Annotated in this window: 44 protein-coding genes, 1 tRNA gene and 2 pseudogenes; 24 read left to right on the forward strand and 23 right to left on the reverse strand. The window is 50.0% G+C overall.

The features are described from left to right. Nucleotides 1-188: 188 nt before the first annotated feature. A pseudogene (locus AC1S52_RS23610) lies at nt 189-314 on the reverse strand (IS1/IS1595 family N-terminal zinc-binding domain-containing protein); the annotation flags it as partial. A 77-nt stretch (nt 315-391) separates the two neighbouring features. On the opposite strand from AC1S52_RS23610, the pseudogene AC1S52_RS23615 reads away from it, so the two are divergent. Further along, nucleotides 392-1,095 (forward strand): annotated as a pseudogene (locus AC1S52_RS23615) (transposase); the annotation flags it as partial. A 131-nt stretch (nt 1,096-1,226) separates the two neighbouring features. On the opposite strand, the gene AC1S52_RS23620 reads toward AC1S52_RS23615, so the two are convergent. From AC1S52_RS23620 to AC1S52_RS23630, 3 genes are all read right to left on the reverse strand, one after another. Further along, complete coding sequence (locus AC1S52_RS23620; protein WP_482031490.1) at nt 1,227-1,439, reverse strand: hypothetical protein; 213 nt, start codon at nt 1,437-1,439, stop codon at nt 1,227-1,229. Between the two features lie 204 nt (nt 1,440-1,643). Next, the gene (locus tag AC1S52_RS23625; protein WP_482031491.1) at nt 1,644-1,796 is read right to left on the reverse strand and encodes a hypothetical protein; all 153 of its coding nucleotides are present in this window, start codon (nt 1,794-1,796) and stop codon (nt 1,644-1,646) included. 44 nt (nt 1,797-1,840) lie between these two features. Then, nucleotides 1,841-2,368 carry a universal stress protein gene (locus tag AC1S52_RS23630; RefSeq protein ID WP_482031492.1) on the reverse strand — a complete coding sequence of 176 codons (528 nt, stop codon included), beginning with the start codon at nt 2,366-2,368 and terminating at the stop codon, nt 1,841-1,843. A gap of 469 nt (nt 2,369-2,837) precedes the next feature. Here AC1S52_RS23630 and AC1S52_RS23635 point away from each other — a divergent pair, with 469 nt between their 5' ends. The 5 genes from AC1S52_RS23635 to AC1S52_RS23655 all read left to right on the forward strand — a co-directional run bounded on the left by AC1S52_RS23635 (nt 2,838) and on the right by AC1S52_RS23655 (nt 5,897). Further along, nucleotides 2,838-3,059 carry a DUF4327 family protein gene (locus AC1S52_RS23635; RefSeq protein WP_482031493.1) on the forward strand — a complete coding sequence of 74 codons (222 nt, stop codon included), beginning with the start codon at nt 2,838-2,840 and terminating at the stop codon, nt 3,057-3,059. A gap of 18 nt (nt 3,060-3,077) precedes the next feature. Then, the gene (locus AC1S52_RS23640) at nt 3,078-3,833 is read left to right on the forward strand and encodes an ABC transporter ATP-binding protein (protein WP_482031494.1); all 756 of its coding nucleotides are present in this window, start codon (nt 3,078-3,080) and stop codon (nt 3,831-3,833) included. A gap of 72 nt (nt 3,834-3,905) precedes the next feature. After that, nucleotides 3,906-4,313 (forward strand): hypothetical protein, encoded by a 408-nt coding sequence (locus AC1S52_RS23645; protein ID WP_482031495.1) that lies wholly within the window; start codon nt 3,906-3,908, stop codon nt 4,311-4,313. A gap of 154 nt (nt 4,314-4,467) precedes the next feature. Further along, nucleotides 4,468-5,097 carry an efflux RND transporter periplasmic adaptor subunit gene (locus tag AC1S52_RS23650; protein WP_482031496.1) on the forward strand — a complete coding sequence of 210 codons (630 nt, stop codon included), beginning with the start codon at nt 4,468-4,470 and terminating at the stop codon, nt 5,095-5,097. Next, a complete protein-coding gene (locus tag AC1S52_RS23655) occupies nt 5,085-5,897 on the forward strand; it encodes an efflux RND transporter periplasmic adaptor subunit (protein ID WP_482031497.1) in 813 nt (270 codons plus the stop codon). The genes AC1S52_RS23650 and AC1S52_RS23655 overlap by 13 nt, the downstream gene beginning before the upstream one ends. A 392-nt stretch (nt 5,898-6,289) precedes the next feature. Here AC1S52_RS23655 and dprA read toward each other — a convergent pair whose 3' ends face one another. Beyond that, entirely contained in the window at nt 6,290-7,417 is a 1,128-nt protein-coding gene (gene dprA, locus AC1S52_RS23660; protein WP_482031498.1) for a DNA-processing protein DprA, read from the reverse strand. A 2,106-nt stretch (nt 7,418-9,523) separates the two neighbouring features. On the opposite strand from dprA, the gene AC1S52_RS23665 reads away from it, so the two are divergent. Both AC1S52_RS23665 and AC1S52_RS23670 read left to right on the forward strand, forming a co-directional pair. Next, nucleotides 9,524-9,597 (forward strand) — tRNA-Asp (locus AC1S52_RS23665). 701 nt (nt 9,598-10,298) lie between these two features. Continuing rightward, entirely contained in the window at nt 10,299-11,894 is a 1,596-nt protein-coding gene (locus AC1S52_RS23670; protein ID WP_482031499.1) for a HAMP domain-containing sensor histidine kinase, read from the forward strand. 121 nt (nt 11,895-12,015) lie between these two features. Here the strand turns inward: AC1S52_RS23670 and AC1S52_RS23675 are convergent, their stop codons facing one another. Continuing rightward, a complete protein-coding gene (locus AC1S52_RS23675; RefSeq protein ID WP_482031500.1) occupies nt 12,016-12,489 on the reverse strand; it encodes a TspO/MBR family protein in 474 nt (157 codons plus the stop codon). Between the two features lie 113 nt (nt 12,490-12,602). Next, entirely contained in the window at nt 12,603-13,034 is a 432-nt protein-coding gene (locus tag AC1S52_RS23680; RefSeq protein ID WP_482031501.1) for a hypothetical protein, read from the reverse strand. Between the two features lie 367 nt (nt 13,035-13,401). On the opposite strand from AC1S52_RS23680, the gene AC1S52_RS23685 reads away from it, so the two are divergent. Together AC1S52_RS23685 and AC1S52_RS23690 are read left to right on the forward strand one after the other, a co-directional pair. Next, nucleotides 13,402-14,070, forward strand: a complete 669-nt coding sequence (locus tag AC1S52_RS23685) for an HAD family hydrolase (protein ID WP_482031502.1) — start codon at nt 13,402-13,404, stop codon at nt 14,068-14,070. A 23-nt stretch (nt 14,071-14,093) separates the two neighbouring features. Next, nucleotides 14,094-14,327 carry a hypothetical protein gene (locus AC1S52_RS23690; protein WP_482031503.1) on the forward strand — a complete coding sequence of 78 codons (234 nt, stop codon included), beginning with the start codon at nt 14,094-14,096 and terminating at the stop codon, nt 14,325-14,327. Between the two features lie 50 nt (nt 14,328-14,377). Here AC1S52_RS23690 and AC1S52_RS23695 read toward each other — a convergent pair whose 3' ends face one another. Continuing rightward, complete coding sequence (locus AC1S52_RS23695; RefSeq protein WP_482031504.1) at nt 14,378-18,511, reverse strand: sensor histidine kinase; 4,134 nt, start codon at nt 18,509-18,511, stop codon at nt 14,378-14,380. Nucleotides 18,512-18,748: 237 nt separating this feature from the next. Here AC1S52_RS23695 and AC1S52_RS23700 point away from each other — a divergent pair, with 237 nt between their 5' ends. From AC1S52_RS23700 to AC1S52_RS23715, 4 genes are all read left to right on the forward strand, one after another. Then, on the forward strand, nt 18,749-19,222 hold the full coding sequence (locus AC1S52_RS23700; RefSeq protein WP_482031505.1) for a hypothetical protein: 474 nt from the start codon (nt 18,749-18,751) through the stop codon (nt 19,220-19,222). Between the two features lie 180 nt (nt 19,223-19,402). Then, nucleotides 19,403-21,883, forward strand: a complete 2,481-nt coding sequence (locus AC1S52_RS23705; RefSeq protein WP_482031506.1) for an HAD-IC family P-type ATPase — start codon at nt 19,403-19,405, stop codon at nt 21,881-21,883. Between the two features lie 73 nt (nt 21,884-21,956). Further along, a complete protein-coding gene (locus AC1S52_RS23710) occupies nt 21,957-22,577 on the forward strand; it encodes a hypothetical protein (RefSeq protein WP_482031507.1) in 621 nt (206 codons plus the stop codon). Nucleotides 22,578-22,762: 185 nt separating this feature from the next. Beyond that, nucleotides 22,763-23,401 (forward strand): DUF1361 domain-containing protein, encoded by a 639-nt coding sequence (locus AC1S52_RS23715; RefSeq protein ID WP_482031508.1) that lies wholly within the window; start codon nt 22,763-22,765, stop codon nt 23,399-23,401. A gap of 71 nt (nt 23,402-23,472) precedes the next feature. Here AC1S52_RS23715 and AC1S52_RS23720 read toward each other — a convergent pair whose 3' ends face one another. Further along, nucleotides 23,473-25,554: an FAD-dependent oxidoreductase gene (locus AC1S52_RS23720; RefSeq protein WP_482031509.1), complete on the reverse strand. Its 2,082-nt coding sequence runs from the start codon at nt 25,552-25,554 to the stop codon at nt 23,473-23,475. A 265-nt stretch (nt 25,555-25,819) separates the two neighbouring features. Here AC1S52_RS23720 and AC1S52_RS23725 point away from each other — a divergent pair, with 265 nt between their 5' ends. Continuing rightward, nucleotides 25,820-26,464 carry an SH3 domain-containing protein gene (locus AC1S52_RS23725; RefSeq protein ID WP_482031510.1) on the forward strand — a complete coding sequence of 215 codons (645 nt, stop codon included), beginning with the start codon at nt 25,820-25,822 and terminating at the stop codon, nt 26,462-26,464. A 348-nt stretch (nt 26,465-26,812) separates the two neighbouring features. Here the strand turns inward: AC1S52_RS23725 and AC1S52_RS23730 are convergent, their stop codons facing one another. The 3 genes from AC1S52_RS23730 to AC1S52_RS23740 form a co-directional block, all read right to left on the reverse strand. Continuing rightward, nucleotides 26,813-27,223, reverse strand: coding sequence for an ExbD/TolR family protein (locus AC1S52_RS23730; protein ID WP_482031511.1), 411 nt, complete (start codon nt 27,221-27,223; stop codon nt 26,813-26,815). Nucleotides 27,224-27,236: 13 nt separating this feature from the next. Next, nucleotides 27,237-27,857, reverse strand: coding sequence for a MotA/TolQ/ExbB proton channel family protein (locus AC1S52_RS23735; RefSeq protein WP_482031512.1), 621 nt, complete (start codon nt 27,855-27,857; stop codon nt 27,237-27,239). A gap of 77 nt (nt 27,858-27,934) precedes the next feature. Beyond that, nucleotides 27,935-28,234 (reverse strand): hypothetical protein, encoded by a 300-nt coding sequence (locus AC1S52_RS23740; protein ID WP_482031513.1) that lies wholly within the window; start codon nt 28,232-28,234, stop codon nt 27,935-27,937. A gap of 123 nt (nt 28,235-28,357) precedes the next feature. Here AC1S52_RS23740 and trpS point away from each other — a divergent pair, with 123 nt between their 5' ends. After that, a complete protein-coding gene (trpS, locus tag AC1S52_RS23745; protein ID WP_482031514.1) occupies nt 28,358-29,371 on the forward strand; it encodes a tryptophan--tRNA ligase in 1,014 nt (337 codons plus the stop codon). A 51-nt stretch (nt 29,372-29,422) separates the two neighbouring features. On the opposite strand, the gene AC1S52_RS23750 is transcribed toward trpS, so the two are convergent. Both AC1S52_RS23750 and AC1S52_RS23755 read right to left on the reverse strand, forming a co-directional pair. Further along, nucleotides 29,423-30,439 carry a M23 family metallopeptidase gene (locus tag AC1S52_RS23750; RefSeq protein ID WP_482031515.1) on the reverse strand — a complete coding sequence of 339 codons (1,017 nt, stop codon included), beginning with the start codon at nt 30,437-30,439 and terminating at the stop codon, nt 29,423-29,425. Between the two features lie 65 nt (nt 30,440-30,504). Beyond that, nucleotides 30,505-32,631 (reverse strand): TolC family protein, encoded by a 2,127-nt coding sequence (locus AC1S52_RS23755; RefSeq protein WP_482031516.1) that lies wholly within the window; start codon nt 32,629-32,631, stop codon nt 30,505-30,507. 1,097 nt (nt 32,632-33,728) lie between these two features. Here AC1S52_RS23755 and AC1S52_RS23760 point away from each other — a divergent pair. Beyond that, nucleotides 33,729-34,526 (forward strand): peptidoglycan-binding protein, encoded by a 798-nt coding sequence (locus AC1S52_RS23760; protein ID WP_482031517.1) that lies wholly within the window; start codon nt 33,729-33,731, stop codon nt 34,524-34,526. A gap of 302 nt (nt 34,527-34,828) precedes the next feature. On the opposite strand, the gene AC1S52_RS23765 is transcribed toward AC1S52_RS23760, so the two are convergent. Beyond that, nucleotides 34,829-36,184, reverse strand: coding sequence for an amidohydrolase family protein (locus AC1S52_RS23765; protein WP_482031518.1), 1,356 nt, complete (start codon nt 36,182-36,184; stop codon nt 34,829-34,831). 470 nt (nt 36,185-36,654) lie between these two features. On the opposite strand from AC1S52_RS23765, the gene AC1S52_RS23770 reads away from it, so the two are divergent. The 3 genes from AC1S52_RS23770 (at nt 36,655) to AC1S52_RS23780 (ending at nt 39,294) form a co-directional block, all read left to right on the forward strand. Next, a complete protein-coding gene (locus tag AC1S52_RS23770) occupies nt 36,655-36,831 on the forward strand; it encodes a hypothetical protein (protein ID WP_482031519.1) in 177 nt (58 codons plus the stop codon). Between the two features lie 348 nt (nt 36,832-37,179). Beyond that, nucleotides 37,180-38,538, forward strand: coding sequence for an APC family permease (locus AC1S52_RS23775; RefSeq protein ID WP_482031520.1), 1,359 nt, complete (start codon nt 37,180-37,182; stop codon nt 38,536-38,538). Between the two features lie 72 nt (nt 38,539-38,610). Continuing rightward, on the forward strand, nt 38,611-39,294 hold the full coding sequence (locus AC1S52_RS23780) for an SAM-dependent methyltransferase (RefSeq protein ID WP_482031521.1): 684 nt from the start codon (nt 38,611-38,613) through the stop codon (nt 39,292-39,294). On the opposite strand, the gene AC1S52_RS23785 is transcribed toward AC1S52_RS23780, so the two are convergent. The 3 genes from AC1S52_RS23785 to AC1S52_RS23795 form a co-directional block, all read right to left on the reverse strand. Beyond that, nucleotides 39,277-41,274, reverse strand: coding sequence for an NAD-binding protein (locus AC1S52_RS23785; RefSeq protein ID WP_482031522.1), 1,998 nt, complete (start codon nt 41,272-41,274; stop codon nt 39,277-39,279). The two genes, AC1S52_RS23780 and AC1S52_RS23785, sit on opposite strands and share 18 nt — an antisense overlap. A 312-nt stretch (nt 41,275-41,586) precedes the next feature. Next, on the reverse strand, nt 41,587-42,465 hold the full coding sequence (locus AC1S52_RS23790) for a peptidoglycan-binding protein (RefSeq protein ID WP_482031523.1): 879 nt from the start codon (nt 42,463-42,465) through the stop codon (nt 41,587-41,589). Nucleotides 42,466-42,598: 133 nt separating this feature from the next. Then, entirely contained in the window at nt 42,599-43,486 is an 888-nt protein-coding gene (locus AC1S52_RS23795) for a peptidoglycan-binding protein (RefSeq protein WP_482031524.1), read from the reverse strand. 1,150 nt (nt 43,487-44,636) lie between these two features. Here AC1S52_RS23795 and AC1S52_RS23800 point away from each other — a divergent pair. Both AC1S52_RS23800 and AC1S52_RS23805 read left to right on the forward strand, forming a co-directional pair. Then, nucleotides 44,637-44,759: a hypothetical protein gene (locus AC1S52_RS23800; RefSeq protein WP_482031525.1), complete on the forward strand. Its 123-nt coding sequence runs from the start codon at nt 44,637-44,639 to the stop codon at nt 44,757-44,759. Nucleotides 44,760-44,840: 81 nt separating this feature from the next. Then, nucleotides 44,841-45,038 (forward strand): hypothetical protein, encoded by a 198-nt coding sequence (locus AC1S52_RS23805; RefSeq protein WP_482031526.1) that lies wholly within the window; start codon nt 44,841-44,843, stop codon nt 45,036-45,038. Between the two features lie 151 nt (nt 45,039-45,189). On the opposite strand, the gene AC1S52_RS23810 is transcribed toward AC1S52_RS23805, so the two are convergent. Beyond that, nucleotides 45,190-45,534 (reverse strand): BON domain-containing protein, encoded by a 345-nt coding sequence (locus tag AC1S52_RS23810; RefSeq protein WP_482031527.1) that lies wholly within the window; start codon nt 45,532-45,534, stop codon nt 45,190-45,192. Nucleotides 45,535-45,793: 259 nt separating this feature from the next. Further along, nucleotides 45,794-45,919 (reverse strand): hypothetical protein, encoded by a 126-nt coding sequence (locus AC1S52_RS23815; protein WP_482031528.1) that lies wholly within the window; start codon nt 45,917-45,919, stop codon nt 45,794-45,796. 216 nt (nt 45,920-46,135) lie between these two features. Here AC1S52_RS23815 and AC1S52_RS23820 point away from each other — a divergent pair, with 216 nt between their 5' ends. After that, a complete protein-coding gene (locus AC1S52_RS23820) occupies nt 46,136-47,344 on the forward strand; it encodes a hypothetical protein (protein ID WP_482031529.1) in 1,209 nt (402 codons plus the stop codon). A gap of 72 nt (nt 47,345-47,416) precedes the next feature. Here the strand turns inward: AC1S52_RS23820 and AC1S52_RS23825 are convergent, their stop codons facing one another. The 3 genes from AC1S52_RS23825 to AC1S52_RS23835 form a co-directional block, all read right to left on the reverse strand. Then, a complete protein-coding gene (locus AC1S52_RS23825; protein WP_482031530.1) occupies nt 47,417-48,088 on the reverse strand; it encodes a YqiA/YcfP family alpha/beta fold hydrolase in 672 nt (223 codons plus the stop codon). Between the two features lies 1 nt (nt 48,089). Beyond that, nucleotides 48,090-53,345 carry a WD40 domain-containing protein gene (locus AC1S52_RS23830; protein WP_482031531.1) on the reverse strand — a complete coding sequence of 1,752 codons (5,256 nt, stop codon included), beginning with the start codon at nt 53,343-53,345 and terminating at the stop codon, nt 48,090-48,092. Nucleotides 53,346-53,479: 134 nt separating this feature from the next. Then, nucleotides 53,480-54,853 carry an ATP-binding protein gene (locus AC1S52_RS23835; protein WP_482031532.1) on the reverse strand — a complete coding sequence of 458 codons (1,374 nt, stop codon included), beginning with the start codon at nt 54,851-54,853 and terminating at the stop codon, nt 53,480-53,482. 468 nt (nt 54,854-55,321) lie between these two features. On the opposite strand from AC1S52_RS23835, the gene acs reads away from it, so the two are divergent. Then, nucleotides 55,322-57,295 (forward strand): acetate--CoA ligase, encoded by a 1,974-nt coding sequence (gene acs, locus AC1S52_RS23840; RefSeq protein ID WP_482031533.1) that lies wholly within the window; start codon nt 55,322-55,324, stop codon nt 57,293-57,295. Nucleotides 57,296-57,571 lie beyond the last annotated feature (276 nt).

Here is a 57,571-nt window from a genome sequence, read left to right on the forward strand (position 1 = left end):
TAGCGATACTTCGTTACCCAGACGATATGGACTGTTAACCGTGTAACCGTGTGACTTCCCCGTCGTTGTTCTGCCATGATGGTTTCTGTCAAAGCTACCATCTTTGCAAATCTGCCTGAAGCCCTGGGAAATGTGTAGCAGCTAAAGCCTCCCACTAAAGTGGGTAGTTTTGACTAGCGTGCTGGGACAATAAAGGTGCGTCGATGGCATGCTGAGTTTTGACAAAAGTAACGCTGTTTGCCGTCTGGGGTTGTGCCGTGTTTGATCACCTCAATCCCATCACAGCTGGGACAGCGGACTGGTTCTAAAACCATGCTAACGTTTCCATAATTGCCGACTCCTCCATCAAAGCAGTTTCTTTGATGGAAAACAACAAATTTGAAACATTACCTTCTGGCGCTTAAAGCGGGCGTTTCCGGGTGTCCTCATCATCCTGAGAGCCGATGCGGGCTTTGCTTTGCCCGAAATCTTGCGAGTGTGTCAACGTTCAAAGGTCGGCTATGCGATTGGCTTTGCTGGCAATGCTGTCCGCGAGCGCAAAATCGCTGACCGGTTGGAACGGGCACGGTTGCAATGCCTCAAGACTGGAGAGAAAGCCCGGTTGTTTGATGATGTCTACTATGCGGCTGCCAGTTGGGATGAGCCTCGTCGGTTGGTGATGAAGTCCGAATGGTTGCCCAAAGGTGCCAACCCTCGCTTTGTCCTGACCAATCTGGACTTGGAGGCGCAAAGGCTGTATGACGACTGCTATGTCCACCGAGGAGCCGATAGTGAACATCGCATGAAGGAATTGAAGTTAGGTATTCAAGCCGACCGCCTCAGTTGCCATCACTTCATCGCCAACCAGTTTCGCCTCCTACTCTCGCAAGCGGCTTACATCCTGCTGCTGGCAATTCGGCAAGCGGCAGCCGGCACTCAGTTTGCCACCGCCCACAAGCCATGCTCATCAAAGGTGCTGCCAGAGTCAGAGTTTCAGCCCGACGGGTGTTAGTGGAGTTAGCCGCTTATTGTCCGTTTGCTACAGAACTGCGTCAAATTGCTCGCCGTTTGCTGACCGCACGAGTCTTGGCTTTGGGCAAGCGAGGCACTCCTTAGGAGTAGTGTCTCGCTTGCCCCTGGTTGAGCGCGATTTTTGCCATTTGCGATCGCTTTTTCAGCACTTTGCTGGAGCCTGATGGGGCAATATCAAAAAATTCTTGAGTGCTGGACCCATTTGTCCTCCTTTCTCACCTCTCATGAATAATGCAGGCTAATGCGCCGACTAAAGGCAAGAGCGCGATCGCGCTGACTGTCCCAAGATTGCCAGCGATCGCACTGGCAATTCCAGCAATACCAACTCCCACCAATCCACCAACAACGGTTGCCAGTACCCACCACTCCCATAGGGTCCAACTGTCTTTTCCGAACAACGGATGGGTCAGTCGAGTTCGTTTGTGCATGGCATTCTCTCTACAACAGCCAGTGTTCAGATGAGTTTGGGAAAGGAAAGGGGTTATTATTTTGGTCTTTTCCAACCCACAAAATAATTCTTGATATAGCGGTTTTGAATCCAGTGAGGTACATGGATAGCCGCAGAACCCTTGAGTCAAACAGATGAGATGTACCTCACCCAGAAAGGAACCGCTATAGACCACTACTCCCTCTTACCAAACTGCGGCAACTAAAATTGGTTGAGGTAACAGAATGGCTTCTGCCATCAAGAGCAGCAAAACTAAAATAAGCCACAAAATGATCCACAGGTACGGTTGGGAAATAGGGGGTCTTAACATATCAGGCACCTCCTTTGGAACTGCCATTGTTGTTTCGTAGGAACCGTTGCCATGAACTCAATTCAGGACTGCTAGGGTGCCGTTGCCACTTGCTTAACCTGGGAATGCTCTAAGTTCGCCTGGGGTTGACCCTGTACGGTAAAAACTGAGCAATGGGCATGATGCAGGACATAGTTGCTGACGCTACCAAGAATTAGCTCCTTCACACCAGAATGCCCCCGACGCCCCACAAGAATCAAGTCAGCCCCCCAACTCTGTGCCATTTCACAAATGGTTCGACCAGGGGTGCCAGAATTTTGGGTGAATTCAGTGCTCACTCCCGCAGCTACTGCCTTATCTGTATACGATCGCAACAGCTCCAGACCTTCTTTTTCATAGGTTTGCCAGAGCTTCTGATAGCTTTCAAACAGGGTGGCGTTCACTGGATAATACTCCAGAGTCGTCAATGTAGACATTGGAGGAGATCCCTCTTCCTCGCTCGACAAAACATGCAACAGCATGAGGCTAGATCCCATTGCTTTGGCTAAAGCGATCGCTGCATCAAGGGCTTTCTTACCGTTCTCCGAGCGGTCTACGGCAACTAGAATTTTGTCAAACATATGACTCCCTCTTCACGATGGCTGCGGATAGTTAATTTCCAGGATTTAATTTCCAGGATTTAATTTCTAGAACAAGCCAGGAAATCAACCATCTCTACTTTGAAAGTAGAAGGGAAAAGTGAGGAACTTGTGAGGGAAAAATCACAGCTCATGAAGGAAATTAAAGGTCTGATACCAGTTCAATAGGAGTTTGCACTTAACAAGGGACTTAAGCCCCTTGTTTACCAGGCGTTCTTCTGTGCAGCTTCAAAGAGAACTGGATATAAGAACAAACACGAGGAAATGGCTGTAAATCGAAAACGTTCTTTACAGAAAAACAAAGAAAATTAATCATGACAATCACTATTGTTGCAATTTGTTGATACAGCAACATCTTCATAACTTTCACAATATCTGCCTTTATTTTGAAAATGGGAGACAGTGCGATCGCTGATCTGTTCATTTTGTGTTTACAAGCGAGGAAAGGATGATGTTGAAACATGTCCAATATTCTTTAGATGTCATTCGAGAAGAGGCACGCCAGCTCGTTTGCAAAGGTGTCCTGGATCGGTGTCAGCCGATTTATGTGCTTTGCCAGCATTTTCCGGCGCGGGAGTGGGGCTATGTGGAACGTGAATTAGAGAGAAATGATTTTTTATTGAGAGATTCAATTCTGGATTTGCTCGGTCGTGAAGACTGGTGTGAGGATTGACGGACGTGGGGCTATGTAATGTGGAATCGATCCAAAGCGATAAAACCCTATCCAGATTTTGTGGCTCCACCCGGTGTCAGCTTCCATGTGCAGGCACTGACCAAAACCTATCAGATGGGGGATGTGGAAGTGCGTGCCCTCCAATCGGTTAATCTTGACCTGTACGATGGTGAATTTGTTGTGATCCTGGGTCCCTCTGGCAGCGGCAAATCAACCCTGCTAAATATCCTGGGCGGGTTGGATACGGCGACCAGCGGGCATGTCTTCTTTCGCGATCGCGACCTGACCTATGCCAACGATACTGAACTGACCCGGTTCCGGCGGGAGTGTGTGGGCTTCATTTTTCAGTTTTACAATTTAATTCCCAGCCTCACCGCCCGCGAAAATGTGGCACTGGTGACAGAGATTACCCGCCACCCCATGCAGCCAGAGGAGGCACTGGAACGAGTCGGACTGGGCGATCGCCTGGATCACTTTCCGGCACAACTCTCTGGTGGAGAACAACAGCGGGTAGCGATCGCCCGTGCCATTGCCAAACGCCCTGAAGTGCTGCTGTGCGATGAACCCACAGGAGCGCTGGATTATAAAACCGGCAAAGTGGTGCTGGAAACTTTAGCCCAGGTGAATTGCGAACTGGGTACTACCACCATTGTCATTACCCACAATGCCGGAATTGCCGCAATGGCAGACCGGGTGGTAACCATGCGAAGTGGGGAAATTACTCGGATTCAAGCCAATCAGGCTAAGGTATCCCCAGCAGAGTTGGAATGGTAGGACATTGACTTACGCCTTACCCGGTCAAGACAGACGGCACCAGATCGTGAAACAAGCACCGCAACTGACATTATGCCCATCAACCTGAACCGGCTGAACCACCACTTTTCAGCCATTATTCTTTCCACCTTACTATGGGTGCCGTTTGGATTTCATAGTTCCGTCTTGGCTCAATCCGTATCTACGAAGATTACGTTTGATATTTCCAAAATATCGCCCGATGGTCTAATAGGAAAGCCTGATGCATTGCGATCGCTCAGCTATGAGTTTTGCATTCCGTCCAGTCAGCCATATCTGGCAGAAGTGGAGGCGATTGATCCGACAGTTCAGTTTTACCCAAACTCCAGAGGGCGGATTGGCTGCAAGCGGGAGCAAACTCTCTGCATTGGCAATACCCACAATCCCCAATGGCAAAAGATCTTGTTCGCGATCGCTGATCTTCAATACGTTGATCGAATTGATGAATTTTTCGGAGAGTAACCAGCTTTTTCCAAGGGATGGCTGAGAACTTCTCTTATCCGATGAGCGATGACAACCGCAAAGACAAGACAGCCCTCACCAGTCTCTCAACTTTTCCTACGATAGTTTAAAGGGAGAACACCAACACTCCAGTCGTTGCTGCGTGAGTGGGTTCATGAAACAATCACCTCAACCTTCGTCCGGCTACTTAGAAAAGCCTCACCAACTGGCTGGGAAGCGTAAACAAGTATTACCACCGCTGCCCAGGCTACCGCTGACAAAAATTGCTTATATTTTGACGGGTGTTGCCACCGCTCTTCTGCTGATTTGGGCGTTTCGCCCTGCGCCTGTTTTGGTCGATGTTGGACAGGCGCAACGCGGAGAATTGCAGGTCACTGTGAATGCAGAAGGAAAAACCCGTGTCCGCGATCGCTTTGTGATTGCCGCCGATACCAATGGTCATTTGGCGCGGATTAACTTGCATGAAGGCGATAGGATAACGCCCGGTATGGTCGTGGCGCGGATTGATCCGTTACCGGCGGATGCGGCGGTAGAGGAAGCCCTCGGACGGTTGGCAGAGTGGAGGGCACAACAGGCAGGAGTAGAAACCCAGCGTCCAAAAGCAGAAACGGTAGAGCAAGCCCACACTCGTATTCGTGCAGCAGAAGCCAGACAACAGCAGGCAGAAGCCAGAGCGGTGCAGGCACGGGCAGCCCTGGAACGACACGGCGAGCGCGAGATCGGGCACGGCAACTGGAAGCAACGGGAGCCATTTCCCGACAGAATCGAGAAGTGGCTGAACTGAATCAAACCACCCGGTCAAAGGAGTTGGAAACCGCAATCCTGGCAGCTAAAGCCGAGGCATCTGAAGTTGAGGTTGCCAGAGCCGCCCTGGCGGTAGTGCAACAGGAGCAGCGAGATCCGGATTACTTACTCAAGGTTTACGATGCTCGCATTGGCAGTACCGAGGCAGAACTGTCCAAACTGCGGGATGAAGCAGCGCGAACCGATATTCGCTCTCCTTCGAGTGGAAAGATATTGCGGATTTATCAAAAAAGCGCTCAATTTGTCACCAGTGGCACACCCCTGATCGAAATTGGCAATCCTACCCAACTGGAACTGGTGATTGATGTGCTTTCCGCGGATGCAAAGAAGATTCAACTGGGCAATCCCATTCTGCTCGGTCAGGGAACCCGCTCCCCAGGTTTAGAGGGACAGCCGATTCAAGCCAGGGTGCGCCTGGTAGAACCCTCCGCTTTTACTAAAGTGTCTGCCCTCGGCGTGGAAGAACAGCGCGTCAATGTAATTGGCGATTTTGTGAATTCTGCTCAATCCTTGGGGGACGGCTTTCGAGTCGATACCAGAATTATTGTCTGGGGAGGGGAGAACATTCTAAAAACGCCGATTAGCTCCCTATTTCGCTGTAATCAATCTGCCTGGTGTGTGTTTGTGGTGGAGAATGACAAAGCTAGCCAACGGCAGATCGTGATTGGGCACCGCAGCGATCGCGAAGCCGAAGTGCGGCAGGGCTTAAACCAGGGGGAATGGGTTATTCTTCACCCTACCGAACAAATTAGGGAAGGCATTCGAGTCACCCCGCGATAGAAAGAGGATTTATCGGATTGTGGATCAATTTTGTAACCGGAGCAAAAGGAAGCCAGGGTTCAAGCAGTCAGAGCATAGCTTCGGTAATGTTCTAGACGTGTGGTTCTCAAATTTAGACTGCCCTTCCCAACTCAAATCGATTCGTGAATAACCCCAAACCAATGTCGTGCATTCTGACGGACTTAGAAAACGCCTGTCCCCCGCAAGCCTTACCCCTCCTCCGCCAGCACTGGATTAGAAGCTTTGCCTGACCACGGGATAAGTAACATTCCATAATTATCTAAAGCACACCTGACTCCCTTGACTGCCTTAATTCCCTTGATTGAGATGTACTCTGAAGTGAAACCCTCTCCCCATTCACTCCACTAGCGCGAAACTGTTGCCATAAAGCACTAACATCTTTGGTATCGCATTCCTGGTTGTTGAGCAACTAAGCCCATCAACTCCAATTGCAGTAGAGCACTGGAAACACTGCCTGCGGGAAGCTCAGAGGTTTGCACAATCAGATCAAACGGAGCCGATTCAACACTTTGCTCCTGAACCAGAGCGGCGATCGCCTGCAATACCTTCTCCAAATCAGGCTCCAGGTTAAGCGGGAGTTGGGACTGCTCAGGCTGGCTGGCTGGCTGCAAGGGGGGTATACTGCCCAGCATCTCTAACAGATGGGATTCGCTTAAAATCACCTGGGCACCATGATTCAGTAAATTCAGGCAACCGATCGCCTTTGGATTATCCAAACTTCCCGGCAGCACATAGACATCCCGCCCGTATTCATTTGCCATGTGAGCTGTAATCAATGCCCCCGATTTTTTAGGGGCTTCCATCACCAGAATGGCACGGCAAAGTCCGGCAATAATGCGGTTGCGACGAGGGAAATGGACGCGATCAGGTTGGGTTCCGGCTGGATACTCGCTCATCACCAAGCCACGTTGAAGGATCTGTCGGTAGAGATTGCGGTTAAGCCAGGGGTAGGCAATGTCCACACCGGTTCCCATCACAGCGATCGTGCGTCCATCTGCCTCGATACAACTCCGATGAGCTTCGGTATCAATTCCCTCTGCCAAGCCAGAGACCACAACAAACCCATTTTCCACCAAGGCTTTGGTAATTCGGCGCGTCCACTGTCTGCCATACAATGAAGGGGCGCGGGTACCAACAATGCCCACCATTGGCACCAATCCCTGACTTTCCTGGCGATCAATCGTTCCCCGATAGTACAGCATTGATGGCGGATCGGGCAGTTCCAGCAATAGACGGGGATACTCTGTATCAGCCGGTGTCCAGAATCTGGGATTTTCCCGTTCGTGCTGCCGCAGAAGTTCTGGCGGGTCGATCGTTCGGCGCTCTGCCACAATGATCTCGGCGGTTTGAAAACCCAATCCATCCACAGCGATTAGATCCCCAGGAGTGGCTTCCCAGGCACTTGCCAGGGTACCAAAGTGTTTCTCCAATCGCTTCAGCAGAATGGGGCCAATCCCATTAATCTGTGACCAGGCAAGCCAAAAGGCACGTTCTTGCAAGCTTCTTTTCCTCGTGTGAGATGCCCTGATCACCTCAGTATTCCTCCGTTCAGCTATCGAATTGACGTTTGCCTCAGAATGAGTCCCAGAATGAGGAGGCGCAAACGGCTGACTGATCTGAAAAATGCTGTAAACCATTGCTTAGCCCGAGTTCTGTCATTTTTACCAGTAAATCTACTCATCAGGTATGAAGAAGCGTTGAAGAGACTGTGTAGAATTTGTAGATATACGTACTGGGTAAGTAGCTTGCGTATAATCACAGAAGAGACGAAAAATACGAACCAAATTTCAGTTTAAATTTCGCCTGCGGCATAGCTCCATTCCCTCCTAAAATCTTTTACCAGAAGGGTGTAGAAGATTTTGAGACAACCTTGGCGGGAGAGAAACTGTCTCCGTAGTGGTGCTTTTATTTACACTCACTTCATACACCTTAATTTAGTTAAATTAAGGCTTAATCGCCCATCGTGTATTGGTTTGGGCTATTTTTTTGCTCAAATTCCTAAAACAAAAAAAATGTTGTTTTGATTAGCCTTCCGTAAAACGCTAGTCTGACGAGACGAAAGGGCTTAATTTCAAAATAACAGCCTTAGTTGGGGATGGCGAACGCAATACAGTAGTTTCTTCCCATCCGCAGGCTTTGCAACTATTGGTTTTTGCCAAGCAAAAAACAATTTTCTGGATCCATCATTTCAATTTTGAGAAATGGGTCTAGCTGCATAGTCATGCCTATGTAAAGAGGTTTCTCTTTGCTGAACATTTTCAAATTGACCTGTTCCCTGAATCCATTCTCTTTCCGTGCATCACCCAGGAAAAATTTGAGTAGCGAGACACAAGAACGATGAAAAACCTCCTCAGGAAAACGGCAGTTGTAATCGCGATCGCCCTTGTAGGATTGGCTCTTGCCGATCTGTCTCCTGCTGATTCTAAACAACCTCCACCATCCAGATGTCGATCTTCCAGATGCTAAATATAGCGATCTTATTGGGATTGTGAGAAAGGGTTTTCTTGAAATCCTTTCTCACAATCCCAATTTTCCCAAATCATTTAGGACAGCTATAGTCTGGTTGGTTTAAAGTAGTTGATCTTGTTCTCACAAATAACTTTTGAATCTAGCAGCATCTACCCACTGATAAGAGTTCTTTAATCAGAGAAAAGGGGAGAATAGATGAGTTCAAATACTCCAGGTAATTGCTACTTATTTTCAGAGAAGAGTGATTGCCTCATGCAAGCGGATCAATGGAAACCTCACCGTAATTTGACTGACACTCAAGCAATTCTGCTGGCTTTAGCTAAGCAAAGTCAAACTTCTAGAACTGGAGAACATCATTCTAAAACCTGTATTACAGCGGTTTTCAGACGAGTGCCACACAGGTGATGCCTTTAGATTCATGCGAAACACTGGATCGGTGTGACAGACACAAATGAAAATGGCTGTAAGTAACTGGTTAGAAGCCAATAGAATCCCTAACCCATCCGATGCTGGATCCCCTCCACTACTTGCTTTTAGGGCATCCTCCAGAAACTCGATCCGGGCTGTGGCTTCTATTTCAGCACCAGTGGGAACTAAACCTCATCCATTGTGAGAGCCGTAGTTTTGCCTTCACCCCAAATCGTTCTACCAAACTTGGGCGAGGGGCTTTCAAATTCCGATATCCCTTCTTCCTAATTTGGGCGAAGGGGCAGGGGGGTGAGGAACTTTTCAAAAATCAGTTACAGGTTTGAGGACAGTAAAGGTTTATCCTCTATGCCTTACTAAATTACAGGCATTTGATCAGGGGCTGAGAAGTATCTGGCACACGGACGTTTCTTAATATCGACCTTTTACTCGGTATCGCGCCTCGCAAGCCATGAATGAAGACCAACCGTTAGTTTGCCGCAGTTTGACAGAAATTAAGGCGATTCTTACCCTCCTGGCTCACACGGCTAAATCCCCTCAAAAAACAGTTAATAGTACGAATGTCCAAAATCAAATAGAAACTAGCTCTTGCGAAAGCGACTCCTCAGGATTTAGTAAAACAGACCGAGAGTAACGGCACCTGGTAGGGTAGAATTTTAGATGTCTATGGAATAGCTGAGCATTTCGGCAACTTCGTTTTCCTCCGGTGAGGGACTGTAGTTCAATTGGTTAGAGCACCGCCCTGTCACGGCGGAAGTTGCGGGTTCGAGCCCCGTCAGTCCCGTACAAATGCTTCTTAAAAGCTCTGAATGATGGCAGAATAATAGGCTCTCTTAACAGAAGAGAGTTTTGGGAGAGTTTAATTACTTTTTGACGAAAAAACTTCCGGATTTAGGGGATGACTGATAGAAAGAGTCACCATACCCTATTCATTCGCTCAAGCTGATTGATTAGTCATGCTAGAAAGTAAATAGTCATTACTGAAGGGGTGATAACCCTAAACCCATTTTTGCAATGCTGTGCAATCTTGATACGGGTGTATTGCTTCAGGAAAGCAAGCTCTGCTTCATCACCTGAAATCATAGATTGTTAAGCATTTATCAAGTGTGAGACGCAATTCACCCATTTTCAAACCAATCCACTAAGATTATTCTCCTAACACCATTGACATCAAAATGTTAAGCCCCTACCCCTCTCCCTTCAACCTGATTGTTGCGCTTCCATTCATGGAACTCAAGCTTTGTGAACTTTCCCTACCAACTTTTTCGCGATCCAGAGTATTTTCAGGTTGAAAGTTGAACCCTTCATCGTTTCAAACTTTTGTAAGCACGTCGATCTCACACGAGACGTACCAATTGAGGGCTGCATAAGGTGGGTTTACCGCAACATCAATCAAATAGAAGCCCCCAGACTATAGGACTGCAACCAAAGGGAAATCAAAGCAAATTTATTAGTCTGCGGGTCAAGCTTCTACTTGGATTCAGCATGGTGTTTAGCATTGTTTTTGCTGGTGCATTTTACTGGTTCTACACGTTTACAACCGAGAAAACCATTTCCCGACTGAGATCTGACATGAAATCGACCCTGGTGGGGGCAACCAGGGGCATAAATGTGAACCAGTTAATGGCTCTCTACCAGGATGGCAAGCCGAACGCTGCTGGTTTTTCTGATGATGTTCGTTTTCAACAGCAGTTAGCCTGGTTTGAGACGGTTCACGGTATAGAACCACGGGCATGGCTCTATACCTATACTTTTGGAAAAGCCAGTAATAATCGGAGAGTAGGCGCTCCAGCAGTCCCCCCCGATCAATTAGAAATTATTTATCTGGTTGATCTGTGGGCAAACCACAATCCCTCCAAATCGGTTAGCTTTCTTGAAGCAGGGGTTCCGGCGCAGGTTACCCATCAGGTGATTGAGCGTGGGGCGATCGCAGAATCTCGGGAAATTTATACAGACAAGTGGGGAACCTGGCTTTCTGCCTTTGCTCCCTTGAAAGATAACAGTGGAAAAGTAGTTGCCATCCTGGGCGTAGACATTCAGGCAGACTATGTGCTCAAGGTGCAGCAGGAAATTCGTGACAAGGTATTAGTTTCCTTTGTATCAACCTATGCGGTTCTGTTTTTCCTGGTCTACCTTTTGTCTGGTGTGCTGACTAAACATTTGATTGAGTTAACCGAGTCTGCTGAACGCATTGCAGACGGAAATTATCACCAATCGTTATCCTTTGCCAATCAGCGTTGGTTTCCCGATGAAATGAATACATTGGCTCAGGTATTTGGTGACATGATTGATAGCATCCGTACCCGTGAGCAGTTGATTCGGGAGGGTAAACAGGTAGAAGATAAAATGCGTCGGGCACTGGAGGAAGAGAAAGAACTGAATGAACTCAAATCTCGGTTTGTTTCTATGGCATCCCATGAGTTTCGCACTCCTCTGACTGCCATTAGAACCGCAACAGAGATTCTGGAGCAGTATGGTGATGTTGCCAGTCCAGAGAAGAAACAGGAGTATTTTCGCCGCATCCGAACGGCAATTCAAAACATTGATCAGTTGATGGAAGATGTGTTGACCATTGGCAAAGCAGAAGCCGGAAAACTGGAATTTAGCCCAGTCTGGCTGAATGTAGAGGAGTTTTGCCGTGAAATTGTTGAGGAAATTCAATTGGGAATAGGATCCCATCATAGGATTCAATTAACCAGTCAGGGAGATTGCCAGCGGGTTTATCTAGATCCAAAGCTTTTGCGTTCCATTTTGACCAATTTATTGTCAAATGCGGTTAAGTATTCACCGCAAGGTAGGGTAGTTGAGTTTGCCCTGTCCTGTCTTGACCCGCTGATTCGGTTTGAAATTCAAGATCAGGGGATTGGCATTCCTTTAGATGATCAACCCAAACTATTTGAGCTGTTTCACCGGGCTAGAAATGCCGATACGATTCGCGGCACGGGATTGGGGCTAGCGATCGTTAAACAATGCGTGGAACTCCATCAGGGACAAATTACTTTTACAAGTCAGGAAGATGCAGGCACAACATTTTGTGTCGAACTTCCTCTATTGGTTGAATCCCCGTCCCAACAGGCTTAACTGACCCAACTTATAGCGATTTTTAGATAAATAGCCCCCGTAGCGAGTAGATGGGTGGATGAGTGGATGGGTCAATGAATGGACTGGATCGGATTGCGAATCGGATTTGCTCTCCTGAATGTCACATTGCCTCAGGATTTAGATCAATCATCCGGCGGGTGGTATAAGTGCCAACTGGACTCCAGAGGATGTAAGGAACCAGTAGAAGAGCGGGCGTCATGCCTGACGTTTGCCAAACTACTAGCAGGAGGACAATTCCCAGAACGAAACCTCCTCCTCCCAGAATGGTGCCAATACTCAGGCTCCGCCATCTCAATGTTGCAGGAATGTAAGCAACGGTTACCACCTCTAACAGCAGGTATAGACCCATCAACATCCAGGTTTTGAAACTTCCCGGAGCTTGCTCCCATACCAAGATGGCAGACGCTGCGCCACAGGCAAAAATGGTAGTCCAAATAAACGGTATAGCAGGTTCAAAAAACAGCCAGGCAGGGCGATCGAGATTTTGTGCCCAGGGAATATCGCGGGGACGCGCTAAAAATACTCCCAAAGCAACCAGGACAGTAATGCTACCAATGACAAGCCAAGATTCCATAGGACAGAGTGCGATCGCAAGGTGCTACAAATCAGTGGTACAGATGGTGGTACAAAAGAGTATTTTGTAGCTCCTGAGAAACTCCCAGGAGCAGCTTGAAGACTTCAAATTGCTTAATCAAGCCCTACTTTCTCTTGCACATTACTCAAAAAATCTTTCGTGCTCTGGGGAATGGGTTCATCCAGGTTTAACTTCTCTCGAACGCTATCCGCTGCCTGCTGCAAGGAACCTCTGCTTTCCTCGCCACCATTTTTAACCGATTGTTTAACAGAACTGGATTGGTGGGGAATCTCTTCACTCGCCAACTCTTTCAAATTCCTGCGAGTGGTTTCTTGATTTTGCCGCTGTGCCATTTCTGGTGTCGTCGCTCGCTCAACCTCATAGGCTGAAACTTCTGGCGTTAGGGATTTAGCAAATGCCTGATTTGCACCCGTCGTACCCAATGCACCCGTCAGCACCAATGAAACTGCTAGAAAAAAGCTGAAAATTTTGCGCAGGAAACGGCTATTCAACATGCAATGCTCCTTTGTATCCATAACTTTCATAACCTTTCCCTTCTACGCTAGAACCTGCAATGAATCTGTCCGTCTATCAAGGGGAAGAGCCAATGTTAAGAGATGGGACTATGAAAGCTACAAGGGGTGGAGAGGGAAAGGGGAAGGGGAAAGGATTGGCAAGGGAGGTTTTGTGTTTTCTAACCTGTCTAAATAACCTGTCTTAGCCGCTAGGGCTACCGCTATAGCGTTTCCTTTCTGGGTGAGGTACATCTCATCGGTTTGATTCAAGGGTTCTACGGCTATCCGCGTACCTCACTGGATTCAAAAACGCTATATAAGTTTCTACTTCTGGAACGATGAATTTGCTTTAGAAACTTTCCAAGATTGGGTTAACGATTGACAGGAGAGGAAACTGGTGGGATTTATAAACGTACTTTTAGATGTGGACGGGACGCTAATTCTCAGCAATGATGCCCATGCTCAGGCATGGACAGAAGCGTTTGCAGCCTTTGGTTATGAGGATATTACCTTTGAGCAAGTTCGTCCCCTGATGGGCATGGGAGGAGATCAGATTATCCCCCAACTGGTGCCCGGTTTGAATGATGAGGAAGGCGTGGGGAATAAAATCGCCCAGTACCGTAAGCAGCTTTTTTTGAATAAGTTTGCACCTCAAATTAAAGCTGCCAGTGGCTCCCGGAAGTTAGTGCAGCAGATGCAAGCGTGTGGGCTAGAGATCATCATTGCCAGTTCTGCTAAGTCGGAAGAACTGGGGTCGTTACTGAAAGCAGCCCAGGTAGATGACCTGATCCAGGAAGCCACAACTTCCAGCGACGCGGAGTCCTCTAAGCCAGCACCGGATATTGTGGAAGCCGCCCTTACAAAAGCGAACTTTGACCCTGAACAGACGGTCATGCTAGGGGATACTCCCTACGATATTGAATCTGCCGGAAAAGTCGGAGTCAAAATGATTGCTCTGCGTTGTGGGGGCTTTCAGGATGAACAGCTTAAGGGCGCGATCGCCATCTACAACGATCCCGCAGATTTACTCCAGCGGTACGATCAGTCTCCCTTGGCTCGGTTTTAGTCATTCTTTAAGGTTTTAGCATCATGGAAACTTCACCCCCCCCTTCGAGGCAACGAGAAACTCGCATCCGGCGCAAAGATTTGCTGTCCAGTCTGCTGATTGGTTTTGCATTGGGTATTGTTGTGGGAGCACCCATGGGCTGGTTTACCCATCAGGTTTATGCTCGGCAGAGGGCTGCCCAAGTTTTACTTTGTCGGCAACAAAATTTTGGGTTAACTGAATCTGAGCTTCAGAGTCGCTGCGGCAACATCTATTAGTTGGCTACGGGTATAGCTGGCTACGGGTAAGCTTGGCAACCTTATGGCTATCACTGTAAGGGAAACTTCACTATAAAGCGGGTTTTCTGCTCCAGGCTTTCGACCTGGATGCTACCTCCAATCCGTTCGGTTAGCTTTTTCACTAGAGCCAGCCCTAAACCCGTGCCACCGTACTTCCAGGGGTCGTTGTTGGGGATGCGGTAGAACTTATCAAAGATGCGAGACAACTCATGCACAGGAATTTCAACTCCGGAGTTTGTAACGCTCAGTTGTAAGCATGGAGGCTGTTCGGCTCCCCCGTTCCCACAGGGTAGGATAAAAGCTGGAGTGGAATTGGCTTTATCCCTTATCCTTAATCCTTGCTCTTGCTCTACCACCCTCACTGCCACCGTAATCGTTTCCTCGGCAGGCGTGTATTTGCAAGCATTGTTGAGTAGCTCACTGAGGATACGCCCCAGGTAAGATTGGTCAATCACCAGCGATGGCAGGGTATCAGGAATGTCTAGTATAAGTTGCTGCTGCTGGCTGCGGGCACGCTCGATAAATGGCTCTGTGATCGGGGGTAGCCAAACCGACAGGTCAAGCGGATTGGGTATCAGAAGTTCTGTTCCGGCATCCAGGCGGGCTAGATCCAATAAATCGTTGATCAGACTAATCTCGCGCTGGCACTCGTCTTTAAGAATACTGAAATAATGGGCAACTTTTGGGTTGGGTGTTGTGAGTTTTGGAGGACTGGATAGGGTGGGGTGGCTTAAACGGTTCTCCCCTGCGCTTTTGTCCTTCTGCCCCCTACTAGCCCCCTTGCTTCTTTGTCCCGCTGTCCCTTGACTGCTCTGCTCCCCACCTTTCTCTAACCCTGGCTCTTCCTTGAGCGCAATTTCTAACATCTGAGTTGCCATTTTGATGTTGGACATGGGGGTGCGCAGTTCATGGGAAACGGTGCTGAGGAAGTCATCTTTTAACTGGTTGAGCCGTTCCAATTCCTGCACCTGCGCTTGGGCTGCCTGGTAAAGGCGAGACTGGCGGAGGGCGATCGCACACTGGTTTGCGACCTGCTGCACCAGACGAATATCCTGCTCACTGAAACCGTAGTAAGACTGATTAATTAACCACAGATCGCCCAGTACTCCCTGATCGTCAAAAATGGGGCAGCACAACATCGCCACTTGCCCCCGTGATGGGTTAAGGATAAGGGAACAAAATTGAAAATGCAGACCACTTAAAAGCTGGCTATAAATCTCTGGGAAGTCTGCCATCTGTGACACGCGCCCATGAGAAGGAGAGACTGCCTGGGTAGTGTACTCAAAACAGATGGTAGACGTTCCTTGATTCATGTCAAACAAGGCAGCGTTGCAGGAGTTGACACCCAGCCCTTTAGCCAACTCTTCAACCGCACTTTCAAGGATCTGGGTTTCATCGAGCGAGTCACGCACTCGATCAGTAATTCGTTTCAGGGTTGATTCAAATTCTGAAGCCAGTTGCAACTCAGCAGTGCGCGCCCGTACCTGCCGTTCCAGTTCTGCGTTAAACCGCTGCACCTGATGGTGAAACTCAGCTTGTTGAATGGCGATTCCTGCCTGGGTTGCCAATTGCTTCATCAAGTCGATTTCACTTGACTGCCAGTACCGGGGTTCACTGCACTGGTGCGCAATCAACAGTCCCCAGAGGGCAGGGGGTGAGCGTCGAGTGTTTTCTACCTGAGGTTCTTCGCTGCCTAGCAAGATCGGCACAACCAGGCTGGCTCTTACCTGAAAGCCCTTTAAAAAATCAACATGGCAAGCTTTCAGTTTGGCTTTGTAAATGTCGTCTGTTACTTGAATGCGCCCATGCCTGTAAGCGATCGCATATCTCTGGCTAAAGCAGGGATCCTTAACGCTCGTTTCCAGAACTGACAATTCAGGTTTAATCACCGACTCCACGACGACGACACCACTCCAGTCAGGTTTAAACCGAAAAACCAGAACTCGATCCGCTTGCAGAACTTGCCGCACTTCGGTCACGGTGGTGGTCAGGATCTGGTTCAGGTTGAGCGATCGGTGAATGTGTTGGGTAATCGTGCGGAGGAGTTGTTCCCGTGCTGCCTGCGATCGCAGTTCTGCCTCAAGTTGCTTACGCTCTGTAATATCCAGCAAAGTGCCATATAACTGAACAGGCTTTCCTTGCTGGGTTATATAGGCTTCTCCCTTACCTTCGATGTAACGGACCGAGCCATCGGACTTCAGGATGCGAAAATCCAGACTGAAAGGGTTGCCAGTCGTTGTAATGGCATCAATCGCCGCCTGCACCAGGGGTTGGTCATCGGGATGAATTTGTTGAAGATGTGCTTCGTAGGAAGGTTCTGGCTGATTGGGGTCAAATCCAAAAATGTGAAAAACTTCTTCTGACCAGGTAATTTTTTGAGTACTGATATCCAGTTCCCAACTGCCCACATGGGCAACCCTTTGGGCAGCGGTCAGTCTGGCTTCGCTTTGACGCAACTGCTCCTCGACCAGTTTGTGTACCGTAATGTCGATTCCGGCACCAAACAACTTCACCACTTGTCCTTGTTCGTTTAGAACCGGTTCTGCTCGCCCAATTAGATAGCGGGTAGAGCCATCCAACCGTATAATTCGGTGTTCCAACTCATAGGGGATCCCTGCCTGAATGCAGCGCTCTACCAGGTGCTGCAATTGCTCTGAATCATCAGGATGCAGCATTTGCAGGTATTCACTGTAAGTAGGCTCTGCCTGGGTTGGATCTAGCCCAAAGATATGAAACATCTCCTCTGACCAGTGAATGGTTTGGGCAGCCAGATCAAATTCCCAACTACCGACATGGGCAACCCGCTGAGCTTCTCGCAACAGAATTTCTCTCTGACGCAGTGCTTCTTCTGCCTGGTTGCGTTTGTCTTCGGCGCGCTTGCGATCGCTGACATCCTGCACCAGCGACAGAATCGAAATTAAATTGCCAGCTTCGTCTAATTGGGCGGAGTTATGCCATTCACAATAAACAACAGAGCCATCTTTGCGGTAGTTACGATTGCTATGGGTAACGGAAGTCTCCCCACACTGTAACTGTTCAATAATGTCTAAAACATCCGTCAAATCATCCTCATGGACTAGATGCAGGTCTTTCCAGTGTTTGCCCAGCACTTCTTTTGCTTGCCAACCAAAAATCTGCTCTGCCCGCTGCGACCAGAACTGAATGCAAGCGTCGTGATCACAGCCAATAAATGCCAGGGAAGAGTTCTCAACATGGAACTGGAGGTAATCAAGTGCCTGGTGGAGGTCGGCTGTGCGTTGCTGAACTCGTTGTTCTAGTTCCTGGTTTAACTGTTGCAATTCCAGATCGGCGGCTTTTTGTTGGGTAATATCGCGCCCGACGGATTGGATCTCAAGGAATTCTCCTTCAGCGGTAAAAATGGCGCGATCGACCCACTGTTGCCAGCGCACTTCACCTGAAGGCAGAATGACCCGATGCTCGTAGGTCACCATTGGATTATCCCGACCGAGGGATGAAAAATGCTGTTGTACCTGGGCGCGTTCCTCTTCTGGAATTAAGGGCGTAAAGCTGTGCCCAATTAACGCCTCTGATGATTGACCAAAATAGCGGCAGTATGCTTGATTAACGAACGTTACAATGCGATTGGGTAACGCTCTGCAAATTAATTCGGTCTGGTCTTCAACAATTGCCCGGTAGCGGGCTTCGTTCAACTTGAGGTCCGTTTCTGCCTGTTTACGCTTTGTGATATCGCGCAAAACAGAAAGATGGCGGTGCGGCACAAAGTTAGCCGTTGCGGCAAATTCTACTTCCCGCACTTCCCCATCGGGGCGCACCAGACGAAACTCTGCCTTAACGTGCTCATCCCGCTGAAATGACTCCCAGGCAGCCGTGAAGTCAAACCCTGGTTCGGCAAAATCAACAATTCGCTGCCCCAGTAAGGCTTCTTTAGGCAGCCCAAATAACTCACAGGCGGCAGGATTGACATCGACATATATACCCTCGTCGTCCGCAATCAGCATCGCGTCAAGGGCACGCTCAAAAAATGCCCGAAGCTGGCGATCGCGTAAGCGCTGAGGGTTCACGTCGCCCAAACTGAGTGAGTACTCAGGTAACTCAAGCGTTTCCTCAGAACGATCGAGGGAACTGTACTCATCCGTTCCATCTTCAAAATCAGGGCAACCCAGTGGGCAGTCAGGGTTCATTTCACTAGCCTGTAGATTTTTTACTATAAAGGCTCAATTCATAACTCCTGGGAAATTGAAAGGTTTTGAAAGCTTTTCATATTCTCGATCTTCCCCGCCCCCAAGAAAATCTCAAATACCGTACATATAACTTTATTCAACTTGCCAATCTGTTATGACGATCTGATTCCAGGAGGTTGATTGAGATCCAAGTGTTATGATTCCCCTGTAGCTCTTTCTGAATCAAAGTAGGCTCCAATGACCACCCCGGCAGACTATAGCGAAACCGAACTGGACACTTTAAGACAGGCAGTGATCATGAGTGGACATGCCGTGGTTTTCTGCGAATTTACAATTGTTTCCATGGGCATTGAAATTGCCGCTTTAGGCAAAGAAATTACAAGTGCCACCCAAAAGTACCCTGATAGCCCCCTGATTCAAAAATTATTCGCCAACTATACTGAAAACCCGGAAGATGGCAAGCAGGAACCAACCTCCGAAATTACTCCTGAGCGGATCCTGGAGTCGGCTCTGACGCTGATTCGTCAAGCGCTGACAATCTTGAGTAGCAAAGCCACCCCTGCCGAGATCCAGGAGTATAAACAATTTATTTACTCCTGTGCCGATAGCGTAGCCAATGCTGCCGGTGAAGGTTTATTTGGCACGGGCAAAAAGGTGAGCCAGAAAGAAGCCACCACCCTGAGAGAACTCAAGACTGCCCTCGGCTTGTAACCGTAAAGTGACGGGTTACGTGCTACCCAGACCCTGTCCTCCAAGACCTCGGAGGTCTTATCTCGGTGTGACTTGGGTTGATGGAGTCATTCAATTGATTAATAATTTATTCCTGAAAACCAGAGTATAGGAACTAGAGTCGAAACTGGAGTCAGGTTCTCCCTACTCCTCACTCCCAAAATGACCCAGGACATTCCTTCCACTGACAATTTACCGGCTGACTCCTTCCAGGGACTTAGCGAACCAGAAGTCATTCAGCGTCGCGCTGCCGGACAGGGGAACAACGTCACCCTCCAGACCAGCCGATCCTACCGCCAGATCTTTCAAGAAAATCTGTTTAGCTTTATTAATCTGGTTTTCTTCGCCATCAGCGGGGTGATGATTGTGCTGCAACGCTATGGCGATGCCGTGCTGGTCGTGGTGGTCATCTTCAGCGGCATTTTGATGAATATTTACCAGGAGATTTGGGCAAAACGTAAGCTGGATGAAATTGCCCTGCTCAACCGCCCATCTGCCACGGTCATTCGGGATGGCAAAGAACACCATATTGACCCGAATGACATTGTCTTAGGAGACATTCTGGCGGTGCGATCGGGCGATCAAATCCTGGTGGATGGGGCTGTGGTAGGAGATGGACGGATTGATGTGGATGAATCCCTGCTAACGGGAGAATCTGACATGATCCCCAAACTGGCAGGAGATTCGGTTTACTCGGGTACCTTTTGCGTCAGTGGGAGTGGTTATTTTGAGGCCCAAAAAGTAGGAGCCGAGACAGTTGCCTATAAGTTGGTCACGGGGGCACGGGCATTTCGCCAAGTCTACACGCCATTACAACAGGAAATTAACCTGGTCATCCGTGTATTTCTGCTGCTTGCCTGCTTTCTGTGGATCCTGGTAGGAATTAGCTTTTTGAGCCGATCGCTCCCCCTGGTCGATCTGGCTCAACGGGCTGCCGTGATTGCAGGGCTGGTGCCTGCGGGACTGTTGATTGCGATTACCCTGGCATACGGGACGGGCGCGGTACGGATGCTGGGCGAAAATGTGCTGATCCAGCAGGCAAATGCAGTCGAGTCGTTGAGCAATGTCGATGTGCTGTGTCTGGACAAGACCGGGACACTGACCACGAATCAACTCAAGTTACAGTCCGTTGATCCGATTGGGATTAACCCAGAAGAGTTGAAGCAAGCATTGGCAGACTTTGCCACGAACACGGCTGCCCATAATCGCACCAGTGATGCCCTGGTAGCAGTCCTGTCGGGGCGGGAACGCACGATCAAGGCAGAGGTTCCTTTCTCCTCGGCTCGCCAGTGGAGCGCGATCGCGTTCAAAGACTCTCCCAAGCCTGGTGTTTATGTGATGGGAGCGCCAGAAATGCTTGCCAGGTCTGCCCCTCTGACGGATGAGATCACCAGCCAGATCCAGGCAGGAGTGCAGCAGGGGTTACGGATTCTTCTTTTTGCCTACAGTGATGATGTAAACGCCTTCGATGGCTGTGAAGATCGTCCTATCCTTCCGCCTAACCTGATACCAATCGGTCTCCTCCAATTCAGTGACCAGCTTCGTCCCCAGGTGCGGGAAACGCTGGATGGATTCTCTAAAGCCGGAATCAACGTCAAAATTATTTCCGGTGATAATCCTCAGACGGTGGGTGCTCTTGCAACCCAGGCTGGGTTTAGCTCCGAGATTCGGCTGGTTTCTGGACCCGAACTGGCAATTATGGATGATGCCCGGTTCAATCAGGCGGCGCTTTCCTGTAACGTCTTTGGTCGCATTACCCCAGAGCAGAAAGCAAAGCTGGTCAAGACTTTACGCCGCCAGGGGCACTATGTTGCCATGATTGGGGACGGCGTTAATGACGTGCTTTCGCTGAAGCAGTCAAACCTGGGGATCGCAATGGAGAGCGGCAGTAAGGCAACCAGAGGGGTCGCTGACATTGTTTTGCTGAAAGATTCCTTTGCCTCGTTGCCCCACACTTTTTTAGAGGGACAACGAATTCACAATGGCATCCGGGATGCCCTGGCATTGTTCATTGTGCGTGTGTTTGCGATTACGCTGCTCATCTTCTCCACGGCAATGGTGACAGACAGTTTTCCGCTGGTGAATAAGCACAGCGCACTGGTCTCCCTGTTTGGCGTGGGGCTGCCGACGGTCATGCTGCCCATCTGGGCAAAACCGGGAGGCGCAGGCAAGCGGCGCAGTATTGTGCGATCGCTCCTTCACTTCACTATCCCATCTGCCCTGACCCTGAGCCTGGTTGCCCTGCTGGTTTACATGCTTTACCTGGTCAGTGCCATCCTGGACCTGTCCCCCGGCTCAGAATTTACCCAGGTTGATTACCGCCAACCCCGCACGGCTCTAGTCACCATCTTCATTCTGGGCGAATTGCTTCTGATTCCATTCTTGAAACCTCCTACCACCGCATGGGTCGGTGGTGAACCCCTGAGCGGCGACTGGCGCTACTCGATCATGGCAGTTTTTCTACTGGGAGCTTATTTGCTGGTTCTGATTGTTCCCTTTTCCCGCCATTTCTTTGAACTATCTCCCCTCACCCCGATTGATTGCCTTTTCCTATTGCTGGTTGCCCTGGAATGGTGCCTAATTCTGCGAGCCGTTTGGCGCACCCGGTTTCTGGATCGGTTCTTAGGTGTCGATTTAAGTTGAAAGTTTCTCGTTACCAAGCTGGAGCTTGGTAACGAGAAACTTTCAATTTCCCACCCCCTCCTCCCCTCCCCCCATGCCCAACCTCTCCTCTAACAACGAAATTCCCCACTACTCCGTCACTGTGTGGGAAGGCATTTTGATTGTGATGGGAGCGATCGCTCTGGTTGCAGCGGGGATGGTTGGCTTGGGCGTTAAAGTGCTGAATAATGCCTTTGACCCAATCCGGGCGGAGGCGATCGCCAAGAGCCTGATGGATTATAAAATTCCTGGTGGCTCCCAGGGGGTGTTTGGCATCAACATCGGTAGTGCCAAACTTGCCTGGGTCAGGAGCAATACCACTCCACCGGATGTCACTCTGTTTACCGGGAAAACCCCCCTGACGAAGGAAAGTGATCAGAAAGCTCAGGAAGAACTGAGACGGGACTTTGAAAATCCTCCTACAGGAGATGTGAACCCAGAATTTGTGATTACGGATTCAGCTAGTGAAAATCGTCTGTTCTGTGGGCAGGTTGTTCCGGTCACGGTTGAGAGAGGGGATCAGTTTTTTGGCGAACTCTCGGCTCCTATACCCGCAGTCCGGTACGTGATTAGCACTACAGAAGGCACCGTCGAACGCCTGGTGATTCTCACTACAAATGGCAAAAAGGCAGAGGAGAAGGCAGAAGAAGTATTTAGTTCATTGAAGTGCAGATGAAAATATCGCCTACTGGCGATCGCTGACCGCCTATCTCTATCACCCATGTTTCTGGTTTAAACTTGGTGAAGATAAGCCTGTATTCCTTAAAACATGTGGGTTTTGGCATTTCGTTTCTACTACCTTCGCTTTAATTTGAGGTTAACCTGGGAAAGGCAAGGCTTTTCCAGGAAGTCAAATTTACGATGCAAGATACGTTCTACGAACTGCTCCACGCCCTTGATACCATCTACAGCGGTTGGATTCTTTGGAATCTGTTTCTGGCGTTGATTCCTTTAGTCCTCAGTTTCTGGTTATTCCGTCGAAAAACCCCTGAGCGTCTACCCATATGGTGGATTCTTTTTGTAATCTACGTTGCTTTTTTGCCCAATGCACCCTATCTGCTTACCGATATCATCCATCTGATCCGGGGCATCCGGGCAGGCTATTCAGCTACAGTCATTAGCCTGATTTTTGTGCCCCTACATGTATGCGCAATTTTGATTGGGTTTGAGGCATATGTGGTGTCGTTGATCAACCAGGGGCATTACCTGAAGCGCATTGGGCTGAGGCAATACGTGCTCTGGAGTGAACTGGCCAGCCATTTTCTGTGTGCGATCGGTATTTTTATTGGCAGATTCCGGCGTTACAACAGTTGGGATCTGGTCGCTGACCCCAGAGATCTGATTTATCAGACATTAGACGATTTAACTTCCAAACGTCCGCTGCTCGTCATAGTCGTGACTTTTACCATTCTCACCATTCTGTACTGGGTGATGAAGCAAGTCACCCTCGGACTGGTTCTGCGAATTCGCTACGCCCGCCTGGGGAAAGACGTGGATTAGAGCGGAGTTGAGAGTTGAAAGTTAAGCGTGGGAATTCTCGCTGTCTCTCCACTCCTCTACTCCCCCTCTGCTCACCACGGTGCCCAGTTCTTCCAATCTAAGTTGAAAATTGATGTGCCGGGGAATGCGGTTGGGTTGCCGTTTGCCTCTAAGCGCTGCTGGAGCGCAATCAGTTTTGGCTGAATGCTGGGCAATTCCTCAGTAAGTTGATGGGGCAATATTCCATTTTCCAGCGCAAACGATGCGGTTGTTCCGGCGGCTGCCCCAATCGACCATTCAAAGGAATGAACCCGATAAGCGGCAGCAGCACTATAGCTGGTGGCGATGCTTTTGCCTGCGACCAGCAGGTTGTCAATTCGCTGAGGAATCATTGCCCGCAGCGGAATCTGTGCTGGATAGGAGGGACCATGTGCCTGTCGGACTCCCGGACGTTCAATATTGCCCGGTTTCTCAGGGGGAGCCTCCTGCATACAGGGGTGAAAATCGATCGCGTACTGGGAAATACCAACGGAGTCGATGTAGATGCGCGATCGCGTCCGGCGTTGCACCTGTTCTGGAGGAGTCCCTTCAATAATGACTTTGTAGGTGTCCAGTCCGGCAATATCGGTCCACAGGTTTTCGTACATCCGTTCGGGTAAGTTCCGATAATAGTCCTCCCGAAAGTCAGCCATTGAAAAATCGGTTTCAGCAATGCTAAATCCGTTGGGGTAGCCAAATGCCGGACGACCAATGATTCGCCGCGCTTCGCGGATATAGGGATATTTAGACAAGCCATGCATGGTTCCCATTGGGGACTCAAACCCAGTCAGCAGACGGTGATTGGGGTGGGGCTTTTTCTGGCTGGGGGTTAACTGCGAATCCGTGGTGCCAGCCACCAGCCAGTAATAGTAACCCAGGGCGATTTCTTCCGCATTCCTGAGGGACTCAGTGCGTAAGCCTCCTAGCCACCCGCCACCCGTCAGTTGTCCAGTCTGCTGAAGTTGCTCACGCGATAAAACAAGATTATCCTGGGCAGTGCCGGGGCGGTAGTCATTGCCCCAGGTCCAGTTCTGCATCGAAATGGAACCGGGGAAAGAGGCGGGTAGGGTAAAGGGACCGGCTTTCTCCATCACGTCTGTGACCGGATTCCAGATGCGGCGGTAGGTGAATACGTACTCAAACTCTGCCCGTTTGGGGTCCTCATCGTAGCCATAGTAAGGCTCATACTGGGGATAGAACGGCGGCATTGGCTGTGGCTGTGTGTCCTTTGTCCGCTCCATTGCAAAGGTATAGGTATAACCCTGAAGACAGTAGGGATCGCCTGTTTCCGTTGGTGAGGAGGGATTACGGTGGGTGCGTGGGTCTAACCCAACCCGATAGGGCACATCCGCCAGCGCGATCAAATCCCCATTTTCACTGGCATCAATGACGATCCAGCGAGAACCTGGCTGTGCTGCGGAACGGCTCCCTGAACTGTGCATCTCTCCCTTTGCTGGAACAAACCGAATAATCTGTTTAGAGAGGCGTGCCGAGTTTTCGTAACGGTGGGCATCTTCAAAAATAAGAGAAAGGGGTTCGGTGTTGAGGGGGGGAGTGCCCGGAGCAGGGCTGTGCTGGATGGCGATCGCCCCTGCAATCAACGTGCCATCTGCACTCAGACTCAGATCTTTAATCACGGTGAAAGGAAACCATTTCAAAGTTCCTTTCCCTTCCCTGGCGGCTTCCTCCACCATCTCCACTAAAATTTGCTGGGCATCTCTGGGCAAGAAACAGGATGCGCTGACCCAGCAGCCGCCTGGGTCTAGCCTGCCATACTTCTGTTCAATTCGCTGCCGGAACTCCTTATATCCACGGGGAAAGAAAAGAAGCTGCCGCTGCTGCCGTGCTTCATCCAGGGCAGAGGTTCCCTGAGCGGTGAGTTGCCCACCCACCCAGTCTGTGATTTCAGTCATGCAAACCGTTCTCCCTGCCCGTAGCGCTTCGATCGCCGTGGAAGTCCCTGCCAGTCCACCCCCAACCACTAAAATTTCACATTCAACGGTTTGATCTGGACTTCGAGGCGGGGGGGGCGAAGCTCTTTGCTCTTGAGCCAGTAGAGGGGGGGCGATCGCTGCCAGCCAAACCAGAGCCAACAGGGTATAGCGGAGAGTCAAAACAGGAAAGCGCTGAGTCATCAGAAACAAAACTGGACTTGACCAGTGAATATTTTTAGGATTTGCATGTTTACCGTTACCAAACTATCCACTCACGTCGATTCTGCCTGAAGGCTTATGTTAGAGGATATTTGAAAAGTCCGACGGTTAAACCCGCGACTAGGTGAACAAAGTCCACCTGCAAAGACTCTTCTCAATTTGTCCCGTTTGTAAAATTTCCATGCAATAATCTCGACTCAGGAACGTTGAAAGCATGAATTTTTCTCAACTTCGAGGAGTGATATTTATGAATCAAACTGGTTTGAAAACAACTACCAATTTTTTCGCTGCGGTGGCGATCGCCCTGGCGAGTACAGTGCTGCCTGCTATGGCACAGGATACCCCCGCCCCTGACTCTCCGGCAGAAGCGGTTCCGGCGGTTGAGCAAGCTGTCCCTACTCAGGATCCGCTATGTCGTGCGGCGAACCGTTCCACCCCCATTTTTGAATCGGACTCTACTATCAGTTCTGCGCTGCGGCTTGTTCCACCAGACGGATTGGTCAAATTGGTCGCCGTTCCTCCGGCGGGCAGCCAATTTGCCCAGATCAATTTGCCAGTTGCGGGATACATTCAAACAGCCGTCCTGAAGTCTTGTGGCGCTCCCCCACCGCCGCCCCGCACATCCTGCCGTGTCCTGAGAATGCCTGAGGCAGTTAATGTTCGCAGTACACCGACCATAAACCAGTCCAACATTGTTGCTTCTCTCCTGCGTGGTCAACGGGTCTTTGTCGTTTTAGATGCCAACGGCAATGTCGTGAGTCGCCAGGCAGATGGCTACAACTGGGTTCAGGTGGATTTAACGAACACGCCCTTCCTGCGTCCTTCTGGTACCGGCTGGTTGTATAACAGCATTGTTGGCAGCCCCAACAGCAACCTGGCGTATTGTCAGTAGCAGATACGGGGGAGGAGTTGTAGGTTTTGGGTTTTGAGTTACAGTTCACTCAACGAAATTGCTCTATATCTTCACTCTCAACTCCCAATTCTCAACTCTCAACTGCCGACCCCCAATACCTGATTCTTTCACTTACAGCGGTTGCCGATTGGGTAAGCCACAAATTGTAGGGTGGGCATCGCCCACAAAGCCCCGTAGTCAGAGCTTTTGGAAAATGTGGGCAGTGCCCACCCTACCGGGAATTGCTGTAGGTGGACTGATTCTTTCACTTAGGTGGACGTTCTGCGGCGATCGCCAGATCCCGTGGATGTTGGGTTTCGTAAACTCAACCCAACCTACCAAAATCTCTCATTCCTTAGGTGGACGTTCTGCGGCGATCGCCAGTCTTACTCCGGGAATCAGGCGCAGTTGATCCATCACGGCAACGACGCGCCCGTGGTTGACTCGTTCATCAGCGCTGATGGTGACAACTGCCTGGGGATTAGTGCCAACCAGCGTGCGAACCCGTGCCTGGAGATCGTCAAGCTGGGCGGGTTGCTGGTTGAGGCTAATCCCTCCCTGGGGATTGATTGTGACCACAATTTCGCCTGCTGCCTGGGCTTCTGCTGTAATTGCTTGAGGCAAGTTTACTGACAGCCCGGTAGAGCGGGTGAGAAAAAGGGCAGACATGATAAAAAAGGTCAGCAGCGCAAAGATCACATCAATCATGGGCACGATGTTGATCTGGAGTGGCAGTTCGGGTTCCTCAGGTAGACGCATAGGGATATTTTCCTTATTCGTAGCGACGGCGGTAAAGTAGCTCCAGTTGCCCACCATATTCCTGAATCAGCGCATTTTGTCGCAGATAAAGCCCTCGAAAGGTGTTGGCAAACAGGAGGGTAAAAATGGCTACAGCTAACCCAGCGGCAGTAGATACGAGGGCTTCGCTGATACCGGCAGTGACGCTAGCGGCTTCACTCCCCGCGACCTCACCCAGTCTGAGGGAAGCAAAGGAACTGATCAGCCCTAGCACCGTGCCCAACAGTCCCAGCAGGGGAGAGAGACTGATAATGGTTTCAAACACAGTGTTGAACCGCTTCAAGAGGGGAAGTTCTGCCTGAGCGGCACTTTCTAAGGCAAGCCGAAATTCTTCGGGGGTAGGGCGTTCTAGCTCTAGGGCAGCTAGAAAAATGCGGGCGATCGGCAGATCCAGGTTTTGCTCCAGCTTTAAGAAAGCGGCTCTAGGACTGCGTTTATAGAGATCAAGCACCTCTCGCACGACCCGATCCTGGCGACGAGCTACCCGCGCCCAAAACCCAATTCGTTCCATAATCAGAGCAACTGCGAGGATGGAAAATCCCAGCAGGGGCCACATGACGATACCACCAGTGGTAAACAGATTGCCAAATGGCATGAATGTTATCCCTATCAGAGTAAGGGCTTGAATTACCCTTCCATAGATTATCAGTCAGGCTTTCTGGTTCGCACGAATCATTGCTCTTGCACTAACCGCAGGTAATTCTGCCTTAACTGAAAGTGGCTTTCTGCCAGCTTGTTAGACATTTCTTTCTCAATGTCGCTGAACTGCTGCCAAAATGAAGCGGAGCGACGGGCTATCAACACTTCTTGCCATAAAGCTTCTAGCAGTTCTGTTGCGACTGAATTTGAGCCAACGTCATCCATTAGTTGAGTAAAGGTTTGACTGGCATTTCGGTGTTGTTTGGGGTCCTGCGCCAAAAGAAGGCATTCGCGGAGTTGAGCGGTCTGCTCCTGGGTAAGGGATTGGGTCATAATTGGTAGGAATGTATTGTGACAACAGCGAAACAATTTTTACATTTCTTAAAATTGTTCGCATTTCTTAAGATTATTGTCGAAGTAAATGCTTGCGTCAAACGGGACTGATTTCTAGACACTATGGTTAAACAGCGAGTTCTTTCTGGGGTTCAACCAACGGGCAATCTTCATCTGGGCAACTACCTGGGAGCTATTCGTAACTGGGTAGAAGGGCAGGATCAGTACGATAACTTCTTCTGTGTCGTGGATCTGCACGCTATCACAGTCCCTCACAATCCTGCCACCCTGGCATCCGATACCTATGCGATCGCCGCTCTCTACCTTGCCTGTGGCATTGATCTGAACTACTCCACTATTTTTATTCAGTCCCATGTTTCGGCCCATACTGAACTGACCTGGCTACTCAACTGCATCACTCCCCTCAACTGGCTGACCGATATGATCCAGTTCAAGGAAAAAGCCATTAAACAGGGAGAAAACGTGGGCACTGGTTTGTTGGACTATCCTGTGTTGATGGCATCAGACATTCTGCTGTATGACGCTGACAAGGTGCCCGTGGGTGAAGACCAGAAGCAACATATTGAACTGACTCGCGATATTGTTAATCGGCTGAATCATCAGTTCGGTAAGCCAGACCAGCCCGTCCTGAAGTCTCCATACCCGCTGATTCGGGCAGATGGTGCCCGCGTGATGAGCCTAACGGATGGCACCAAAAAAATGTCTAAGTCCGATCCATCAGACATGAGCCGAATTAATCTACTCGACTCTCCAGAGGTCATTCAGAACAAAATCAAACGGTGTAAGACTGACCCGGTGCGGGGACTGGTATTTGGAGACCCAGAGCGCCCAGAGTGTAACAATCTGTTAACCCTCTACCTGCTGCTCTCCGGAAAATCTAAGGATGAGGTCGCGGCTGAATGTCGGGAGATGGGTTGGGGACAGTTCAAACCCCTGCTGACGGAAACCACGATCGCCCATCTGAAACCGATCCAGGACAGGTATCACGAAATCATGGACGAAAAGGGTTATCTAGAATCTGTTCTGCGAGATGGGCGAGAAAAGGCATCCGAGATTGCCAATGCAACACTCCGTCGGGTTAAGCTCGCCTACGGCTACTCCTTACCAACCCCATAAGCAGAAGCGCTATATCCCCGGAATTTTCTCCAAGATTCCGGGGATCTAATTCTAAGAACGTTCCTGTAAGCTCACATCCAGGGTCGTAGACAGGTCAAGCTGAAGTGTTTCCGTCGCAACGGGCACGGAAGGCAACTGGGCAACCCCCATTGTTTTCATCAATTGTGCCAGGGCATATTCCAACTGTTCGCCTGCATCCTGCGCAACCCAGCCCTCAGGCGTTTGTTGGTGAAACTCAAAATGCAGGTGGGGTCCGGTAGACATGCCCGTATTACCGACCCGTCCAATCACAGTCCCCTGGCTGACCCATTCCCCTGGTTTGACAAAAAGCTCTGAGAGGTGGGCGTAGAGCGTCTGTTGGCTGCTTTTGTTGTGTTCCAGCAACACGGTTAAACCGTAGCCACCCAGAAAGTCGGCAAGTGCGACCTGACCGGCGTAGGCGGCTAATACGGGTGTGCCAATTGGCGCACCGATATCCGTTCCAGAATGGAACCGCTGTTCACCTGTAATAGGATGGAACCTCCAACCAAATAGGGAGGTAATGGGAGAAGGAATGGACAGGGGAAAAATGAGCCGAATATTACCATTTCCCAGCCGTCCAGGTGGACGCAGGCTGCGATAGTAGTAGTCCCTGGCTTTGGGAGTGGTGCCAAAGGCTAAACCATAACTATTGACTGGCAACGGTCCGACTTCTGCCCTGGTAGGAGCCTCTGGGATCCTGACCACCCGTGGCTGTTCACTACTACGCTGGGTTGCTCCAATGTTATAGGTGGTGGAGTCGATGTAATTCTCGCCCGCATCTAGAGGAGCCGGAGAGAGATCAGGAACGGAATCCAGGGGGGCAGCCGCGGGAAAATTCTCTGACAGAGAAGGGGCAACTTCAGGCAACGGCTCTACCCATGCCGGAGTAGACTCTCCAGGCATTTCCAGGACTGGTTCAGACGTTTCCTGCGATCGCGCCATACCCGCGCTAAAAATTGCCACCAGGATAGTAAAAAGGCTAACCCCTCGCCACAGGAGCGATTGTTGAAGCAGGCTTGGGAAAGAATCTGGTCTGGTGTCAGTCATTGTCGAACCTCGTGTTCGGGTTGTCCAAGCGGGTTAACTGGATAAAAAGGCAGAATCAACGCAGATCAGGGAACCGGAGTCCCACCGGGTAGGGGAGTTGTACCGGGAGCGGGAACAATGCCAGGAGCAAATACCCCACCGGGTTGACCTGGGTTAGTAATGCCCTGGTTAAGAGCAGGAGAAGCGGGAGCGGGAACTGGGGCAGGCGTGCGTGCCCCAGTTGGGATGGGCAGATTGGTCACTGACCGCTGAAGGGTTGCCAGCGATCGGTTGTATCCCAGGATAGCGTTGATCAGACTTCCTTGAGAGTTGGTCAGGTCCGTGACCGAGTTAATCACGTCAGTCTGAGTCCCAACCCCCGCCTGAAACCGGAGGCGTGCCAACCTTAAAGCTTCCGTTGCCTGCGCGACCGCTAATCTGGCTGTCGTAATATTTTCCCGGTTTGCCAGCAAGCTGGAATAGGCTTGCTCAACCTGGAAGCGAACTTGATTACGCACATTGGCAAAGTTGGTTTCGGCGATCGCAATATTAGCTTCCTGCTGAGCTGCCCTGGCTCGAACCGCCCCACCATCGAACAGTAGCCAGCTCAGTCCAGCCTGCACTGCATAACCACCTGCAACCCCCAGCGTATCTGTAAACTGGTCTGCAAGCTGATATTGAGCCGAAACACTCAGCGTCGGTCCTAACGCAGATAGGGCAATCCTTTTTTGCTGTTCCGCCAACTCGCGCTGGGCAAGCTGCTGCTCTAACTCTGCCCGATTCTTGAACGCAGCAATAATTGTATTTTCCAGGGATACATTCCATTCTCCGGCTGCGTCAACTGGGTCTGCGGCGGCCAGGTCAATCGCAGGCGAAATATTCAGCAGTTGAGCCAACTGCCGCCGGTTGATCTGTTGCTGAGACTGGGCATTTCTGAGCTGCTGCTGCGAATTTGCCAGTTGCACCTGGGCTTGTAGTACATCAAATCGCGTCCCAATTCCTGCCCGTTCAAGTGCCTGGGCATCCCGCAAGCTAATCTGGGCGTTCCGAACTGCCGCTCTGCCGATGCCAACTGAAGAATCTGCCTGCTGCAAATCGTAGTAGGCATTCGTCACATCCAGTCGCAGTTGCTCCCGCACAACCTCAGCCTCTAGTTGGCTAGTACGCAACTGCTGCCCAGCCGCCCGAATTTGCGCGGTTCGCCTGCCGGAGGTAAAAATGTCGTAGCTCAGGTTGGCAGAACCCGTAAAACCCCGGTTAGCCGATCCCTGTAAATCTAAACCCGGTTGAGCCTCCTCCGCTTCTCGCCTGGATAACCTGGCATTGGGAGAATCAGAGCGAGAAACCCCGGCCTGAAGATTTAGTGTCGGATAAAGATCTGCCTCGGCTTCCCGCAATGTGTAGCGACTACGTTCAAGCTGAAGCCTTGCTGTCTGATAGGTTGGACTGTTGCGCTCTGCTAAATCGAGAGCTTGTTGTAGCGTAATCGGTTGAATTCCCCTCAACCGGACCTCGTCAGCCTGGGTAGGAAATGAAAGAGGGTTTGGGTCAGGATTCAAATACTCTGGTGCGGCTCCAGGTTTTGCTGGACCAATGGGTTTGACCACTGGTTCTACAACCGGGTCATAGATTGAAGGTAATGAGGATGGTGCTGTGGGTTGGGCAGGTTGTAGTAGGGGAGAAACATTGGTTTGGGCTGTTTTGATGGCAGGGGCAGAACCCACAGCAGAACCCGTAGTACTTAGCTGGCGCTGGTTTAGAGTCGCTGCCACCTGAGCAGAACTTTGTGATGTTGCGTTGGGTGGAGGAGTGACTAAGGTATCTTTGACCTGATTTAGTTTTTCAGGTTGATCTGGTTTTTCAGATTGATCTGGCTTTTCAGACGAATCTAGCTGCCTAGTGGGTTGTGGTTCACCTTCCGTAGATGAGGCTGCCTGGATAGCTTGATGGGCAGAACCTAAATCAGATAAGTGATCGGCAAAAGCCAGACCGGGCACGGTGAACGACACAATCTGGCGCAGTTTGTTCCCAGCATTGGGGACGGATTGAAGCCAACGCTGAGGCGATGAATATTGCTGAAGCGCATTCGCTTGGTTCATCTGGTCTGGAGTCTGGGACTGGTCAGATACGGGTTTGGCAGTACCCGTTGCCATATTGCCAAAGGCAACCCACGCTCCCACACCAACGAGAAGTAAACGAAAAGAAGATCGCATAACCAGTTCGCTTTTAGACAGTCCAGAGGGCTTGGTTTTAAATAAATAACCTTATGCAGGATACTGGTTTCTACACTGGCTTGGCAAAAAACTTTTATCTTTAAGATTTCCTATCGATTTAGTACGCATTTTAAATGAAAGAGTACCGAATAGAACAACCACGGTTCCTGGGGCGATCGCCTGTTCCTTACCCCCTGCCTTCTAGCCTTGAGCAAGAGCCTCAACAACATTAGAACGCTACCGATCCCCAAAAAGTTCCCAGATTAAAGGGGAAATTAAGGATCGCCTCAGAAAATCGCTGTAACTCCCCTGGCAATCGCTATTTCTTATGAACTTTATACGAAAGGCACTCAAATGAATTCATCTATCTGGTTCACCCATTCAGGTGAACTAGAGCAGGTTCGCCGTGCTGTTCTTTGCGCAGCACAAGCGGCACAGACTGTTGCCCCAGAGTAGGTAGCGGTTCCTTTCTGGGTGAGGTACATCTCATCTGTTTGACTCAAGGGTTCTACGGCTATCCATGTACCTCACTGGATTCAAAAACGCTAGAGGCAGGTTTTGTCTGTATCGGCACGTACCCTGCGAGAACGTTTTCTGCGCAGTCGCCAATGTTACTCGAATTATGGATTAACTCAGATTGATGGCACCTCCTGTGGGATCGCAAAAAACTTATCATTGCTGTGCATTTACACCCATATTGTTTAGATTTCTAATCTGAAACCCTACCGAATCAACACCCCAAATTTATCTATACGAGCGATCGCTAAATTAATTTTTGGGGTTCTCAAAATTCTCTCAATATGATAGTTTGTGAGAACAATAACGTCCTTGCACATCTTGACTCGGCAGGGTTTGAGGAGCTTGTATGGCAATGCAGGTAGCCTTAGATTTGTTGCAAATAGTCGCGGCTTGGAGTGACATTTCCTAATATCATCATCATTGCTAAATTCTGTACTTTTGCCGGGTTAGATTGCGGGTCAGAACTTCATTCACCTGTGAGAAGGCTTTGAAAAGCTAACGGTTTTTGCGGCTCAAACGGCTCCATTTTTGTGGGAGTCTGCCGCAAATTTTGGAATTGAGAAAATCATGAGGGAATTATGGAGACATTAGCGTTTATTCACACTGCCATCAGCTACGAAGACCCTAACCCTGATCCTGAGGTTAAAATATTTAACCATTTGAACATGACGGTGCCTTCCTCTGCCGTCATGGGCTTGGCAGGTGCAGCCGTTGCAGTAACCGTGCTAAGCGGTGCCCCTGCCAAAGCGAATGCGGCTCCTGCAATTGTAGGTCGTGGCAGTACGGGTGCTGAAGTTCAGGCAGTTCAGGCAGCCCTTGGTATCCAGTCTGATGGTAAATTCGATGAAAAGACAGAAACAGCAGTCACCGATTTCCAAATTCGCCAGGGTCTGAAGGGAGTCGATGGCATCGTAGGTCAGGAAACTGCAAAAGCGCTGGGTCTGGATGAACAATACCGCCCGGTTGGGTTTGTGGAAACTTGCAGCGGCTGTGGACTAAACATTCGGAGCGGTCCCGGTCTGGGCTATTACATCGTTGGTGGCGCACCCGATGGAGCCTTCCTGTACCAGGACCATGAAACCGTTGTTTACAACCACGGTTATGCATGGACTCCTTTACATACCGGCGGCTGGGTTGCCTCTGACTACACAACGGAGGGCTACTACCCCGTTAGCTATGGCGGTGGCTATGATAATGGCTACTATGGTGGTGGCTATGACAATGGCTACTACGATGGCGGCTATGACAATGGCTACTACGGTGGTGGCTACGGTGGCTACTACCCCACTAGCTATCGTGGCGGCTGTTACCGTGGCTGCTATAGACCCACCGCTTATTACTACTACGGCAGCTGTGGCAGCAGTTACGTTTATTAGTGAGTGCATCACAACTAGCTTTACAGCGATTTTCAAACGATTGCCACACAGCGAATGCCTGTGCATTTAGGCAAAACGGAAGATTGATGAGCCACACACAAATGACAATTGCTGTAAGCCAGTCATTCGCGATGAGTAGATAAATGTTTCATCGATTGATCTACTTTCATTGACTGAATTTAGACTGAATTTAAGCGCAGGCACCCCTACTTTTTAAGGGGAATTGCCTGCGCTTTGTTGTAGATAGTAGGACATTCGGGTACGGGAACGCGAATTTCCGAAACTCAGCAGCAGGTGAACAGTCAGGTGACAATCGGCATCAGGGTTGACTTATACTGTTCCCTGCGCTTCAGATGCTCCAGCGTTTGTGCTTGAATGGCTTCCAGAACCTCAGCTTCATTCACTCGCGTACTACGTCCTGCCTGAACCACCATCTCACCATCTACAAAGACTGTGTGTACGTTAGAACCACGGGCAGCATAAACCAGGTTCCACAAAATGTTGGTATCGTTGTCGTCCCAAACCAGGGGCATCAGGTTAGGTTGCCACAGATCGACTAACAGCAGATCTGCTTTTTTGCCCGGTTCGAGCGAACCAATATCCTGGTCTAAACCCAGTAGCTTTGCGCCCTCAATCGTTGCCATTCGTAATGTCTCTGGGGCAGGCAGGGCAGCCGCATCATAACGATGTACTTTTTGCAACAGGGAGGCAAATTTCATCGCTTCAAACATATCCAGGTTGTTGTTGGAAATGTTGCCATCGGTTCCCAGTCCCACGGTGATCCCTGCCTGCTTCATCTCCAGGATGGGGGCAATGCCTCCTGCCAGTTTGGCATTGCTGGTAGGGCAGTGGGCAACGGAGGTGCCAGTGTCTGCCAGAATTTTGATCTCGTCTTCGTTGAGCCAGACGCAATGGGCGATCGCCGTCTTCTGCCCTAAAATTCCGTAGTCTTGAAACAGGGCGATCGGTCGTTTGCCGAAATGCTGAACCACCGCGTCTACTTCTTCCCGCTGCTCACTGCTATGGGTATGAATGCGAACCCCATATTCGTCAGCATAGGCTTTGGCTTTCGCAAAGGCATCCCTGGAGCAGTAGAAAAGATGTTCCAGCCCCATCCATACCTGGATGCGCCCATTTTGAGTTCGGTGGTGGGTTTCAATTAACCGACGATTGCTTTCTGTAGTTTCAAAAAAGTCCTTTCCTGGCATATCCGCCACGTAGGGCACGAGATTGACCCGAATTCCTAAAATACTGGCTGCATCCGCACAGCGGTGCATGTAGCGGTACATATCCATGACACAGGTCGTCCCTCCCTTGAGTGCCTCTAAATAGCAGAGGAGAGCAGCGTAATAAGCATCTTCTTCATTCAGTGCCCGATGCTCCAACTGATAACGGGGCAACCAGTCTAAAAGTTGCCTGTTTTCTGTGACACCGCGTAGCAAACTGGAGTGGGAATGGACATCAATTAAGCCAGGGATGACTGCCATCCTGCGCTGACAGTCGATTACCTGGGTTGCATCCGTTGGCATAGGCACCATGTCACTTGAGTCGATCGCAACAATCCGGTCATCTTGAAGGACAACCGTTCCATCCGGATAAACGGTGTTATTGGGATCAACTGTGAAAACAATGGCATGACGAATAACGGTACAACCCATAGCGTTCCTGAATCCTGTGCAAGTGTTCAAAGCCGCCTACCATCCTATCAATAACGGGATGTGCAACTAATTTGCCCTCATTCTCCCCTTTTTCCCCAGGAGAAAGGCTTTCAGACATTTCCTGTCCTCTCTCCCGACGGGAGAAGACTAGGGGGTAGCTTGCTTCCCGAAGGATAGGCAGTTCTTGCAGGCATTTCAGCAAAGTCGCCCATCGTGTTAATGATTTCCATTAAACAAACTTTGGCATTGAGGTGGGTCGGGCTGAGTAGCAGGATGCATTAAAACTTCGTTCCAATTTATCCGACTCTAAATTCATGCCCAGAATCAGCAGCTCAAACTTTCTCTGCCTAAAGGAGTATGAAACTGTATCGCTAAACACCTATGATTTGTGGGGTTTGTTCGTTCGTCTGATAGAGGCGATCGCTGAGCTTTTTCACGTACTTTCCCATAATCAATTCAGGTGAGGAATTATGAACAGAACGTTTGTGTCTCTAGCGTCAATCCTTGGGTTAGCTATTATGCTTGGTGCCTGCACACCTGCAACAGAGACAACCCCCGCACCCGGCACCGCTGCTCCTGATGCATCTCCAACAATGGCTCCCACAGCATCCCCGACCGTTTCCCCGACTGTATCTCCGACTCCTTAAAGAAGTTGTTTGAAAAGGCATCGTCTAGGTAGGGAGTACTGGGAAATTCGCTGAGTACTTCGTAGCTCAAGTTTATGCTAGGTGTGTAAATAGTTGTATGAGTAAGAGGGTGGATAGATAGATCAAGGGATCATCGACTCGTCCACTCTCTCCCTCGCAACTGGCTAGTTATTTTTGCCAGCCTCCAGTAATTTGGATTCCACCCACCTATATACCAGTTCAATGTGAGGTTGCACTTAACAAGGGGCTTAAGCCCCTTGTCTACCCGGCTTTCTTCTGTGCAGCTTCAGAGAGAATTGGTATAACTTAAAACGCGAGTCAACCTGTAGGAAACTGGGAGCGTTTAATTTGAGCCAACCTGATAACTGGACCCTACCGGAAGCGATTCCAGCGACTGAACAAGCTGCTCCCCAACCAGCTTTGACACTCGTTGATGCGATCGCTATCATCGTTGGCATCGTCATCGGGGCAGGTATTTTCCAAACTCCTTCTCTGGTGGCTGCCAATACTGCCAGCGGTACGGTTGTGATGTTGACCTGGCTAATTGGAGGAGTGGTTTCTTTCATTGGAGCACTTTGCTATGCCGAATTGGCAACAACCTATCCCCATGTGGGAGGAAATTACTACTATCTGAAGCGGGCTTTTGGCAGTAGCACTGCATTTCTGTTTGCCTGGGCACGGATGACGGTGATTCAAACGGGATCGATTGTTTTACTGGCATTCGTGTTTGGTGACTATGCTTCCCAACTATTTCGGTTAGGAGCATTCTCCGCCTCTACCTATGCTGCGTTGGCGATCGCGCTGCTGACTGGGCTGAATATGCTTGGGATACGACAGGGTAAATTGACCCAGAACTGGCTTAGCCTTGCCAAAGTTTTGGGATTGTTACTGGTAACAGGGGTGGGACTGCTATTCGTTGCTCCAATGGCTGCGCCAGTTGCTCCGACTCCACGCTCCACAACCTGGGGGTTAGCCCTGCTATTTGTGTTGCTGTCCTACGGCGGATGGAATGAGGCAGCTTACATTTCGGCGGAGATTCGCGAGGGCGGGCGCAATATTGTCCGATCGCTATTCTGGAGCATTGGCATTATCACTGCGATTTACCTGTTCATTAACCTGGCATTCCTGCAAGGGTTGGGTTTGGAAGGAATGGCGCAGTCAGAAGCCGTGGCAGCAGATTTGTTACGTCGTCCGTTTGGTGACACGGGCGCAAGACTGATCAGCTTTTTAATTGCGGTTTCTACGTTAGGAGCGGTAAACGCCACCATTTTTACCGGCGCTCGTACCAGCTTTGCGATGGGGCAGGATTTTCCTTTGTTTAGCTTTTTGGGACAGTGGCAACGGCGCTCCAGTACACCGACCCAGGCCTTTCTATTGCAGGCAGCAATCTCGCTGGTGCTGGTCGTTCTGGGAACCCTGACCCGCAAAGGGTTTGAAACGATGGTGGAGTATACTGCTCCGGTCTTTTGGTTCTTTTTTCTACTCAGTGGCATCTCGCTGATCGTTCTGCGTTATCGAGAACCCAATCAACCTCGCCCTTTCCAGGTGCCCTTTTACCCGATTACGCCACTTCTCTTTTGTGCGGTTTGTGGCTATTTGCTCTATTCCAGCGTGGCTTACACAGGGCTGGGGGCGATCGGAGGCATCTTGATGCTTGGGTTGGGGCTTCCCTTTTTATGGTGGGAACGCAAACGGAAGCGACCGTAAACATCTGTCTGAACCAGATCAAATCAAAACTGAGTGATTAAATTTTCGGTTGGAAAAAGAGGAGATTGAGTCATGCCATTTCGACGATTGCTGCTATTCCTGGTCGCGGGTGCGAGTGTTGCCAGTGTGGGAATTACCCATTTTCCGCAACTATGGAACCTACGGGCAGAAGCACAACAACCAGCCGATACGTCATCGCCTACAGTTCAGCCCAGTCCAACAACGAAGCCGAAGCCCCAGGAAAGACCGGCTGATGTCCCCTATGTCCCCACGCCCCAGGCAGTGGTTGACGAAATGCTAAAAATTGCAAATGTGGGCAAGGATGATCTGGTCTACGATTTGGGCAGCGGCGACGGACGAATTGTGATTACGGCTGCCAAAACCTACGGTGCTCGTGGCGTAGGCATCGATATCAATCCCAGGCTGGTTCAGGAGGCGACTGCAAACGCCCGGGATGCTGGTGTCGGCAATATGGTCGAATTTCGGCAGCAAGATCTATTCAAAACAGACCTGAGTAAAGCCACGGTTGTCACTCTTTACCTGTTACCTCGAATCAATCTGCAACTGCGCCCCAAGTTATTACAAGAATTGAAACCGGGTACGCGAATTGTGTCTCACGCCTTTAGCATGGGTGACTGGAAGCCTGAGAAAGTCGTCAGGGTCAGTGGCAGAACGATTTACTACTGGACTGTGCCAAAACAGGTACCTCAAAATCTGTTAAGACAGGGGGCGACTGAACTACAGGATGGGTATTAAGTGGGCTGTAACCTGCACCTTACCCAGGTCACGCATTAGCCTGAGGGCTTGATGTTTGTAGAGGGGAATTTGGAGCGTTGCTGGAAGTTGCTTCATTAAATTTCGGGCAAGGCTAATATCACATCCAGAAATGCGCGCGATCGCACCCGCCCCTTCAAATTCTGCTTCCTGTGATAATGCCTTCTCAACTTGTAACCGCCAGCGACGCTCCAACAATCTCCCCTGCTCTACCCGCCGTAGTCCCTCAATCGTTGCCAGCACAACCAGGCGATCGCCCACATGCAGTCGGATATCGTCCAGCGGCATGAATCGAGCAGATTCCTGACTACTTTTTTGGTGCAGGATGGGAACCATCCCATAACCATAAGCGATTTCAGCCAGTAGCCGCCCATTCAGGGTGTCATCCGCCTCAATGGTGTACTCAGTCACCATCGTTGTGCGATCGCCCAGGCGAAACAAGTTCAAAATATTTTCGCCAAAGGCAGATCCGACAAACGCCTCTGCCGCCAGCGAATAGGCACCCAGCACCCTGGCATCGGGCAGCAACCGAGCGACGCTGTCAGCAAAGCCCTGATCAACCGTTCGCAAAACCAGATTGCAGGAAGGATTGACCGCCCGTGCCATCAACCCAATTTCCAGGTTAGTGACCTCGTCATCGGTTAGAACCACCACACTTTTTGCCTTTGCCAGATTGACCTTTGTTAAGGAATCCTTCATCGCCCCAGTTACCAGGGGAATTTGGGATGGCACCTCCGACTCCAGCGCTGTAGCAGTGACTCCCACTAGAGGATGTTTCAGATCTAGCAATAAATCTGCCACTCGTTGCCCCACTCTGCCCAGCCCGATCAACACAATATGTCTTTCCCGGGGAACGGGCGGGCGGCGCTTAAGAAACTGAAACCTGGCTGCTAGCAAGCGCTCCGTCAAAATGGCGTAAAGGATACCAATAAAAATGGTACCTGCGACAGTCATGCCCACACTGAACAGATAAAGCCACCAGGAAATCTCAAAGGGCATTTGTTTCCCTCCAAATATCTCATCAAATCCTCCCAAGATCAGAATGAGAGAGACGTTGACGGCTTCAAACAGGGTGATATCGAAATACTGAAGTTTGAATAGTAGTGCTCCTACCAGAAACAAACTAAACATGAAAGTACAGGAGAGGATCGCCACGCGCTGAGTCTGATTGCGCTCATGCCAAAACAAAGTGAGTCGTTGCTTCAAATCTTTCCAGACCAAACCGCGAGTCAACCGCTGCCAAGCTATTTTTCCTGCTGGCATAGGCTGGACAGAGAAGCTAACTAATTTTTCAGCAATTTCAATGTAGGTGACGGTATCTCCCGCCCGCACCCTGGCATCAGGCTCCCACTGGTAGAAATCATTAGTTGCAGATAGATTGGATTGGCTGTGACTTAATACTCGCCGAGAAGTCGTATTAAGCTCATGAAGCTGGCGTGTATCACACCAGTGATGACGATTGTAGATCTGAACTTTAACCACTCGCAGTAGGCAATCCTCTAGCTTGAAAAAACCCTGGGTAGAGTCTCCCAATGCCGCTAGAGCGTAGGCGTTGGCGGGTAGTTGGGTTGCTTCATAGGCAGCAAAGTTGCCTAATTGTTGACTCAAAAGATGATTTAAGTTTTCCTGGGCTGACCGAATAACCAGGCGAATGCCGGGATTGAGCGATCGCGCCGCAAACGCGGCAGCAATATTTACCCGTTCATCGCTAGTGACTAGTAATACTGCCCGACACTCACAAATCCTTGCCTGTTCTAAAACAGATGATTGGCGACAATCCCCAATTAACAACTGATCAAGCAAATTAGGGAGATTAGGAACTTCCCAGTGGGGCGGAGCGATCGCATCAATTCCAATCACCTTCACCCCAAACTCCCGCAGTAACAATACGCAATATTGCCCCAAACTACCCAACCCGCAGACCAGGAAAGAAGATATCGGCGGCGTTTCCGTTTCTCCCATGCGTCAGAGTCCTCATCGCCCTTGCAGACATGATAAAACTGCCAAGCCTCTGCCGCCCTGAAGAAGTTTAAGGAGCTTTGCAGAAAAATAAGGTGCTGCGGAAAAATTTATAAATCCGCGAAGCCCTAACCAGAAAAAACTAAAGGAGCCAAAAGACTTTTGGAAACCTTTCGGCTCCTAACTTCTGACTCCTTAATACCAGTTCAATATGAGTTTGCACTTCACAAGGGGCTTAAGCCCCTTGTCTACCAGGCTTTCTCCTGTGCAGCTTCAAAGAGAAGTGGTACAACGCCTCAAATAGTAGAAGCTGGACTAATAGAGATAGTCCGTTGCAACCCAACCACCACCCTCGGCTTGCTGCCAAGCGTACCCATCCCGGTAAACAACACCACCAGCGGTGGGAACAAAAGACCCTTCATTCGCCCCTCCCACCCTGACAAAGCCTAGTCCTGGACCAGTGCGGACATTCAACCCCACCCTGTAGCGCGTGGTGACGACACCACCATCATCTCCATAGGAAACTGGATAATAGTCTCCCCTACCGTAACCACTGTCGTAGGAAGAACCACCACATCGACCACACGAGTCATAGGAGACTGGACGATAAGGCTCAACCGTATAATCGGAGGCAACCCATCCTCCTGTTTCTAACGGAGTCCAGGCATAGCCATCGTAGCCGTTATAAATCACAGTTTCATAATCCTGATACAGGAAAGCCCCATCAGGCGCACCGCCAATAATGTAGTGACTGACCCCCGGACCACTACGGATATTTAACCCAATCCCAGTATTGGTCTCTACAAACCCAACGGGACGGTACTCTTCGTCCAATCCGAGTGATTTCGCAGTCTCCTGACCCACAACACCATCAATCTTCTCCAGCCCCTGACGAATCTGGAAATCAGTGATTGCCGATTCGGTTTTAGGGCCAAACTGCCCATCCGCCTCAATGCCAAGAGCCGCTTGGATCGCCTCAACGGACTCACCAGAGCTACCCACGCCAACGGGTGTTGCTGCCATCGCCTTCTCAGGCATCCCTCCCAGAACCGATGCCGCAACCGCTGCACCCGCTAGCCCAACGAGAGCAGAATTAGACAGGTGAAGATCCCCATTCTCAAAAAATTTCAACTCAGGTTCGGGCTTGGGATCTTCGTATCGAACAGCCGTATGAATGTAGGCAAATGATTCCATAATGACCTCCCTCGCTCCATCCTGAATAAAAACAATAAAGTGGGATAAGCGGAGTATAACACTGCTTATCCCACCTGTACTAAATTCCGTACCAAAACTCTTTGGTTTTTGATACAAATCTCAATTGACTGGGTTAATGGTAGTAACCACCCCCGCCATTGCAGCCACCGCCATAGCCACCACATCCACCGTAGGACACAGGGTAGTAACCGCCGCAACCACCATAGCTAACAGGCTCGTAGCCACCGCCACAACCGTAGTCATAGCCATAATCGTAGCCACCGTCACAACCACCATAGCTAACAGGCTCGTAGCCACCGCCACAACCGTAGTCATAGCCATGGTCATAGCCACCGTCACAACCACCGTAGCTGACAGGCTCGTAGTCATAACCACAACTGTAGTCATAACCGCAACCACCATAGCTAACGGGGTAGTAGCCCTCCGTCGTGTAGTCAGAGGCAACCCAGCCGCCGGTATGTAAAGGAGTCCATGCGTAACCGTAATTGTAAACAACGGTTTCATAGTCCTGATACAGGAAGGCTCCATCGGGTGCGCCACCAACGATGTAGTAGCCCAGACCGGGACCGCTCCGAATGTTTAGTCCACAGCCGCTGCAAGTTTCCACAAACCCAACCGGGCGGTATTGTTCATCCAGACCCAGCGCTTTTGCAGTTTCCTGACCCACGACTCCGTCAATGCCTTTCAGTCCGTTACGGATCTGAAAGTCGGTAACAGCCGCCTGGGTCTTAGCACCATAACTGCCATCGGCTTCAATACCGAGAGCTTCTTGAATTGCTTGAACTTCTGCTCCTGCACCCCCGACGCTAACAGGTGCTGCCGCTGCTTCTGCTTTGCCGGTTGTACCGCCAAGAACAGAGACAGCGACGGCTGCTCCTGCTAGACCCATGAGCGCAGAACCAGAAACATTCAGGTCTACGTTTTCAAACACTTTTAATTCCGAATCCGGATTAGTGTCTTCGTAGCCAACAGCCGTGTGAATAAAGGCTAGTGATTCCATAGTTTCCTCACTTGTTTATTCTTCATCTGCTCTACCCCCGGAAAGGATCACAATCAGGGGTTAGCCTGACAGAAACCCAGCTCCATTAAAAGCGTTGCAGATTCAGTGTGGGTTAGTTCAATAATTCTTCACCCTAAGACCGGCTCAATAGAAATTGCACAATTAAGAGTTGCCGAAAACAGCAAGACAAAATTACCTTAAAAACTGATAGCTTCATCCCACTTACAGCATACCCCACACTTCAAAATGAGCCGAATATGTCCATAGGAATGGAAAAATCAATTTAAACACTAACATGGGATCTAAAGTTTGAAAACATTTAGAAAATAATTATTATAAGCCCCAAGATTTTTGTTGGGTCACAGGTTTTCCATTGTAGCCGCGATCGCTAAAAGTGAAAAAATATTTTCTTCATTTATCGAACTCTGGGTTGGCTAACGAAGCAGGCTGCTTTAAAACAAGTCTTTGATCTTGCGGGAACCCAAAGGATTAGTTTCATTTCGCTGTAAGCCGGACTGAGACTGAAAAGTAGTTGTATATTTTATCCGTGAAAATACCAAGAATACCTACTTTTCCCAACTAGACAAAGGCGAGATTATGAAAAAAGCTTAACTAGAGGTAGCTTTCTAGACACAACTTCTTGCAATAGCAGTACCGCCTTTTCCACTTCATCCTTTACGACCATCCTCTGTATCTCCCTTCACTTTGATTTCTGCCTTGTCTATAATTGCTTTTTCCCAAAATAGTTTCGTATGATCGAGCTTTTTGCCAGGATTAACTACAATTTCCAGGTCAAATCTTGATCGGTTTGAAGTAAAAAGGAAAAACAGTCTTGAATTTCAAGATGAAGAAAAAAAACAGCGAAAAGCATAGCTAAAGAAGGAAAGCCCTCTAAAGCCTTTTTGGGGATCAAACAGACAAAACACAAATAGAATGTCTGAGAAAAACATCCTTGAAAGAGATCAAAGCTCACAAACTGGGGTAGAACCTTTACGCCCACCTTATGAACTTTATTTTTTTTCACTGCGTTCTAGACGACCATTTTTAGTGGGAGCCCAGGACAATATAAGCACAGTTTTATAAAAGTGAAACTTTTTTTGGGCGGATTGCTGACAGATTGAACGAGATTTTATCCATTGATGGTTAAAGGATGTTTGAAAAGCCCGTGAAAACAGCGGCGATAGTGCATCAGTCCGGGGGCGACGATGCCGACAAACCAATTAACGGGCGGAAGCGGTTTGCAGTGGTCGATACCTTGGGCTTAGTCCTCTGAGTTTTGGTCACCCCAGCTAGCGTGGGGGAACGGGAAGGCGGTAAGCAGGTGCTCCAAATAGTTCACCACTGACGTAAGGGTGTGTCTCAGCTACCCCTGTGGGTGGACGTGGATTTTGGAGAAGCCGTTTATATAGTGGGTGCTGGACAGCCGCTGGATTGTGCTGGTGGTGTTATACCCGGAAGCGGCGACATGCTTCGGCTTGCTCAAAAAACGTTGAGTGGTGGAGCGAACCTTTGGGGAGTTGATGCACTATCGGTGCTTGGTTCGAGACTATGAGTTGCTGCCCGAAACGTCTGAGACGGGCAGATGTTTTGGGTCAAGGGGGCAGGGGTTGGGGGTTAGTTAGGGTGAAAAACAAAAAGCAAGAAAACACAAAAACCTCCGGTTTCCCTCAAGAAGCCGGAGGTCTACACGATGGGTACTTTGATTAACCAACCGTTACCTGATCGGTGGTCACTTCTGTTGCGCCATTGACACCTCTGGCGACGGATACCATTTTGCTTAACATTTGCTGATTGGGAACTTTCCCTTTCAGCACAACTGTAGTTCCAAGTTGGGCAACCCAGAGGGTGTCCACATCATCCAGGTCAGGATCTTGATCAAAGGCAAGAGCTACCCGTTTTGCCAGTCCACTCTGGTCGTATTCTCCATTTAGTCCGACGCGCTCAGGCGGAGTGGATTCTTGCCCAGCAGCAGCAGGGGCAGCAGGTGTGGGGTTTACCTGTGCATCTTGCGGCTTCTCCTGTCCAAACAGCCTTTTTAGCCAACTCATAATTTATCTCCAATTGTTTGCTCTAGCTAAGTGTCGCCCGTCCAGGCATAGATTTGACTCTATCTGCAAGCAGAATTTTCTCTGATGTAGATTGAACTATCGAAAACAATACAAGCAGAAGAAGAAAATAGCAGTAAAGAAAACCTTAAACCAATGTTATCTGGCTTGAGATAGCTTGCTGGCGATAGGATTGAGCAGTGCAAAAATATGGGTTCAATGGCTGACAAAGTTGTGAACGTCACAGGCGCAAGTTTTGGGATTAGGCGATCGCGATCGCATTTGGCAAAGCTGGGCAAAGGTTGTTGTGGTTGCCCGTTGTGCAGATAATAAGGACAGGCAACCGTTCGGCTGAGTCAAGCAGCAGGCAGCGAAGCCAACGCTTCAACGGAACCGTTAAACCGATTGATTTAGAATTCTGTTAAAGTTGCTGTAGCAATTTTCCAATAAGCCGAGATCTTGTCAATAGGGATTTAGTCTCTAAATAGACTGAGAACAGAGGTTTTCCCTTCTGGATTCTGTCTTCCTGCTTCTGTCTCCTGGATTCCTTGCTGCATCTGACCCATCCAATTTGAGAACTGCGCTAGAGTTTTGCCTGTTAAAGATGGATATTCCTCCCATCAATCCGACTCCCAAACCACCTGAGGTTTCACGGTTTTCAGAAACAACCCCGTTCAATTTTTTCCTCAAAGGAATGGGGCTTGCTCCCTGGCAACGCTTGACCGTGTTAGGAGTAGCGATCGTAGTGGCTGTTGTGATACCAGCCACCGCGGGGATGATGGCAGTGCAACATTTGCTACAGGTAGCAGACTCTCCAGACTGCCGAGCTAGTTTATCCTCAGATGATGCCCTGTCGGCACGGATTTACTGTGCTGATGAGCTTGCCAGAAACCAGACGGTAGAAGGGCTACGGGATGGGATTAAGCTGGTCAGTTCAATTCCAGCCGATGCTCCGCTGCGGGCAACCGGAGATCGCCGCATTGAGCAGTGGTCGCAGGAGCTTTTGAATTTGGCTGAAACGGCATACCAGGAAGGTGATCTAGATCGGGCGATCGCCACTGCCCGTACCATTCCCATGAGTAGTTCGGTGTATCCTGCGGCTAGCGATCGCATCGATCAATGGAAAAAAACTTGGGAAAGGGCAGAAGAGGTTGTCCAGGAAACCAAAGCCTCGATTGTTCGTCAAGAATGGACACCAGCCTTGAATGCTGCCAGGGAGCTAGTCAAACTGGGAAATCGCTACTGGGAGACGAACCGCTACCAGGAATTGTTGGATGAAGTGCAGGCAGGCAAAGAACAGCAAAAAGCAGAGAAAGCGGCTGACGCAAAAGTTCGTGCTTCTAGAGCCGTTCAAACCTTTACCAAGTGGGAACAGGGGTTTGAGGCAGAGGCAGTTGCCCGCCTCAATCGAGCAAAAAACTTAGCCCGCTCAGGAAATTTGAAAGGACTGAAAGCGGCGATCGCAGAGGCACAACAGATTTACTACGGCACCCCTGCCTATGAGGAAGCCCAAAAACAATTACAGACCTGGCAGCGACAATCTGAAACGATTGAAGACCGTTACCATTTAGACCGGGCAGTGCGTCTCGCCAATGGGGGAAATGAAGACGCGCTCCAAGCCGCCATTGATGAAGCGTTTATGGTCTCTCCTACCGGCGAACTTTACGAAGACGCTCGCAGCCGCATTGATCAGTGGATGGATCAGATCTATCGCATCAAGTATCCCCTTCCCGCCAATGCCGGTTCCGGGCGCGGTGATGCTTACACCATTCCCAGTCAACCAACGCTGACTCCAAATCCAGAAAGGTTATAGGTGTTAGTTAGGTGTTAGTGGCTTCACTGTGGGCGTTAGCCGAACGCTTGGTGGTCAGGACCCATCCACCCATCAACTCCTCCCCCCTCCTCCCCCCTCCCCTACTCGACAGTAATCTCGCACCGACTGCCAGATTGCCTCTGTCATGTCGGTTAGAGCATGATCGCTGGGGAGTTGGAGCAGCGTGACCCAGGGACGGGTTTTAGCAAAATGAATACTGACTTCAACCGGAATGACATCATCCTGTTTACCGTGCAGGATCAGGGTGGGAATTGGGCGTTCCAGGTCGTTCTCCGGGTAGCGGGCAGCATCTTCAACAAACTGGTAGCTAAGCGGCATTATTCTATTCTCGCCATAGTGGTGGACGGATAGGAATCCGGTTGTTTGCCACTGCTGAACCTGGGCTGCGCCCAATTTAGGCAGCCAGTGAGCCAGAAATCCAAAAGCGGGAGCGAGTAGAACCAGGCGTTGAATTTGGGGATGCTTTTGCCCCAACCAGGCTGCGGTTAACCCACCAAAACTGGAGCCAATCATGGTCACTGGAGCGGCGCTAGCTGGCAGCAGTGCCTCCACCTGCTGAATTTGCCGCGTCAGGGTGAGGGCGGTAAAGTCGTCCTGGTTCAGATCGGGGGTAAGGAGGGGGATGTTTAAAGCAGAGAAGCGATCGCCCAGATCCCGTGCTTTGGCAGATCTAGGGCTGGAAGCAAACCCATGCAGGTAGATATAGTGATGCTTTTCCAGCATGTTAAGCCTGTCGTTTCATTCCAGATGGGTGATTAGATGGGACAGAATGCAATACAGGTACACACAGAGCATCGTCTTTAGGGTCCTGATTCGTTTTCAAGTGATTTTCGATCCAGGAACAGCCCTGCTTGAGCAAATAATTTAGCTCAAACTGCCATAAGCTAATAGCTTTGTCATTACTGGCAGTTGCAATCGATTTTCCATTCGGACTAAAACTAATGCTGCTGATCTGATTGGTATTTCCTTTTAGCGTGGCTAACAGTTGACCATTGCTAACGTGCCAAATTTTGATCGTACCTTCCTCTCCTCCAGCAATCACTAGCTTTCCGTCAGAACTGAAGTTCACACTTGTTACAGCACCGGGATGCCCGGTAAAGCTAATGATTGGTTGACCATCATCGAGAGACCAAAGTTTAACTGTAGTATCAGCACTGGCAGAAGCCAGGGTTTTACCGTCAGGACTAAAGCGAACACTACTAACCCGACCAGTGTGCCCCTTTTGGTCATCAAGGCGCTTCAATGGACCCGATTGTGTCCAAAGTTGAATGGTTGAGTCCTCAGCGCCCGATGCAATCACACCTTCATCGCTATAACTAATACTGGTGATTTTGCCATCATGGAACCCAACCAGCTTAAAATCACCACTTCTAATATCCCATAGTTGAATTTTGCTGCGATATCCTGAGATACCGGGATTGTTGCCGATCGCGATCGTCCTACCATCGGGGCTAAAGCTAATGCCAGCTACGTGCCCTTGCAAAGACAAGCTCGACAATTCTTTCCCATTTAAGTCCCATACGCGGATGCGTGAAGTAATTGGGGCGGAGGGAAGAGATTGCAGAGATTCACCTAATATTTCAAGGCTTGCAATTCTTTGCCCATCACGGCTAAATTGGGCGTATTCAAAATTACCCGTTGTGCTGAACGCCCTTTCCTCTCCGCCACCGAAGCGATATAGCTTAATTTGCCCGTCGATCTCATCCTTATAAGTGGTTTCTTCGGGGTTACCTAATGCGCCCGTAATAAATCTTCGGCTCGTGCTAGCAATCCATGTACCATCGGGGCTGAAACTAAAGCTTGAAATGGGTGTTTTTTCCTGAAGCATTTTGGGAGGAACCCCATTCAATCTCCAGAACCTAATCAGGCTATCCCCCCCCCCTGCAACGATGGTTTCGTTGCTGTCTAGAAAAGTAACAGCGCGAACCTTTGGAATCTTCAATACCTGGGTTTCAGTTCCATTTTCGTGATCCCAAAGTCTGACGGTGCCATCATCACTGGCAGAGACAATGGTTTTGCCATCTAAACTGAAACCAATGCTCGTCACCTGATCAGTATGTCCTGTAAAAGTCTGACGTAAATTACCTCTAATATCCCAGAGCCTAATTTGTCGATTCTCATCTCCAGCAGCGATCAATTGACCATCCGGGCTAAAGCTCACACTGGATAGTTTTGGATCGCATTCTTCCTTCTTAGGCTGTTGAAGTTTTAAGTCACATTCTTTACCCAACCGTGTCAGCTCAGTGCCGTTCTGACTCCACAACCTCACCGTACCATCCCAACTGGCACTCGCAAGTTGCTGCCCTTTTGGATTGAAGCTGAGGGATCTGATTTGTTCTTCATGTGCTCGGAATGTGAGCAACTCTTGCCCCGTTTGGGTGTTCCAAAGTTTGATAATCCCGTCGTTACTGGCAGATGCCAGGATGGTGCCGTCCGAACTAAAAGCTACGCTGGTTACCCAGGAACAGTGACCTTTTAGTATCCTCTGCGTGTTGTCGGCTAAAGTCCAGAGTCTTATTGTATTGTCGATTTTGGCTAAGTTCAACTTCTCGTTTTTGCCGCACATCACCTCTACTTCTTTCGATCTAGCTATGTTGTCGGTTCCGGCTGTTGCTAACTGGAGACCATCAGGACTAAAGGCAAGACCATTGACCCGGTTGGTATGTCCTTCCAGGCGCTTGAACAGTTTGCCACTTACATCCCAAAGGATCACGGTGTTATCGTCACTTGCAGAGGCAATTAATTGAGTTTTAGGGCTATAGCTAATGCTGTTAACACTTGCGCGATGCTCAATCAGGCGATCTCGTTCGCGCACACCGTAGGTTGTTTCAAATAAATTTCCCAGCACCATCGCTTTCACCGGATCTGGAATCCACGGCAGCAGTAATCCCCGGTTGTTGAGTTGAATTCCAGTTTTAATACTATTAGTTAAGGCTTCCAGTTGTTTATTTGCTTGGAGCTGAGAAGAGGAACTGATAACAGATTCCTTCGTTTCAGCGATCGCTGCTTGAATCGTGGTAATTAACGACAGAAAAGCAAACCCAACCAGAGGCACTCCTAGCGAAGCTGCCAGCACCAGTACAACTTTGCGATTCCTTTTTCTGAATGCCTGACGCAATCGATTGCTTTTGAGGGTGTCGATCAACTGGTCAACTATCGGCTTACATTTCAACCGCACCAGACCAGTTAGATAATCATGAGCCAGTTGATACCGTTCCACCGGAATCTCTGGAATATCTACCACCAGACCAGAGCCAACCAAAATATCTAAAACCAACCTGAGCTGTTTCTCGTCTGTGGGCAGGTTTAACTCCTTCAGGTTGGCACTGAGTTCGTGCAGGGTTTTGAGGGGGCGGGCATCTTTTTCATCCGTTAGTAGAAACAAGACTGAGTTGGCGGTCTGTTCGTTTGCTTTGCCGCAATCTTTCACGACCTGTGCTAAAAACTGTTCAACCAGCTTTCTTTTCGGTAGTAGCCCAAGGGACTGATAGGCTTGCAGGGTAGTAATGTTGTTATCTTGCAGTTGTGCCCCAACAATCTGAAGTTCAATCGGGCGAACGGTGCCTAACTCGGCAGATAGGTCTTTGACTAACTGATCAATTAAGTCTGCATCGAGATGAAATTGGGAGCGCTGCACCAACCGCTGAATCACGAGTCTGGCATCCGCTGGAGCAAAGTTACCGAGGGGATAACGTTTCTCGCGGCTAAGAATGTCGTCGGTCAGTTCGCCTAGATCGAGATAACTCAGCTCTAACAGGTAGAACAGAAAATCCTCCCGCAATGCCAGTACGACTTTGACAAAGGGGAGGTGCAGGCATTCCCGCAGAAATTGGTAAAAGGGTTGGCGATCGCCGGGTTTGGGATAGGTAAAGAAAAACTCTTCAAACTGGTCAAAGATCAGGACGGTCAACAGACTGAGGCGATCGGTATTTTGTTTCAGTTGTTCGATCAACAGTTGAATTTCCGTCACCCCATCCAAGGTTGCCGCTTCATCCCTTAGCCCTTGCTGCATCAGGGCTTCTGCCATACATTTGCTCAAGTCTTTGACCCAGTCATTGCCATAGACTCGATGGAGGATGGGTAACACACGGCGATCGCCACTTGGATTGTCTTGCAGTGCCGGAACCAGCCCCGCGCTGAGGATGGAACTTTTACCCACCCCCGACGGACCATGAATAATTGTGAGCGGATAGCGATTTTCACTTAGTCGCCGGATCAGGTGCTCAATATCCCTCTCCCGACCGGATGCCACAATTTCTTCCGCAACCTTCCCCTGCGGTTCGAGCCGTTTTTCAGCTAGCTGATGCCCTGTTTGCGCTCCATCGGCAGACTCCACTGGCACCAGACCGGGGTTCATCACCTGCCGCTCTGGCTGTACCCGCCCAGCCCCGATAAACGCCCGCAGTCTGTATTGCTGCTCAATCGAGCGTTGCTCCTGCTTTGCCTTAAAGGCAGCCAGATACTCCCTCTGCTTGAAGTAAAGGTCCCGCAAGATTTCTAGAATGCGGGTGTAGAGAGATGGGTCATAGGCATGGTTACACTCCTCCTTTGCTGTTTCCAGGGTTGTAATCGCTTCCTGGACAGAGGATACCTGGGACTGTGCCTGAGCCAACAACAACCGATAGAGACTGCGATAGTGGCGTTGTGCCCAACCCCGTTCAGCATATTGGCGCTGGGATTCTGGGGACAGGTCAGCGGGCAGAGCGTTGGTTTGCAGTGCCTTTTCTGCCAGTTCCCTGGCTTGGCAGAAATTTTGCTTCGCCAGGGCGACTTCAGCCAGCAGCCCGTAGCCATATGCCAGCCGGATTGAGTCAGGATAGGTTTTGTGAAGTTTGACCGCCGAGCGGGCAACCATTTCCAACTGTTTGGCGATCGCTAAACAGGCTGAGGGTGGCAGTCCTTTCTGGAGCAATTGCCGTTGCAATACCTCTCCCAGGGCGTTGATAAACTTGGCACACAGGTCCAGTCGGTTTCCCTGACGTAAAACGTCGATACACTGCTGGTAGTGGGTTTTTGCCTGTTCACAGGCTGCATCAAAGCTGGCTCGGCTCAAAACCGACTTTCTGCGCCACCATAGCCCCAGATAAAACAGGACACAGCCCAACCGTTCGATACAGAGGGAAGGGGTAATCAGCAGTTTTGCGCGGGACAGCCGCAGTTCGACCTGGATTACCACAGGCGTTCCCTGTTCATGCGACTGAAGCCTATCTAACTCGGTTTGCCAGAAACCACGGCTCTGCTCGTAATACTGGTACGCAGCCTCCATCTGGCTACTGGCGTAGGCATCCTGTCCCAGAACAAAGTCGAGGCTGGCTTGCAATGCTGGGTCGGGTTCTTCGCCGCGATCGCCCAGTTCTTGAATTGCCGTTCTCAATTGCCAGTGGGAGGAACTTTTGCTGCCGGGATAGAGGGCAGAACTGCGGGGAAATCTACCTGCCCCAATTTCCAGTGCCTCTGTAAACCGGGCATCGGTTTCTTGCTGAAGCAAATCAATCAGTCCCGCCGTAGAAATTGTGAAATCAATTGGCACATTTGCCCAACTATAAAAATCAGGTGCCAGCCGCATCAGCTTTCTCAGCACCTCGTCATTGACCCACAACACCAGGGGAAAGGCAAAATATTTTTTGAAATCATCCCGCACCTGGTTCGTGGCAACCAGCAACTCATCCAGGGCAACAACCGACTCAAACCCGGATATCATCAATGCCTGGGGCGGCTCCTGTCCCAGATGGTGCTTGAATTCTAGAAGGTTCTTGCTTGCCCGATAAAGCTGACAGTCAGAGTCTTGCAGGACGAGGTGTTGAATTTGAAGGGGGCAGCGATCGCGCAAAAACTGCTGCATCTCAGCTTGCAACCGCATGTAATTACAGCGCACCAGAATCAACGAAAACCGCCCCGCCGACAACTCAATCGACCGGGTCAATCGCCTCAAAGAGCGATCGTTGTGAGCATCGGTTTCTGATGAATGAGAGTCAGCCATTGCACTCCACTGACCACTGACCACTGACTACTGACCACTGACCTCTAGCAACCAAGAACCCCTTCTGATGAATGAGAGTCAGCCATTGCACTCCACTGACCACTGACTACTGACCACTAACAACTAAGAACCCCTCAAACCCTCTCCTGCCACTCCTTAAACTGCCGAGTTTCTGCCAGCACAGGATTCAGCCCAAACCAGTGTCCTTCGTTGTCCCGATATTCATAGAAGAAGGAACTGGGCAACAGAATTTTGAACTGTTCTTCGCCCATCACCGTTTGATGACGAACCACCTGGACAATCAGTTTCCACTCGCTGTCATCCACCGTATTCAGTAAGGAGTCGCGATAGCTGCGAATGATACTTTCCAGGGTATCGCGAGACAGGGGTGGGTCGTCGTCTTGCAGGCAGGAGTAGAGCAGGGTCATCAACTTTCTGACGTGCCCGCCACTGATGAAGCAGAGCCGATCCAGGGATGCCGCATCCTCAAATACCTCGTGGATGCGTTCCAGTCGTTCTTCAGGGTTCAGGTCTGGGAATGCCCGACTCAGAACCATCTGGCGCATCAGCCGCATTCCCGCCTCATACACCTGCCCATCACGGGTTTGAATTGGCACCATTGGCAGCACGGTCGGCTCCATGCCACCTCCCAGGCGGTTGATCAGCAGTTCCCGGTCATTGGTAAACAGCAGCACCAGGGGTACGGTGTAAACCAGGTGGCAGGCAAGTTTTCGTAAATCCGATCCCTGGTCAATGAACAGGTACTCATTTTGGGGGCGCTTAGCCGCATTCAACTGTGCCCCGACCCGATCCAGGTTATCCACAATCACGACCAGACCTTTTTTTCCCTGTGCCTGAAGGGCAGCCGTGGCAGGAATCAACAGTTCTTCATTGATTAGACTCAGAAGGCTATTGGTGCGGGGTGCCAGGTATTGTCGCAGGCGATCGCGCAGGTTCTTGTCCTTTTGTGCCTTGGCGGTAACGCTAGCAATGCCCACAGGTAGCGAAAACTTAAATTCCCCCTCCCGGTTGGCACCCGCTTTGAACCCACCCGCCGCTACTTCAAATTCATCAATTGGGGTTTGCAAAAAGTTGACGGCATCCAGCAACAGTTTGCGGAAACCTTGCGGTTGTGCCAGGGGAATTTGATCCTGCTCTAGCTTTTCACTCACCTGACGGGCGATCGCCAGCAACACATCCGTCACATCCACATTATTCAGATCCAGGTCTTCCGTGCATTCAAAATAAACCACGTAAAAGTCCTGCCCTTCCAGCCCAGCCTTAAGCCGAAATAACTCAGTCGATTTACCACAGCCGATGTGACCCGTAAAAAGCTGACAGGTCATCCGGTTGGACAGTAAGGTAATTGTCTTTTCCAAACGTCGGATCACCTTCGCACTTCTGACTGAAGAGAAGTCGATGTAAAATTGCCGGTCTTCCGGTTTGGCTAAATTCAACGCCCGGTCTGGAGTGCAGGCGGCAAAAAACGTCTGAAAATCGATCGCCATTGTTATTTACCTAGAAACAGCGTCGCCATCCCTTCAGTGCCCATAACTCTGAAGAACGGGGCACTGCATACAAGCTGAATTGCACAAGTGAATGTCACTGCCGGATGTCACTACCCGGAGATCCGGCGGTATAGCAGCACCATCAGAAGATTGGAAACCAAGTCCTTGCCATTGAGAACGTGAAGATTTTCAGGATCGACTTGGAGCGAATCTGGGGCGAGTCATTGCAAAATTTTACAATCTATAATATTTGACTCCCTCACACTCCAAAGGTTTCAGAATTAAGCCTCAATTTTATTTTGTTAAACTCAGAAATTTCTTGCAGTACCCATAGGGGTGATAAAGGAAACGGAGCTAAATACTGCCAAAATTTCAATAAATCCAAAGAGTTCAATGGGATGGGTTGACAACTCGGTATTCTGAATAGAGACCTGTTTTTATTCAAGTTGACCCAGTTTCCCAAACGCTATGTCACAGCCTACGATTGAATCCATTCTTCAAGAAAAGCGTTTATTTCATCCATCGTCAGAGTTTGCCCAGAAAGCACGGATCAAAAGCCTGGATGAGTACAAACAACTCTACGAAAAGGCAAAAGCTGACCCTCAGGCGTTTTGGGCAGAATTGGCAGAGCAAGAACTGGACTGGTTCCAGAAATGGGATACGGTTCTGGACTGGCAACCCCCCATTGCCAAATGGTTTGTCAATGGCAAGATCAACATTTCCTACAACTGTCTGGATCGGCACCTGACCACCTGGCGACGCAATAAAGCAGCCCTGATCTGGGAAGGAGAACCGGGCGACTCCCGCACCCTCACCTATGCCCAACTGCATCGGGAAGTTTGCCAGTTTGCCAATGTGTTGAAGCAGCTAGGGGTCCAGAAGGGCGATCGCGTTGGCATTTACATGCCCATGATCCCAGAAGCAGCGATCGCCATGCTTGCCTGTGCCCGGATTGGTGCCCCTCATTCCGTGGTGTTTGGCGGGTTTAGCGCTGAGGCATTGCGCGATCGCCTGATTGATGCCGAAGCAAAGCTAGTCGTTACAGCGGATGGAGGCTGGCGCAAGGATGCGATCGTCCCCCTCAAAGACCAGGTAGACAAAGCCCTGGCAAACAACGCCGCCCCCAGCGTTGAGAACGTTCTGGTGGTCAAACGCACCGAACAGAAAACTCCTATGGAACCAGGACGGGACCATTGGTGGCATGACCTGCAAGCCGGAGCCTCTGCCGATTGCCCTGCCGAGCCAATGGACAGCGAAGACATGCTGTTCATCCTCTACACCTCCGGCAGCACTGGCAAGCCCAAAGGGGTGGTTCACACCACCGCTGGGTATAACCTCTATACCCACATGACTACTCAGTGGATCTTTGACCTGCGAGACGATGATGTTTACTGGTGTACCGCTGATGTGGGTTGGATCACAGGACATAGCTACATTGTCTATGGTCCTTTGTCCAATGGAGCAACCACCCTGATGTACGAAGGTGCCCCCCGGTCCTCCAATCCTGGCTGCTTTTGGGATGTGATCGAGAAGTACGGGGTCAACATTTTCTATACCGCTCCGACTGCGATTCGCGCGTTCATCAAAATGGGCGAACATCTACCTAAAGCGCGGGATCTCTCCTCCTTGAGACTGCTGGGAACGGTGGGTGAACCGATCAACCCGGAAGCCTGGATGTGGTACCACAACGTGATTGGGGGGGGGCGTTGCCCGATTGTCGATACCTGGTGGCAAACCGAGACAGGCGGCATTATGATCACCGCCTTACCAGGGGCAATTCCAACCAAGCCGGGATCGGCAACCCTGCCCTTCCCTGGCATCCTGGCAGATATTGTCGATCTGGAGGGTAACTCGGTTGATGACAATGAAGGGGGGTACCTGGCTATTACCCACCCGTGGCCCAGTATGCTGCGGACGGTTTATGGAGATCCCGATCGCTTCCGCCGCACCTACTGGGAGCACATTCCACCGAAGGATGGGCATTACCTGTACTTTGCTGGAGACGGTGCCCGCAAGGATGAGGATGGCTACTTCTGGGTCATGGGACGGGTGGATGATGTGATCAACGTTGCCGGACACCGCCTGGGCACGATGGAAGTGGAGTCTGCACTGGTGTCACACCCGGCAGTAGCAGAAGCGGCTGTAGTGGGTAAACCCGATGAGCTGAAGGGACAGGACATCGTTGCCTTTGTCACCCTAGAAGGCACCCACAGCCCCAGCGATGAGCTATTGAAAGAACTGAAGCAGCATGTGGTGCAGGAGATCGGGGCGATCGCCCGTCCGGGAGAAATTCGCTTTGCCGATGCCCTGCCCAAAACGCGATCGGGCAAAATCATGCGGCGGCTGTTACGCTCTCTGGCGGCAGGTGAAGAAGTTTCTGGGGATGTCTCCACTCTGGAAGATCGGGGCGTGCTAGAAAAACTACGCCAAACTGGGGCTTGAGTAGGTGTCGGGTGTTAGGTGTCGGGTGTTAGGCACCAGCCAGTAGGGTGGGCAAGACTTTGCCCACCCTACTAACTTATCAACTGGTTGGATTGGTAAAGAGTGAGGATTTGCCGATGGGTGTTGGGTTTCGCGAACTCAACCCAACCTTGTATCTTTCGAGAGTAGGTAGCCCGTCCCAACCGAGGTGAAAAAAACGCCGTTCCGTAGCGCGGGTCGCCAGTATCGTAAAAAAGCGCCTAGTAGACTGCACCCAACTGGGTGTCAGACACCGCT

The organism is Kovacikia sp. CALU 1929, from assembly GCF_056784235.1.

What these genes read in the sequence shown, in the direction of transcription:
- AC1S52_RS23620 (WP_482031490.1), bottom strand. Translation starts at nt 1,439, where the DNA reads ATGCACAAACGAACTCGACTGACCCATCCGTTGTTCGGAAAAGACAGT.
- AC1S52_RS23625 (WP_482031491.1), bottom strand. Translation starts at nt 1,796, where the DNA reads ATGGCAGTTCCAAAGGAGGTGCCTGATATGTTAAGACCCCCTATTTCC.
- AC1S52_RS23630 (WP_482031492.1), bottom strand. Translation starts at nt 2,368, where the DNA reads ATGTTTGACAAAATTCTAGTTGCCGTAGACCGCTCGGAGAACGGTAAG.
- AC1S52_RS23635 (WP_482031493.1), top strand. Translation starts at nt 2,838, where the DNA reads ATGTTGAAACATGTCCAATATTCTTTAGATGTCATTCGAGAAGAGGCA.
- AC1S52_RS23640 (WP_482031494.1), top strand. Translation starts at nt 3,078, where the DNA reads ATGTGGAATCGATCCAAAGCGATAAAACCCTATCCAGATTTTGTGGCT.
- AC1S52_RS23645 (WP_482031495.1), top strand. Translation starts at nt 3,906, where the DNA reads ATGCCCATCAACCTGAACCGGCTGAACCACCACTTTTCAGCCATTATT.
- AC1S52_RS23650 (WP_482031496.1), top strand. Translation starts at nt 4,468, where the DNA reads ATGAAACAATCACCTCAACCTTCGTCCGGCTACTTAGAAAAGCCTCAC.
- AC1S52_RS23670 (WP_482031499.1), top strand. Translation starts at nt 10,299, where the DNA reads ATGGTGTTTAGCATTGTTTTTGCTGGTGCATTTTACTGGTTCTACACG.
- AC1S52_RS23675 (WP_482031500.1), bottom strand. Translation starts at nt 12,489, where the DNA reads ATGGAATCTTGGCTTGTCATTGGTAGCATTACTGTCCTGGTTGCTTTG.
- AC1S52_RS23680 (WP_482031501.1), bottom strand. Translation starts at nt 13,034, where the DNA reads ATGAAAGTTATGGATACAAAGGAGCATTGCATGTTGAATAGCCGTTTC.
- AC1S52_RS23690 (WP_482031503.1), top strand. Translation starts at nt 14,094, where the DNA reads ATGGAAACTTCACCCCCCCCTTCGAGGCAACGAGAAACTCGCATCCGG.
- AC1S52_RS23695 (WP_482031504.1), bottom strand. Translation starts at nt 18,511, where the DNA reads ATGAACCCTGACTGCCCACTGGGTTGCCCTGATTTTGAAGATGGAACG.
- AC1S52_RS23700 (WP_482031505.1), top strand. Translation starts at nt 18,749, where the DNA reads ATGACCACCCCGGCAGACTATAGCGAAACCGAACTGGACACTTTAAGA.
- AC1S52_RS23705 (WP_482031506.1), top strand. Translation starts at nt 19,403, where the DNA reads ATGACCCAGGACATTCCTTCCACTGACAATTTACCGGCTGACTCCTTC.
- AC1S52_RS23710 (WP_482031507.1), top strand. Translation starts at nt 21,957, where the DNA reads ATGCCCAACCTCTCCTCTAACAACGAAATTCCCCACTACTCCGTCACT.
- AC1S52_RS23715 (WP_482031508.1), top strand. Translation starts at nt 22,763, where the DNA reads ATGCAAGATACGTTCTACGAACTGCTCCACGCCCTTGATACCATCTAC.
- AC1S52_RS23720 (WP_482031509.1), bottom strand. Translation starts at nt 25,554, where the DNA reads ATGACTCAGCGCTTTCCTGTTTTGACTCTCCGCTATACCCTGTTGGCT.
- AC1S52_RS23725 (WP_482031510.1), top strand. Translation starts at nt 25,820, where the DNA reads ATGAATCAAACTGGTTTGAAAACAACTACCAATTTTTTCGCTGCGGTG.
- AC1S52_RS23730 (WP_482031511.1), bottom strand. Translation starts at nt 27,223, where the DNA reads ATGCGTCTACCTGAGGAACCCGAACTGCCACTCCAGATCAACATCGTG.
- AC1S52_RS23735 (WP_482031512.1), bottom strand. Translation starts at nt 27,857, where the DNA reads ATGCCATTTGGCAATCTGTTTACCACTGGTGGTATCGTCATGTGGCCC.
- AC1S52_RS23740 (WP_482031513.1), bottom strand. Translation starts at nt 28,234, where the DNA reads ATGACCCAATCCCTTACCCAGGAGCAGACCGCTCAACTCCGCGAATGC.
- trpS (WP_482031514.1), top strand. Translation starts at nt 28,358, where the DNA reads ATGGTTAAACAGCGAGTTCTTTCTGGGGTTCAACCAACGGGCAATCTT.
- AC1S52_RS23750 (WP_482031515.1), bottom strand. Translation starts at nt 30,439, where the DNA reads ATGACTGACACCAGACCAGATTCTTTCCCAAGCCTGCTTCAACAATCG.
- AC1S52_RS23755 (WP_482031516.1), bottom strand. Translation starts at nt 32,631, where the DNA reads ATGCGATCTTCTTTTCGTTTACTTCTCGTTGGTGTGGGAGCGTGGGTT.
- AC1S52_RS23760 (WP_482031517.1), top strand. Translation starts at nt 33,729, where the DNA reads ATGGAGACATTAGCGTTTATTCACACTGCCATCAGCTACGAAGACCCT.
- AC1S52_RS23765 (WP_482031518.1), bottom strand. Translation starts at nt 36,184, where the DNA reads ATGGGTTGTACCGTTATTCGTCATGCCATTGTTTTCACAGTTGATCCC.
- AC1S52_RS23770 (WP_482031519.1), top strand. Translation starts at nt 36,655, where the DNA reads ATGAACAGAACGTTTGTGTCTCTAGCGTCAATCCTTGGGTTAGCTATT.
- AC1S52_RS23780 (WP_482031521.1), top strand. Translation starts at nt 38,611, where the DNA reads ATGCCATTTCGACGATTGCTGCTATTCCTGGTCGCGGGTGCGAGTGTT.
- AC1S52_RS23785 (WP_482031522.1), bottom strand. Translation starts at nt 41,274, where the DNA reads ATGGGAGAAACGGAAACGCCGCCGATATCTTCTTTCCTGGTCTGCGGG.
- AC1S52_RS23790 (WP_482031523.1), bottom strand. Translation starts at nt 42,465, where the DNA reads ATGGAATCATTTGCCTACATTCATACGGCTGTTCGATACGAAGATCCC.
- AC1S52_RS23795 (WP_482031524.1), bottom strand. Translation starts at nt 43,486, where the DNA reads ATGGAATCACTAGCCTTTATTCACACGGCTGTTGGCTACGAAGACACT.
- AC1S52_RS23800 (WP_482031525.1), top strand. Translation starts at nt 44,637, where the DNA reads ATGTTTGAAAAGCCCGTGAAAACAGCGGCGATAGTGCATCAGTCCGGG.
- AC1S52_RS23810 (WP_482031527.1), bottom strand. Translation starts at nt 45,534, where the DNA reads ATGAGTTGGCTAAAAAGGCTGTTTGGACAGGAGAAGCCGCAAGATGCA.
- AC1S52_RS23820 (WP_482031529.1), top strand. Translation starts at nt 46,136, where the DNA reads ATGGATATTCCTCCCATCAATCCGACTCCCAAACCACCTGAGGTTTCA.
- AC1S52_RS23825 (WP_482031530.1), bottom strand. Translation starts at nt 48,088, where the DNA reads ATGCTGGAAAAGCATCACTATATCTACCTGCATGGGTTTGCTTCCAGC.
- AC1S52_RS23830 (WP_482031531.1), bottom strand. Translation starts at nt 53,345, where the DNA reads ATGGCTGACTCTCATTCATCAGAAACCGATGCTCACAACGATCGCTCT.
- AC1S52_RS23835 (WP_482031532.1), bottom strand. Translation starts at nt 54,853, where the DNA reads ATGGCGATCGATTTTCAGACGTTTTTTGCCGCCTGCACTCCAGACCGG.
- acs (WP_482031533.1), top strand. Translation starts at nt 55,322, where the DNA reads ATGTCACAGCCTACGATTGAATCCATTCTTCAAGAAAAGCGTTTATTT.